Source organism: Paenibacillus psychroresistens (genome assembly GCF_009728935.1).
Lineage (GTDB): Bacteria > Bacillota > Bacilli > Paenibacillales > NBRC-103111 > Paenibacillus_AC > Paenibacillus_AC psychroresistens.
Genome location: NZ_CP034235.1, coordinates 515,515 through 573,185, shown reverse-complemented (window position 1 = coordinate 573,185; position 57,671 = coordinate 515,515). Strand labels below are relative to the sequence as shown.

Sequence of the window (57,671 nt, the reverse complement as noted above, 5' to 3'; positions counted from 1 at the left end):
TGAATTCTTAGCAATAAAGAAAGTAGAAGTTTGAATCTCGCCGCCGCCTGCTAATTCTGGCTTGCCATCTGGTCCTGGAAGTGGAGCAATTCCATAATCCAAGCCTTCAATTTTCAAACCATTCTTAACGGTATTACCAAACCAAGGACCATCGAAACGGATGGCTTGTTTTCCTGAGATAAACGGATCTGTTGCATCCAAATATTTAGCAGAAGAATTGAATTTAATAATGTTATCTAGGCCGAATTTCTCTCTATAAGATTTGATCAGATTAATAGCTGCAATAGAGCCTGGATTGTTAGGTGTTAATGTTCCATCTGCTGCAGCCAGCTCTCCACCCATTGCGAATGTCATTGGATTAACATAGTACACAAAAGGGAAGTCGGGGAATCCGAGTACTTTGATCGTTTTATCATCGTTTACTTGCGTTAATTTAATAGCTGCGTCCAATAATTCCTTATCGGTTGTTGGTGGAGCTGTTATGCCTGCATCAGCAAAAAGCTTTTTGTTATAAAACATCATGTTGAAGTTGATATTAATCGGAAGCGCATAGGTTACATCTTTGTATTGACCGCTCTTTAAGGCTGCTGGAACAAAATCCGAAACGTCATAATTATCACGTTTTATGTATTCGTCCAAAGGCTCAAGAATTCCTTTTTCTGCGTAGGATGCTGTATTAGAGCTGAAGTTATCGGTTATATCCGGGCCATTGCCTGTTGAAAGGGCAACAACGATCTTCTGAACGTCAGGTACGGACAAGCCTTTCACCGTGTATAGATCCTGAGAAGCATTAAATTCAGTAATCAAGGTTTCTAAGCTCTCTGCTTCTTTCCCATTCCAAAGATACCAGAAATTCACTTCTGTTCTATCCTTCTTAGGCGCTACCGTTGCCGCTCCACCTGTTGAAGCCGCAGGCGATACTGCTTCCTCTGTACTCTTCTTAGAACTGCACCCCACTAACGTAATACAAACGATTGTTGTAACCAGGAGCAATAATGATGTGTTCTTCCATGCCTTCTTCATCATGTTCAACCCTCCATTTGTTTTATTTTACCTGAGATTAGTATAGCACCTAATTATTGCCTTGTAAATATTTTCTCCACTTTTTTATTTAATTTTGGAGGTTTTAACCACCTTGTACTAATAAAAAAATTCCACCGCATTAATTTCGTCTCAAGTTGCTAAGGTTCCAGTGATTAATCGATGGCTTTTTTTCATATTCTTCTATGTTTAAGCTTAATACATTTTGTCGCTTATTGACTTAGCTGTCAGTTCAATAGCTCTTAAGGCTTTGTCTTTGCACTGGATCGCGACTGCCGTAGTAAGTATATCAAGAACATGAATCTGTGTTATTTTCGAGCGAAATGCGCCACCCTGCAGTGGAGTTTCCTTGGAACAAGACAGCAAAACAGAATTGGAATACTGCGTTATTGGGGATTTGGCATGACTGGTTAAACAGATAAAGAAAACACCATTTTGTTTCGCAATCCGCACTGCATCTACAATATCCTTCGTGCTCCCTGAAGTGGAAACGGCAAAAATCACATCATCTCGAGTCATAAGTGTTGCACTCATCGCCATAACATGTGAATCAATAACTAGCTCTGTATTGAATCCAAGCCGCATGAAGCGATACTTGGCATCCGCTGCTGTATTAGCTGAGGAGCCGACTCCGATAAAATAAATCTTATTCGCATTGGCTAGTGCGTCTATCGCTTTTTGCAATTCCTTCATGTTAAGCAAAGCTAATGTATTTTCGAGGAATATCTTATTCTCTGCTGTAATTTTATTCGCAATGGTCGATAGATTATCGCCCTCTTCAATCTCACTGTGCACGCTTTTCACTGGGTTTACCAAGTCCTGAGCCAATGAGAGCTTAAATTCCTGATAGCCATGAAAACCAAGCTTGCGGCAGAGACGCAATACCGAGGTATCTCCCACGCCTGCCTTTTCCGCCAAATCCGTCAGCGTTGCATAAACCACCATTTCCGGATCTTGCGTAATAATATCGGCAATTTTCTGTTCTGTCTTCGTTAATGATTTATAGATACTTGCAATAACAAGCAGCGTATTCGATCCATCCTGAGATTTACTAAATTTAGACAAAAGCTGCAGCCTCCTTGAAAGAATTCTTCTTTTTTTAACCAAGTATAGTTGGAAGTCTCCTTCTTGACAAGCAGGTTTTGCGATTCCATGCCTTACTTTGCTAATTCATTTTCTAGACGTTTGATTTCGGCTTTCATTTGGTCCATTTTATCGACAAATCTTTTGGTAATCACATGAGGACGGGTGATCGTACTGCCAATGACAACACTGAATGCACCATTTTCAAGCAATCGCTCCACCTGCTCTAACGTCTGGATTCGGCCTTCAGCAAACACCGGAATTGGAATTCGTTTGGTTAATTCCCCTACTAGCGCAATGTCAGGATCTTCGGATTGCACGCTATAAGGTGTATAGCCTGATAATGTAGTCGAAACGATATCAAAACCGAGCTTGTAAGCATGAATCCCTTCTTCTAGGGTAGATACATCCGCCATAAGCAAACAAGAATAATTCTGCCTTATCTTCTTTACAATCTCCTCTAAGGTTTCACCGTTAGGCCGCGGCCTTAAAGTTGCGTCTAGTGCGACGATCTGTGCACCCGCTTGAGCCATACTCTCAACATCTGCATAAGTCGGTGTAATATAGACCTCCGAATCTGGGTAATGACGTTTCCATAGTCCGATTACAGGTAAATCGACCTTGCTGCAGATCAAGGCTACATCCTCAGGGGAGTTAGCACGAATCCCTGAAGCACCACCATCTCTTGCAGCTATAGCCATTTTGCACATTGTCTCACTTCCATATAGGGCATCGCCTACCGAAGCCTGGCACGATACGATTAGCTTGCCTTTTAAATCTTCTAAATGAACCTTCTTGCTCATTTGTCAACACTTCCTAGCCTGTGAGTTTGAAAAAACGCCAGCTTCTATGTCTGGCTCATGGACTATAACCACTCCCAATTGCCTCATCTGGTTTTATACTCCAATTTTAAATTAATTGGCGGTTATATCCTCCAATTATAGTACGATGATGATTTTCTGTAAAGCACGACTTTTAGTACGAAGAATCTTTGATTACTCCATTGAAATCGCTGGAGATATTTATAGTAAATATGGCAGCAACGCTTCCTTCAAAGGTTGGTATTTAAGCTTTGAAGTGGATAACTGGAACTTCCTTACCTCCACTCAGTGGGATAGAATGAATGTATTTTATCAAAACGTCAGTAATTATCTCAAAAGCCTAAATTCCTCAAAAACCGTGATGATTTCTCCTTTTTACAATACATTTGGAGGTCAAACGAGTGCTGCTTGGCAGACAATGTGGCAGTACATTCTTGCAGCAAATCCCAATATAGATATCTTAGCCTTGCAGGATGGGGTTGGAGCGTAGCATGCTCAGACTAGTCAATTAAATGAATGGTTCTCAGCTACAAAAGCAGCGATTACAGTTGCACGTCCAACAACACAATTGTGGTCTGATGCCGAGACTTTTAATGGGGACTTCAAACCTATGGACTTAAACGTTCTACTTGCTGATATGAATGCCGCGAAACCTTATGTCACTAAGTTTTTAAGCTTCAGCTTCAACCATTACATCAGTCCGCAGCAGGTCAATCCATTCTATTATACGACGTATAAAAATTATGTTAATTCGGGTGTCATGGATTCAACTATTCCTACCACACCAACCAGTTTGACAGCAGTCACACAGAATGTCATGACCATCAATCTGAATTGGTCTGCAGCGACAGATAATACAGGTGTAGTGGGTTACAAAATCTATCGCAACAGCGAATTGGTCTGGACCGCTTATACAAACGGAACCAGTTTTGTTGACACCCAATTGAACGCAGGTACATTATACAGCTACACTATTCAAGCGTTCGACGCTGCAGGCAACAATTCGGGACAGTCGTCATCTGCATCTGCAACTACATCCGCCGCAACTAGCTATCCAACCAACTTAGCTTTAAGCAAAACATATACGACAACTATCCCAGCTGATACTGCGTATCCGGACAGCGGAGGTGAATTGACCAACGGTGTCTATGATGGAACGATTGTCTATCAGAATGCTGCATTTCAGGGGCGTAACACTGGATCGCTGACTTCATTTACAATCGATTTAGGGACTTCTCAATCCATTAAGGAATTGACTGCGAACTTCCTGCAAATTAAGACAGGGTTCATTTTCTTGCCAAATACAGTGACTTTCTCTGTTTCACCTAATAATACAACATTCACTCAGGTCGGAAGTGTAATAACCAAACCAGCCGTGAGTGCAGCTGACCAGAATAAAATATATAGGCTGACTAATCTCACAGGCATTACAGGACGTTATGTAAAAATTGATCTCTTACCAGGCAGCAGCGCATGGACCTTTATGGATGAAATACAAGTAAGGCAATAACGATTATAGCAAGATCAATAGACCGTCCTACACGTTTAGGTGTTGGACGGTTTTTTCTGATTTTACAGACCTCATACTACTAAATTCTATTAATTCCAGTCAAACTAACACGAATGCAGTTTGTCTGGCTATTAGGTTATAACGAGGAACGCTAAACTTGCCCCCTCATTCTTCTGTTCCAAAATATACCCAATCTAGAATAACCATGCCTTTACTAGTTGCCCCTATGCAATTTGTGTGATGATAAGGTGTGCAGAAACAGCGGCTGCACCGCCAGCGAGAGGAGTAATCGTAAGTGCGGTGGGATTACTAGCTGGATTTCGTACTGTAATTATCGAATTGATGACAGTTGTTTGTACAAGAGCCATTCCTATAATCTGAGAAGTACCAGTTGCTCGACCAAATACCGTATGGGCTAATTCAACTGCTCCTGCTCCTGAATTTAGAGTTAAAACCAACTGACCTGCTTCGGTAATACTCACCTGAAACAAGACCTCATAAATGCCTATTGTGGACAAGTTAAAAGTATCAACTCCAGTGCGGAAAATCCCTGTCGCACTTGTTGGCCCATTTTGCGGGAAATCTACATCTCCACCGACAGCAACTGTTGCTGCATTATTTGGAGGCATCACTGCATAAAAATCTGCAAAACTTAATACTGCTGATGCTCCAGTTGCACCCGTAGATCCGGTTGTTCCTGTTACACCTGTCGATCCTGTCACACCCGTAGCTCCAGTTTCTCCTGTTGCACCGGTCGATCCTGTAACTCCCGTAGCTCCAATTTCTCCAGTTACACCTGTGGCTCCTGTCATACCCGTAACCCCAGATTCTCCTGTTGCACCAGTCAATCCTGTCACTCCCGTAGCTCCAGTTTCTCCTGTTGGACCCGTCGAACCAGTCTCACCCTTAACCCCAGTTTCTCCTGTTGCACCTGTCGATCCTGTCACTCCCGTAGCTCCAGTTTCTCCTGTTTCACCTGTGGCTCCTGTCATACCCGTAACCCCAGTTTCTCCTGTTTCACCCGTGGTTCCTGTCACACCTGTAACCCCAAGTTCTCCAGTTGCACCTGTGATTCCAGTCGCACCCGTAAACCCAGTTTCTCCTGTTGCACCCGTCGAGCCTGTCACTCCCATAGCTCCAGTTTCTCCTGTTACACCTGTGGCTCCTGTTACACCTGTGGCTCCTGTCATACCCGTAACCCCAGATTCTCCTGTCATACCCGTAACCCCAGATTCTCCTGTTGTACCAGTCGATCCAGTCGCGCCTGTAACTCCAGTTGTTCCTGTTACACCTGTAGCTCCAGTTTCTCCCGTTTCACCCGTGGTTCCTGTCGCACCCGTAGTTCCAGTTTCTCCTGTTTCACCTGTGGCTCCTGTCACACCCGTAGCTCCAGTTTCTCCTGTTTCACCCGTGGCTCCTGTCACACCCGTAGCTCCAGTTTCTCCTGTTGCACCGATCGATCCTGTCACGCCCGTAGCTCCAGTTTCTCCTGTTGCACCGATCGATCCTGTCACGCCCGTAGCTCCAGTTTCTCCTGTTGCACCGATCGTTCCTGTCACACCCGTAGCTCCAGTTTCTCCTGTTGCACCTGTCGTTCCTGTCACACCCGCAGCTCCAGTTTCTCCTGTTGCACCGATCGATCCTGTCACACCCGTAGTTCCAGTTTCGCCTGTTTCACCTGTGGCTCCTGTCACACCCGTAGCTCCAGTTTCTCCTGTTTCACCTGTGGCTCCTGTCACACCCGTAGCTCCAGTTTCTCCTGTTTCACCTGTGGTTCCTGTCACACCCGCAGCTCCAGTTTCTCCTGTTTCACCTGTGGTTCCTGTCACACCCGCAGCTCCAGTTTCTCCTGTTGCACCTGTGGCTCCTGTCACACCCGCAGCTCCAGTTTCTCCTGTTGCACCGATCGATCCCGTCACACCCGTAGTTCCAGTTTCGCCTGTTTTACCTGTGGTTCCTGTCACACCCGTAACTCCAGTTCCTCCTGTTGCACCTGTGGCTCCTGTCACACCCGCAGCTCCAGTTTCTCCTGTTTCACCGATCGATCCTGTCACACCCGTAGTTCCAGTTTCGCCTGTTTCACCTGTGGCTCCTGTCACACCCGCAGCTCCAGTTTCTCCTGTTTCACCTGTGGCTCCTGTCACACCCGTAGCTCCAGTTTCTCCTGTTTCACCTGTGGTTCCTGTCACACCCGCAGCTCCAGTTTCTCCTGTTTCACCTGTGGTTCCTGTCACACCCGCAGCTCCAGTTTCTCCTGTTGCACCTGTGGCTCCTGTCACACCCGCAGCTCCAGTTTCTCCTGTTGCACCGATCGATCCTGTCACACCCGTAGTTCCAGTTTCGCCTGTTTCACCTGTGGCTCCTGTCACACCCGTAGCTCCAGTTTCTCCTGTTTCACCTGTGGCTCCTGTCACACCCGTAGCTCCAGTTTCTCCTGTTGCACCTGTCGTTCCTGTCACACCCGCAGCTCCAGTTTCTCCTGTTGCACCGATCGATCCTGTCACACCCGTAGTTCCAGTTTCGCCTGTTTCACCTGTGGCTCCTGTCACACCCGTAGCTCCAGTTTCGCCTGTTTCACCTGTGGCTCCTGTCACACCCGTAACTCCAGTTTCTCCTATTGCACCTGTCGTTCCTGTCGCACCCGTAACTCCAGTTCCTCCTGTTGCACCAGTCAATCCTGTCGCACCCGTAACTCCAGTTCCTCCTGTTGCACCAGTTGATCCAGTCGCACCCGTAACTCCGGTTCCTCCTGTTGCACCAGTTGATCCAGTCGCACCCGTAACTCCGGTTCCTCCTGTTGCACCCATCGTTCCTGTCACACCCGTAACTCCGGTTCCTCCTGTTGCACCCACCGTTCCTGTCGCACCCGTAACTCCAGTTCTACCTGTTACACCCATCGTTCCTGTCGCACCCGTAATTCCGGTTCCTCCGGTAGCACCTGTTGTTCCTGCAGTTCCCGTCGATCCTGTTGAACCTGTCGAACCTGTAGATCCAGTCCTACCCGTTGCACCTGTTGCACCGGTTGCACCAGTTGCACCAGTTCCCCCAACTGATAATAAAGCTACATCGTCAACTAAAATGTCTGCTGTTCCCGCTTGCGGGAGTGTATTGATCAATATATAGGTTTGTGTAGTATTTTGCGGGGCTGGCGTCGTGGTTTGATAGATTTCTAGCCATGTACGATTATCCGCAGTAGGAATTCGATCAACTGGTACATTTATAAACAGTCCATTTCCAAGTGAATTAAACAAATTATCTAAATAAACGACTTGTATTTGAACAGGAGCAGCCGGTGAAATTCCTACTTTAGCTAACGAAACAAGAACCTCAAAACTATCTCCTTGATTCACATGAATATATTGCCCAATATAAGAGATTGTTGAACCGCCTTGCAGCCTTGCTGAAAACGAACCAGAATGTGAAAATAGGCTAGTAATTGTTGTATTAGAAGGAACCCAAGGTATTAGTGTCCCTGTTTCAAAACCTCCATTAACGATTATATTTTGAATGGTCATATAAGTTTTCTCTCTCCTTTCTAGTATTTTGACCTTTTAAATTAATAGTCTCTCTCTATTCTATGTATCTATCTATAACCCGTTCTGGACAGTTAAATTTATTTTAAGAATACAGCTAAACTTTGCTTTATCGCCAAAAAAGACATCAATCAATCAGCAAAAGCTATCCATTCAATATTGGTACGTTTGTATAATTCACTACATAAAAAAAGCTGATCCACAGGTCTTTTCAGACTCTGTAAATCAGCTTTTTTTATTATTACGGTTGAACCCGGCTTTTTAGAGTATTCTAAGCCTAATAATTGTGCTTAGGATAGAGCTCAAGCCGCAAAAATGCTTGTTAGCACAATTTTTATGCTTATCCTTAAAAATCTCTTGATAAATCAGGATATTTCTTCAATATTAGCATGATTATTGTGCTTAGGACTCAAAATGCCAGTTGAGTTGACTCTATTAGCATAATGTTTATGCTAAAAGATAAATTTGTATGGTTGCAGAAAATGCTAGCATTAAAACACTTGAATAGTTGCTTTCATCCACAGGATGACTTTCTCAACAAACTGAAGAGCACCTCGCAGGGTGCTCTTCTACATTTCTTATAATCTTTACAGCTGATAAAAAAAGGATTATCCCTCAAGGGGTTCGTTAGACCACTTGCAGAATAACCCTAAAATTTACACCTGTATATTAAATCAGTTCAGACTTCTGTAGAAGCCTCTGCATGATGGCTGCGACTTCCGCTCTCGAGATATATGCTTTTGGCGCAAGCTGTGTGCCGTTTCTGCCGGCAACGATTCCTGCCTGCAAGCAGTCGGCAATACTCTTCTTCGCCCACTCCGATGCGTTGCTCGCATCCGTAAATGGACTCAGCAGCTCATCTGCTGCTTTGGCTTGAAGGCTCGCCCCAAGACCGGTTGTTTTCATCGCTTTAGCGATGATCGTCATCGCCTGCTCTCGCGTGATCTTGTCCATCGGGTGGAAGCTGCCGTCTTCAAAACCGCTGATCAGGCTGTACGCATAGGCGGTCTGAACTGCGCTGCTGTACCAATCCGTAGTCTTCACGTCCGCAAATGGACTTGAACCGTTCTCCAGCTTCAGCCCCAATCCCCGCACCATGATCGCTGCAAACTCCGCACGCGTAATATCTTGATCAGGATTGAACATGTCATTGCCAATGCCGCTGATGACCATCCGCGAGCCCATGTCGTTTACTGCATCCTTCGCCCAGTGCTGCGTGACATCTTTAAACTCCAAAGGATGCCATACAATGGAATACAAACTATTCGTCAAGCTGTTCACTTTCGCGTAGTGCTTACCGTCAATAATAACGATCTTAGTTGGCACATGGCGAACACTTCCGTCCGAATCAATAACAACTCCTGTTGTGATTTTATTCGGGTCTACACCGTCTGGAATCGCAATCGTTCTTTCTACGTAAGCGTTAAACTTGGACACTTCAATCGTTGTATCTCCATTAGTAGCCTTTACCGTAAAGTTGAGCGGCGAGACGACAAGGGTGAACTCACCTTTAGCTGCCGAGCTTTCCACGAGCTTCATCGTGTCCGCTGTCGGTTTGGAAATTTCGATCTGTATCTTAATATCCTGAAGCTGTACACTTGTGCCAAACTGCTCCGAAAGCGCACTAATGTTGATCTGCTGAGCTGGAAGCGTATAGGTCGCATTCTCCGTTTTGATTTCAACGACCGCCTGCTTTTGTTCCATGTTTTTGACCATCTGGCCGTCAAGCACTCCGATTACGACATCGGATTTCGTATTCACTGGAATCGTAATTAAGGCATGTTGGCCTTCCGCAGCGAGCTTCTCCTCCAGCTTTTTCGAATCGAGTACAACGGTGGTTACCGTTTGCCCATTCACTTTGGTTGTTGTTGCCTTGCCTGCGTTCTCCACTTTGCCGTTGACCAGCACTTCAACCTCGCTGTTTGATGTGTTCGCTGGATCAGGTGTCGGAGTTGCAGGCTGTGTCGGTGTATTGTCTCCGTTGTTGCCGCCACTTGGTGGCGAATCTGACGTCGTATCACTGACTATAATCGTTAACGTCTGCGTCGAACCTCCGCTAAAAGTGATTGTCAAGGTGATAGTTCCCACCGGTTGCACAGCAAGGTAACCTTTCTTAATCGTTATCACGTTGGCTGATACAGTGTAATCGATGCCTGACACCAGCAGTGTTCCATCGTTGGCGATGCCGCTTAATGTATTTCCGTTCAGCATCATCCTTGTTGTTAGGTCCGCTTGCGTGGAGATTTTCTTGTCAAAGCTTCCCGTCGTCGGGCTGATCGCGCTATTCAGTTGTGTCGTAAAGATCATTGTGACCACATATCCCTGCGTACTGTTGTCCGCCGCTTTCACCGTATAAGTCACAGGGCTTGCAAAATTATGCGCAACTCCGGTGTTAGGCGATAGGCTTGCTCCTGTATGCGTAATCGTCGGCACCAATGCACCGACATTGGTTCCGTAAGGTACGGTAAGAGCTATCGTTTTAGCTCCCTCGTTTACTACACCTGTGACTGCTGGCGTTAATCCGTTGAATTTGAATGCTGTGATCGCCTTTGCAGTATTTGTAGCTACAGTCACTGTGACCACATATCCCTGCGTACTGTTGTCCGTCGCTTTCACCGTATAAGTCACGGGGCTTGTAAAATTATGCGCTACTCCTGTGTTGGGTGATAGGCTTGCTCCTGTATACGTAATCGTCGGCACTAACGCTTTGACGTCGGTTCCGTAAGGTACGGTAAGAGCTATCGTTTTAGCTTCCTCGTTCACTTCACCCGTAACTGCTGATGTTAATCCGTTGATGTTAAATGCTGTGATCGCCTTTCCAGGCGTATATGCCGTTCGGATTGCATATGTCTTCGATTCAACGCCATCCTGCGATTCTACCTTTATCAGCGCTGTATTGTCTCCAGAATATAATTGGATCGATGCACTGCCAGACTCATTGACCTTTACTCCGTTCACACTGACCAACATGGCGGGATCTACAGGGATAGCCTTGATATTCAAAATAGAGCTAGAGGATCTTCCCGATTTTGAGCTGTAGCTGAGCTGCCATGGAGAGAATTCTTTATTCAGTCCATCTCCCTCAATCGACAAGGATTTCAGATTCAACACGGTTGTAACGGCTGTTTGTTTAAATACATCAATCGTGTAAGTCTTTGTTCCCCCGTTTTCCGCGATAACGCTAACCCTAAATGTATTCAGACCTTGGACAAGAACCAATGGAATACCAACTGACGCATTAACATGCGATTCATTGACGTACACGGTCGATGTCACATCAACAACTGCCGCATGAAGTGTCACTGTATTCACATCCGGAGTAACTGTTGTTTGGTAATAATCAACCTCTGGATCAAACACACTTGGCGTTAGCACCTGCTCCGCAATGGATAATTGGCTCAACTCGGCTATAGAATTTGCTGCCCGTGTTACCGTAATGGTGTACGTTCTTGAAAGCGCCGGGTCACGGTCTTCAACCGCTAACTTGGATTCATCCAGAGAAATCACTTGAATGGTGAGGATATTATCACCTACATTCAAAGGAATCTTAGCCGATGCTTGTCCATCTAGCACTGAAACCCCATTTACTTCCAGTAACGAATCCGCTACTTCACTAGTCGGAATGATGCTGATCTGCGTTACGTTATTAGCTGCAATCACACTATATGTTTCTTTTAGGCTGCTGAAGGTTGAGCTAAGCTCTGGCTTTGGAGCAACTTCATTCAATTCGTTATCAAACCCATTTATCGTCATATTGCTTAACGCAGCCAAGCTCGAAGTAGGCTGCAGTGCCAATGTATACGTCTTGCTGTTGCTACCTTTAGATACAACAACTGTAATCAGGGACGATGCGGAAGATAATTCGATCAAAGCTGAATAGTTCTCATCCGTCGGAATGCCATTAATCGTTACTGCAGCATCCGGCTCCACAGGCACTGCCGTAACAAGCACTTCTTTCGTACTTGCATCCATTGCCGCACTATATGTCTGAACATTAGGATCGAAGGAGGGAGACAGCTCTCCCTCGTCCATCGTCAGTGCTGCAAGATCGGCTGGATCTCCCGGTTCACCTATTTCGCCTTGGTAAATTCTCATTGGCAGCTTCGTCTTAAATCCAAGCTCATTCTCAGCAACAAGCAATAAGTTCAGCTCACCATCTTCCGGAAAAAGGGTAACATAAGCGAATCTTCCGTACTGGTCAACCGGAACTAACCTATCATTGATGGTCAAGCGAACGCCTAGCTCCGATGTACCCGTCAGCTTAACGCTGCTGCCATCCATGACTTGGCCATAAACAGCATTGTTCACTGACAAGTAAGGCGCTGTTCGATTGATATATAGCAACTGTTCATTGCTGCTCTTATCACCGCGCGCATTCACAGATTTCACCTCAAGGGTATAATCGCGTTCGGTCAGATTCGCAAGTAAAAACGATGCTGGTGTCGTTGTGGTCGCATGTGCGACGTCAACAGATTTTCCATTAACGAACAGCTCTATATCAGCATCCTGATCACTTGTGATGTTTACAGCCACTTGACTAGCTGAGCTTAAAGTAATCTTCTCTTCCAGCGCCTCCTGCTCCTCGGCTGTCAGACCTTCAAGATCTTCAGGCGTGTATAGATAATCCACTCTAGGAGCACCGTATACATTCAGTCCAACAGTCATCTTCGCTGGAACAGGTACTGGCAAATCGACTTTAATGTCTGCAGTGGGATCGCTCACTAGTAGAGCTGTTTCTGTCTTACTGATCGCCTTCTCACTGAACGCCATCACACTTAAATAATACGAAACTCCCGGTATCAGATCAGCAATAATCGCCTGCTGCTGCTCTTGCGCGGCAGGAACGAGTTCCACTGAACTGCCGCCGTTATCCATGCCCTCACGTGAATCAGTTGCAAAAACACGGTAGGAAGTCACGTCCTGCCAATTCGTATCCTTAAAGGCAAGCTCTATGACACCATTCCCTGTAGATACAACCGTTACATCTTGAGGCTGGGCCAACTTACGCATGGCTGTAACTTCGATGGGCTGATCCAGCACTTTGAATATCGGTCCGAAGCTTTCACTGTCAGCAACCAAGACGATATAGTATTGCTTAGCTAGAAGTCCTTCAGGAAGCGTAATCGTCCTTACACCGGATGCAGGCAAGTCAATCGCTAGCTCTTCACCTAATCTTTTATCGGGACTATCCGTCAATATAACACGAACCTTGGTATCTTCCTTCGCGTTTGCCACATTCCAGCTAAGCTCAAATCGGTTAAGCCCAGGCACCTTGCTCGCTTGGAATAGATCCACTTCAGGCATTGGAGCAAGCTTGTACAGGTTCACACTAACGGACCCAATAGAAACAATTTGCCATTCACCCGTTTGATCAGCAGCTATATTTACAGTTACCTTTATTGAGTTATCCTCCAAATTGAGGATCGCATTGCATTCAGGATTGCTCTCATCGGTAATGATAGATACTGTTGTACCATCCGGAGCTATAAGTTGAGTGGTCTCATTGCCTCCCGCAATATCAAACAAGAATGTTCCTTTCTCGTTCATATCCAGAAATGAGGTATACTCAGCCTGATTATCATTTAATTCCGCCATGGTGATCGCTGAATCATAAACTAGCATCGATATAGATGTATAATCCTCTGATCTCACAATCCATGTGCCTTCAACATCTACATTTATCAACACAGACAGGATCTCTGTTACTTCATCATACTTGGCATTCCAGCTGGGATCGTTTGAATCCAGCACAAGCTCGTATTCTGTACCATCTGATCGGAACAGCTTCGTGGCTGGCGTTGCATAACTAATCTCCGTCCACACTTGCTCTCCCATGGATTTGCTGAAATTAATAGGTGTACTCATTTCAGACGCTTTCTTCCACGCCTCCAGCTTAGACATCGAAGCCTTCGCATTTACAGTGTACAAGCTCACTTGCGCATCCTCGCCTGCATCCACCAACCAAGTGCCGGTCTGGGCAACATCCGCCACAATATTTAACGTATCGGAATCTTCCTCTACGAACGTATTCCAGGCTGGACTAGCTGCATCTGTTTCCGAAGCATAGACATGTCCATCCGGTTTGATCAGCACACTACCTACCTTGCCATTCTCAATCTCGATCAGCTTCATGCCAGCTTTATTGAAATCAAGCGGAACGAATAAAGTGTAGTCAGCAGAAGCCAGCTTTTTTGTTAGTTCAACTATGCTGATATTCGGATTGCGGAACATCGATTTATGAATCTCCATGCCCATCGTATCGTTTGAGATAAATTTCCAAGTGCCAATTTGATCAAAGTCAACCTCCACAGTAAGCGTGTGACTAGTCACATTGTAATCAGCATTTGCAGCTTTAGATGCTGAAGCCTCATAACGAAGCTCATATTCGACTCCATCCGGCTGGATGATTCGTGTATCTGCCGATGCATGATTCAATATCACCAAGCCTGAATATGCAGCGCTGATCTCGATCGAATGTGTAACTTGGCTTGCTTTATTCTGAGCATAAGCAGTCACATCTTGAAGCTTGGTAGCTGTCGGAACATCATAAAGCTCCGCATGCAAATCAAAGGTAGAAACTACTTTCCAATCTCCCGTACTTCCAGCTGGAAGCTGAACAAAGATTCTTCCGTTTGCTTCATCATAATAGCTCGCTTGCCAATTCCATACGTCTCCATTAGGATCATACAGCTTAATTCCATCCAGATTCTGCTGAGCCTCCGTTGATTTGGCATGATCCACGATTAGTAGCTTGGCTGATGCACTTTTCACGTGCAATGTCGTTTCTCCTTTAACCGCATCCACCGTGTCGTTGTTTGCAGTTGGCTGCAAGCCTAATTTCTCCACCGTTACAACGGGATTGGTTTCCGTTACAAGCGTCGTCGCATAACCAGGAATGAGCTTGCCTCTTGCGGTCGGCTGCATATTAATTTGGTTAAATAGCTTTCCGCCAATGATTTCATTCTGATTGATTCCCTGGTTTACGGAGAGCATCATCACCCGCCCTTTGCTATTCACAGAGGCAAGATCACTGAAAAAATCATCAATATCTCCACCAAGCTTTTCAAAACCTTTTTTTATTTTGCCTGTTGCTTTTACAATACCTTTTTTTACTAACTTTTCAATAGCCTTCAAGTCAAAATTAAATTTCACTTTTTTATCTTTAAACTTATACAACAGCGTAAACGGGACCATAGCCAATGAGAGGCCCGCTTTAAATCTCTCTTTGTTAAAGTCTATCTCAGCAGTGCCCAATGTTTTGCTACCAATAAATGGCACTTCATTCGGAACTTTTACTTTGGCATCGACATGTCCGGCAATACCGTCTTCAGTGCCCTTCATACTCAAATCCCCGACTATTATGTCTTTATCTGCTACATCCACAATACCTTCCAGTTCAATACCGGGCTTGTGTGTAACTGTTTCCTTACCTTTTTTCTTCTCCGTAATTTTTTTGGTATATAGCCCGAGAATAAGATCCGCTATCTTGATATTATAGAATTTCGCTTCCCCTGTACCTTCGATGTGGTCATTGTATAGCGTTAAGTCTATATCCTCTATGTTGATCATGTTTTTACCATTAATTACTGGCGACGTAAAATCGGAAAGACTCGTAAGCGCATGGTACACAATCGGTGGATTCGTTAAATGTTCTGCTTGACCTCCAAACGATGTGAATTGCATATTCGTCTCAGGAATTTTGACCTCCGCATATATCACAAATTTCATCATGTCCAGCTTTTTATTCTTAATCGTGAAATCCGTGTCAAAGCCAAGCTGAGTCTTTCTGAGCAGAACTTCTGCACCAAATCTGTATTCTTTAATTTTGGTGTCCAAGCCAAATCTTACCTCTGCGTTCTCAAAGGGACCGTTCTTGAAATCCCCTGTTAGTGCAAAGTTTCCGGCTATATCCACTTTCTTTCCTTTAAAATCAAGAGCAGGGACATCCCCTGTCCCTTTAATTGTTGTGGCACCTGCACCAAACACAATATCCATGGTGCCAGACACACGGATCCCACCTGGTATAAAGGTAAAAGATCTGATTTCAATCGGTAAATTTGGCACATCGATCCCTAGAAAGTTAGCCTTATCTGCCACACCATGAACCAGATCCGTCATGGCAAACTTGAAGTTGCTCGCACTGAATTCAAACTCGCCTTCACGAATCGTTATATTGGCATATATCTTTTTCTTTTTCTTGGTTATTTTATCTGTTTCTGTTCCTTTTTCCATCTTTACATATAATCTGCCATTACCTGAAATCGTTTCTTTGTTAGGGTTTGATTTATCTACTGTAAGGAAAGGCCCCTTGAAATACAGATTGTCATTGATATTCACAACTTGGTCTGTATATTCTAAGGTATATATAGATTCATCAGGGTCCTCCTTAACAAAATGTCCTTCAAGGAAAATTTTCTCAACTTGGCCTTTTTTACTTTTATTAGGATTATTAATATTAACCTTGTAATAAATGTTGGTTATCGTCACAGCTCCATAGAATATTTGGGTAGCGTCAAAAGACGCATGTTTAATATATAAATTATAGCTGCCGAAAGGCAGATTAGACGGTAATACAAGCGTAAGCTGATTAGGTTTATCCGACTTATATTTAATGCCATTAGCCAAGAATGGATATTGGACGCTATCTTCGTCCTCCAGATACATGGTAAACTCCTCAGGCGAATCTGCATTGAAGCCTTTGCCTGTTAATTGAAGCTCATGTGAATCTTGCGCATTAATAATGGAAGGACCCACCTTCCCATATACCACATCCGTTGTAAAATGGCTTTCGTCCCCATAGTGGGTTCCGTACAAGTTCTTAGCATACGCCCGATAATAGTAGCGCGTATTCGGCTTTAAACCACTTAAATTCACGCTAAACGATCCCATAGTTCCTGCAGCAGCCTTCAAAGTCGTCGGGTGGGGACTCGTGGAGTAGGCAATGCCGCTTTCTGTGATCACAGCTCCGCCATCGTCCGTCACTTCCCCGCTCACAGTCGCTCCGCTGCTTGTGATGCTTGTTGCTGTATCTGTCGTCAGCGTTGGCATACTAATGTTAGGCGTAGCGCTTGCTTCATTAGAACTGACAATGTCGCCATCATCGTTGCTCGCTACCACGACGAAGTAATACGTCGTTTCGTTCGTCAAGCCCAACACTGTATAAGTTGCGGTGCTCACCGTCGTTGTTGCATCATAAAGGCCGGGCTCGGTTCCTTGTGATATCTTGTAATTCGTCGCACCCGTTACGCTGTTCCAGCTTAACTCTACCTTGCCGTCTCCCGCCAATGCCGTTAGTGCTGGCTCAGCCGAGGTTGTAAAATTCACTTCATCTCCGTAGCTGGTTCCGACAATATTCGTTGCATACGCACGAACATAATATATCTGACTTATTGCTAGACCTGTTATTATCGATGAATACGATCCTGTTGTTCCAGCAGTAGTGACAATGGTATCATTTATCGTCGGGTTGGGACTCGTAGAATATACAACGCCGCGTACCGTAATGGCAGTATTTCCATCTGACGTTACATTTCCACCAACTGTAGCCCCACTGGCTGTGATTTCTTGGATATCCGTATCCGTTGTCACTGTTGGTGCAACCGGCTCATTTCCAGTAGATAAATTCAACAGATTCGCCGCGGACACTATCACGCCATCCACACTCAAACGGATGGTTTGCATCGCCGCTTTGTTCAGCTTCAAGTTCGCCGTGGCTGCACCATTCACAAACTCAACGTTAATCGCATTCGGCGATTCGCTCAGGTTAATTCCATTAAAGCTGCCGTAAGAGCCATCACCTGCTAGCTCATACCCTGATATCGTTACGAGATGCCCTCCCGTAAACGACGTATCTATATTCCGCTGCGAATCCTTCACGGTCAGCGTGATCGCATTGTCCCCCCCGACCGTCGGGGTCAGCGAAGCCGCAGATGCGGTAACGGTATAGGCAAGCTCTAGTACTGCAGTCGGCGTCGCGCTGTTTGACTCGACGGAAGCTGCTGAATTACCTGCGCTGTTCGTTGCCGTTACCGTGAATGTATAAGGCACGTCGAATTCCAATCCTGTCACTGCAAGCGGACTGCTTGTACCGGTTGCTGTAAAGCCACCAGGGCTCGATGTAACCGTATAACCTGTGATGGGACTTCCACCGTTATTCGCTGAAGCTGTGAAGCTGACTATCGCTTGTCGGTCCCCCGCTGCTGCCGTTACTCCCGTTGGCGCATCAGGTACTTTTGCTGGCATAGCGCTTGCTTCAAGAGAATTCGTACTGTCGCCTGCCGTGTTGCTGGCTTTCACGACGAAGTAGTACCTCGTGCCGTTAGTCAGGATTGTTGCCGTGTGCGTTGTTCCGCTGCTCACCGTCGCTAGCGGCGTTGCGTTATACGAACCGGTCGCGGTTCCCATGTAAACCTTATAGCTAGTCGCACCTGGTACACTGCTCCAGCTTAATGTCACCTGCCTGTCTTCCGCCGTTGCCGTTACTCCCGATGGCGCCTCTAGGTTTGTTTGTAATATGGTTCCACCTACCCCAACCGCCACATACTTGCCGTTGCCGTAGGCGATTCCATTAAGATCATTCCCAGTGTCGCTCGTTCGCTTAGCCCAACTCGTTCCATTACTGGAAGTCAACATCCTTCCAGCTTGCCCAACCGCCACATATATACCGTTGTTGTAGGTGATTCCTTTAAGATTATTCGTAATGCCGCTAGTTACGCTCGTCCAAGTCGTTCCGTCTAGGGAGGTCCTAATCGTTCCGGCATCTCCCACCGCCACATACTTGCCGATGCCGTTGACGTCGCCGTAGGCTACGCCATTAAGAGCACTCGTAGTACCGCTCGCTTTGCTCGTCCAGGTATTTCCGTTAGTTGAGGCCACTATTGTTCCACCAGCCCCTACCGCCACATACGTGCCGGTGGTGTTGACAATTCCGTAGGTGATTCCATTAAGAGCGCTCGTAGTGCTGCTCGTTTTGCTCGCCCAGGTTGTTCCGTCATTGGAGATCAATAATTTCCCAGCATCTCCTACCGCTATAAACGTATCAGTGTGGGTAAAGGTAACTGTGCCGTAGGCGACTCCATTAAGAGCAGTCGTAATGTTGCTCGTTTTGTTCGCCCAGGTCGTTCCGTTAGATGAGGATTTAATCGTTCCTCCAACCCCCACGGCCACATACGTGCCGGTGCCGTTGATGGCACCATAAGAAACTCCCTTAAACTCATTAGATCCACTCGTTTGGCTTGTCCAGGTCCCTCCGTCAGATGAGCTTGCAAGTGTTCCATTCAACCCCACCGCCATATACTTGCCGTTGACATAAATGACGCTATTAAGCGTATTTATATTGCCTTTAGTTCGAAGCGTCCAACTCGATCCGTTGCTTGAGCTCAATATCGTTCCAGCATCCCCAACCGCCACATACGTGCTATTGCCTTTGGTCACGGCATTAAGAGAATACACAGTGCCGCTCGTTCGGTTCGTCGGAGTCCACGCCCGTTTCGTTCCAACGAACTCCCAGGTCGCGGTCGATATTGTTCCACCTGCGCCCACCGCCACACGTATTTCAGATCCATACGGGTCCCCATAGATGCTATTAAGGTGCTTCGTAGTGCCGCTGTTTACGCTATACCATTTAGAACCTGTGTAATTCTCATTGATCAATACCGTTCCATCATTCCCTACTACTACCAAACCATCGTCGCCGACGGTAATGATGTCATTAAGAGATTTCGTAGTGCCGCTCGTTTGGCTCGTCCAGGTCACTCCTTCATCACTGGAGAAAACAATCTTTCCACCTGACCCCACTGCGTAAAACCCGTAGCTGGAGGCGATATCATTAAGATCATTCGTAGTTTTGCTGTCTCGGCTCGTCCAAATAACTCCGTTTGGGGAAGTTAATATCTTCCCACCTGCCCCCACTACTGCAATGTTGCTGCCGCTGTTGACTACACCATTAAGAGAATTTGTAGTTTTGCTATCTCGGCTCGTCCAAGTAACTCCGTTTGGGGAAGTTAATATTGTTCCACTTTGCCCAACCACCACAAACTGTTGGTGGGAGTTATCGAAGAAGATGCCATTAAGAGAATTCGTAGTGCCGCTCGTTTGGCTCGTCCAGGTCGATCCGTCAGGGGAGGTAGCAATAAAACCATTGTACCCCACTGTCACAAACTTGCTGACGCCGAAGGCGACACCATTCAACTTATTAGCTGTAGGCAACGGATTCCGCATATTCCATTTGTCTAAAGCATGGGCTGCAGCATAAGATGGAATGCTCCCTGCCAAAAGCACAAATACCATTAATAAAGCTATTAATTTTCTAATTCTCATCGTTCACAACACCTTTTCTGCTATTTTTACTAATCCATTATCTATTTCTTTTTTAACAAAATATCCTATATTCCGATATTATTCATCCTAACTTATCGCTCTGATCAATTTCTAACCCCTTTTTATTCCAAAATTGTAATTTTTATGAGCATCGCTCTTCTTGATTCCTTAATCTGCGTTTCAACAACAAGCGTTCGATTGTCTTATTCAGCCTATGTAACGTTGGGGGCTTCAACAAATAATCGCTGACTTTCAGTTCGAAAGCTTCGATTGCATATTGATTATGAGCCGTAAGAAACACGATTTCTGTTTCTGGATTAACCATTCGTAAGTATGCTGCGGCTGCAATACCATTCATCCCAGGCATCTTAATATCGAGAAATATGACATCAACCATTTCCACTTGAATCCTATCTATCGCTTCTTCGGGGCGAGTAAACTTCCCAGCTATCTCTATATTCCCATTAACCATAAGCAGTCTTTCCAACAGATCCAATACCGGTACTTCGTCATCCACTAGAAACACACGCAACATATTTACATCACCTCACAGAAATTTGCCTGGTTACTTTTATATAAAAAAAAATGGAATGATGGGACTACGTCCTGTCATTCCACTCTTAACTAGCTGTGTTTTCAGGAAACGCCTATCACGATAAAATATTCCAAACTGCGTCATAATTCAGCCTAACATACCGTTCTGATCAAATTCTAACCCGGTTTTTTATCCAAAAAAACAGCTTACGCCATAGATATATCCTAGGTGTAAGCTGCCAAACCTTTTACTGCTTGTTATTTCGTAAAACTTATAGGATCACCGAAGGCGATTGCAGCTGCAACCGAAACGCCTGTGCGAAGGGTGAAAGTTACGCCGTCACCTGTATCGACAATTGTCGGCATTGTTATTGTAAAGGTCGTCACTCCATTCGCATCGGTCAGCCCCCCTGCCTTAGTACCTCTCACAGTTGCTCCGTAGGGAATGATGCCTATCATATATTTCTCTGCTTTGGTTCTCGTCAAATTAGTGACGTTTATATCCGCATAAACCTGTTTGCCTGCTACCAGGTTTCTGTATTTATCCTTCACGATGACCGTCGCTGTAGCTGGTTGTCCCTCTGTCAGCGTTCCACTCAATGTATAGGTTGATTCTGCCGCAGCTGCCGCACCTGCATTAATCACCTGGGTAACCTGCGCATCATTATAAGCGCTGGATTTCACCACGATGGTATGTGAACCTGCCGCTTGAATCACTCCCGCCTTAATCGTCAGCCGACCAACTGTGATTTTATAATCAGTCTCTTTAATTAATGCGGTTCCATTATAGGTTATTGAAGTCACACTGTTCACTAAAAACCCGGCCTTGTCATTAAACGTGATGATGGTATCGTGATCAACGTCAGCTTTCGTAGCGGCTATCAGCGTCACAGCTGCAATTAGTGGTACCTGAAGATCGACTGATTTCTCGTTTTCTTCCAGATCTACCGCTGTAACGCTAATTGTTTTGCTCGGCTGTGGGGTCCTCAGTATGATCGTGAACTTACCCGACTTATCCGTTATCGCCGTGCCGATCGTCGTTGTCCCGACACGTGCTGTGACCGTCGAACCAGCTGGCGCTGCACCTGTTATTTTCTTATCCCCACCGCTCATCGCATTGAGAGTAAGCGAAACTGAACCCACAACTAACTGCTGCTGCACAAGCGGTTCGCTAAGCTGACCCGCGAACGCATTTAAGTTCTTAAATGCAAAATTTTTCGTCGTTGTCCCGTTCGTTGTGTATACGAGAACGTTATATTTCCCAGTCGGAACATAAGCCTTTATCTTCCCATCACTGCCCGTTTTCACAAGCGGCCACACTCTGGTGCCTTGCGAAATTTTTACCACTGCATCCTGTGCAGGATGGCCGTCCGAATCAACAACAGTTAGGTGCACAGCCCCTGCTTTTGAGTCGTTAGCTTCCAAGAAGGCTGCTGGCTTCAAATCTACGGTAACCGTTGCGTATCGTGTGTAAACGGAATTACCAGTATTATAATAGGTGCTGATTGTCACCGTTCCTCTGGATGCGCCGGTTACGACGCCATTAGCATCAACAGAAGCAATCGTTGAGTTTGAGGAAGCAAAGGTTACACCGTTCGCCGAAATGATGCTGGAACTGTTGTCGTTGTAATTAGATCTAACAATGGTCGTATGTGTACCACCTATACCGAGTGAATACTTTGTCGCATCGAGCGAGATTGGGCTGGATATTGTTGGCGCTGTGGTTGGCGCTGTGGTTGGCGCTGTAGTTGGTGCTGTTGTTGCCGTTGGTGACGTTGGTGTTGGCGTTGGTGACGATGAAGTTGTTGGTATCGGCGTTGGGGTCGATGTGATTATTTCTCCAGCAAAACTCGCAATTACAAACGCATGATTTCCGAAACCGACCTTCATCAAGCTACTCGTAGTTTTGCTGGTCGGACTGCTCCAAGTCACCCCGTCGCTAGAAGTCAGAATTGTTCCTGCTTCTCCCACAGCCACAAAGGTATTATCTCCGAAGCTAATACCTGAGAGATTTTTAGTGGTTCCTACCTCGGATTGAATAACCCAGTTCGAACCATTGCTCGAGGTCAATATGGTACCACTAGCTCCTACCGCCATATAAATTCCGTTGCCATAGCTAACATCCTGTAGATGTTGAGTCGTGCTGCTGCTTTTAATGCTCCAGCTCGTACCATTGTTCGAGGTCAATAGGGTACCGCTATTTCCCACTGCTACAAATATCCCATTTAAGAAAACAACATTATTGAGAATTAGCTCGATACCACTGGATTGAAGGATCCAGTCAGTACCATTAACCGAAGTCATTATTTTGCCAGAGCCACCCACTGCTACAAAGGTTCCGTTACCATAAGCAATACCGTAAAGAAGGTCCGGTGTACCGGTATGAATGCTCCAGCTTGTACCATTGCTCGAGGTCAATAGTGTATTGCTACCTCCTAGCACCACATAGGTTCCATTGCCATAAGCAACACTACTAAGCAGATTTGAAGTACCGCTGTTTTGACTGCTCCAATTCGTACCATCGCTCGAGGTCGTTATTAATCCTTTAAATCCCACTGCTACAAAAGTTCCGTTATCGTAGGTTACATCTATAAAAAGATTCGAGGTTCCGATGGTTTGACCACTCCAGGACGAACCAATTGAATTAGCAAAACTATTAGCTGGGCCTATGACTACCAATATGAATACCATCCAAAAAGCAATTAAACGTTTAATCATTATATTCATTCTCCTTTAAAGCTAATTTTCGCTAAAATAACCTATGTTCCTACATAATTCATCCTAACAGACCATTCTGATCAATTTCTAACCCGATTATTTCCCATAAAAAAAAGCAGCCAAACCTAGGAAATATCCTTGGCGTTGCTGCTGTACAATCGGTCGTATAAGTGAATCGTTGTTTCCATCGGTTCAATACCCAATTCTTCTTTCATCAACCTCGTAAATCGTTCATAATGAAGGATCATTGATTGTCGATCACCCATCCTAGCATATCCCAACAGGATGGAATCGTTGATTTGGTCGTGAAAGGGATGCCTCTTATGGGCATTAAGCAAACAATTCATCGCTGAATCATAATTAGGTATGGAACTATAGTAATCTGCCATTCGTGTTAATAAAGTGATGTAGGTATCCTTCAACGCTTTCTCAGTCTCGTAAGCCCAGATATATCCTTCTTTTTCCAAGTAATTATCTTTATATAAGCTAGCAGCGGTTTCACATGCGCCGATGCTGCCTGCATCGACTTCCATGCCGCCAGCGACTCGTTCAAATTCTTCTGCATCGCACCACAGCTCCAGTAATTCAAGCCGATAACCATTATCCTTGTACGCCAGCTTTTCCTTGCAGCCCAGGCTGTTCATCTTTTTTCTGATGTTATATACACAGGTATGCAGAAAAGCAGTGGCTTGTTCCGGGTTTGCACCTGGCCATAGGTCTTCAAGTATCGTTGCTTTCGACACAAACCGGTTCCGTCTATGCACCAAGTACGCCATCAGCTCACGATCTTTTAGCCGCCTCCAATTCACAGTCTCGCCCGTCTGTGCATCCACGATCCACTCAAAGTGACCGAAGCAATAGAAGCCCTGACCCAGAATCGAATTCTTTTTATTGCTCTCAAGAACGTCAGCCTCGGCTAGCTCCGCCTCCATTTTCTGCTCTCCCTGATTTCTTCCTTCCCAGTTCCTTATTAAACGGTCAACTGTTTTTTTCAACCTGCCTGCCGTTGGTGGCTTCAATAAATAATCGACTGCATTCAATTCAAAAGCATTAATCGCATATTGGTTGTACGCAGTTACGAAAACAATCTCTATTGCCGGAGCAACCTCCATTAAGAATTCCGCAGCTTCGATACCATTCATCCCAGGCATCTGGATATCAAGAAACACAACGTCAACCTTTTCCGTCTGAATTCTACTGATCGCCTCTTCCGGCCGAGTAAACTTCCCCACAATCTCAATATTGACATTGGTCGCAAGCAATCTTTCCATAAGAGCCAATACAGGCTCTTCGTCATCAACCAGAAACACACGCAGCATTTTCACTTCACCTCGTTGGGATTCGTATTGTTATTTTTGTACCGTGTCCCTGAACGCTTTCAATTTCCATTCCTTTACCATACGAGTTTCGCAAGCGACGTTCTATATTTATAAGACCAATACCTCGGAGACCGTGCTTCTTTTCTTTCAACATAACCAGCACTGCATCTGGGATCCCTGGACCATTATCCGTTACACTAATTACAACAGCATCTTCACTCGCATGAATGGAAATATGGATGGTTCCCCCCTCAGGTTGATGCATAACTCCATGCTTAACTGCATTCTCGACAATCGGTTGAACGATCAACGGCGGAATCTCTTGCAGGATATGTTCTTCAATATCGAATGTAATTTGCAGCCGCTCTCCAAACCGCGCTTTCTCGATTTTTAAGTACGAATCTACTAGATCCATCTCTTTACTAACCGATACAAGTCGCTCGCGATTCTGAAAATCAAAGCTTCCCCGCAAATATTCGCTCAAATCTCCTAGTAAATCCTGTGCTTTAGCAACATCTGTATAGCTTACTGATATAATCGTTGTGAATGCATTAAACAGAAAATGTGGCTTGATCTGCGCTTGGAGGAAAGCCATCTCGGAGCTGATCAACTCACTAACAGAAGTTTTCATGTTCAAAAGAGATCGAATTCGTGCTCTTAGCTCCCCAGACTCGACGGGTTTACTAATGAAATCGTTAACCCCAGCTTCAAAAGCTGCCAGCATGTCCTCCGATCGATTTCTTGCAGTCAACAGCAATACAGGAAGCTCGGATAACGAATACTGCTCACGAATTCCGCGACATACTTCGTAACCGGACATGCCAGGCATCATTAAATCGATTATCGCCAAATCAATATGTGGATTACGCTGCACCTCTGCCAATGCCTTAGTACCATTCGAAACCGCTATAACCGTGCAATTTTCGGAAGATAAGAGAGTCGTCAGCACTTGTCGATTAACCGGATCATCATCTGCGACAAGAATTGTAAATTCTCTTCCTCCGTCTGATACCGAAGTTTCCTCTGATGAAGCTTCCACTCCTGCTGCGAGCTCCACCAATCCACGTGACCATTCAACGAACGCATCGTGTTCCACCGAATGGGTAATTAATTCACTTGCCGTCGGGAGGGTGAAGGTAAATGTCGATCCTTTACCAAATTCAGACGTCACTCGGATGGTACCGCCATGAAGCTCAACCAATCGCCTCGTAACGCTAAGACCCAGTCCCGTTCCACCGTATTCCATGGCAATTGTTCTACCTGCCTGATCAAAAGACTCAAAAATCTTTTCTTGATTGCCCGGAGCAATTCCGATCCCCGTATCGTGAACCGATATTTCCAACCATCCATCTGTCTCTCTGGCTGTGACGCGAATCTCACCGTACTCTGTAAATTTAAGTGCATTTCCTATCAAGTTATACATGATTTGCACAAGCCTGTCTTCATCTGCATTCACAGTTAGAAGATTGCTAGGCAGCTCGTCCACAAACCGGACCTGCTTATCTCCTGCCAAATGCCGGAACATCTCCAGCACTACACTCACCAAAGGCTGCACTCCGACTGTACTTCGTCTAAGAATAAGCTCACCGTTCTTCAATTTAGAGAAATCGAGAATATCATTAATTAAATTAGCTAATCTGCGTGAAATAGAGACAATTGTACTCAAATTCCCCTTTTCAGCTGCATTCAATCTAATTGCGGCACCCTCAAGCACCGACTGGGAGAGGTTAATAATTCCGTGTATGGGAGTCTTCAGTTCATGCGAGGTATGAGCTAGAAATTCATCCTTCAACCGATCGAGAGACAATAGCTTCTCCGTCATCAGCTCAATCGTGTGGAACGCGTTCGAGAACCGCCGTGCCATTACGGTCGACTCAATGAAAATAAGGGCGAACATACCTAGTGGAAAAAGCTGTTTGCCAATTAAAAAATAAGGATACGGATTCTGTAAAAATAGAATGTCATGAACCATCGTCCCAAATAGAATAAGTGCGCCAGTCATTTGCAGCCCGGAACCATTTCGTTTTCGTTTTATAGCTACAATAAGGCCATATATAAAATATAGACAGCTTAATAGAACAAACAAATGAAAACCGTTAGTCAAGCGAGTATAGATACTCGTCGGTAAAACAAGGATGGTCATAATAAAACTGCAGTTGATCCACATCATGGGTCTAACGATTTTTTTGGAGAATTCATCTGGGTAAAGCTCACGAATGAATAGCGTTGTTAATGCAATACCTCCGTAATAGGTGAAATATTCAAAGAAAATAAGCAGTCGTATATTGGCATTCGGAAAAATATCCAACAGGAGGATTTCTTTTAAAGACAGGATCCTTATGACAACGATTAAACAAATCAGTCCGAAATATAGCGGGGACTTATCCTTCCTACGCAATATAAAAATCACGATATGATACAAGCCCATCATCAACGTGCTGCCCATAATAATCATATCGATCGCAAGCTCTGTTTTATTGATTTCAGCAATTCGTTCCACAGTACCTAACTGAAACACATTCCACATGCCACCACGGGCATAAAGATAGTTGGATATTTGTACAGCAATATCAAATTCCTTGGCAGCTGGCTGAAAAATAATCGTTTGCGGCAAATAAGCAGCAACAGCTTGCTCCTTGGTTTTCGCGACTTTCCCGCTTACCGCTATCGTCTTGCCGTCCACTATCACTTTATAGGATGTTGCCGTTGTCGGGATTCTCAAAGCAAGAGAAGTAAGCTTGCCGTCTGTCTTAACCTTCACATGATACGTCGCATATCCTTGTCCAGGTAAGCTCTTTCCACCTTCTTGATACTTATTCCAAACACTTGGCGCTTCAACGTACATAGCCGTTTGTTGAATATCCAGCTGGTTGAAGTCCACCGTTGAAAGCAGCCGCTCCCAATAAAAGCCCCATTCTCCAGCGAGCTTAATCTTGCCTTTCTTTTCGAGGTCCCATTGAGACAAATCCAATACGCCTTGTACGATCTCGGGGTCCTTCTCAGGCCGCTGCTTCTCAGCCGGTCCCTGCATTAGAAAATAACTAGATACCACTATGGCAATGAATACTATAATTGCTGTTACTCTTATGTATCGTTTTTTATATAGGGGCATAGTTCACTTCCTTCTGAAAGCTACAAAATCAGAACATTTGTCTATCAATCGGCTCATTATATCATTATTTCTGTATCATAGTATTTAACATTTGATTAACGTTTCATTAATAACCGCAATCATAGAAAATCCAGTGTAAAACCGTTTATTACGGTTTCACACTGGATGATATTCGCAAACTATTTTTACAACGGAACTTGTATCGTTGCTCCTGGGTCAAGCTCAATCCGCTGCCAGCCGATAGAAGCACATTGCCCAAGCGGCTTTTCTGCTTGCTCCTTATTCTCAATCAACAATTTAATCTTTGCTGGAAATGTTGTTCGATTACACACCGATAGTACATAGCTGCCGTTTTCTGTTACCTCAAGCCCGCATATTACCTGATCGATGGCTGTAACCTGCTTGTTAGCCAGATTTACATATATTCCAGGCAGCTCTGCATAAGTAAGCATCAGTGAGACCTCGCACCAGCATGAAAGGGGAATGACCTCACCAACATACGCTTTCCCCTCCCAATCACTCATATTAACCCGCTCACTCATATAGCCTGCAGGCATATCATTGCCATCCCAGCCTCTGACTGGGCGATCCTCTCGCGATAAATATTGGGGCAGATTGCCAGCAATCTCTCTTAAAAGCTCTATATACTGCTCATTACCAGTTGCCCGGTAAAGCTTGAATAAAGAATCGCCGGATAGAGTGCAAATTCCAGGTGCACTATGTTTGTTCTGAACATTGGCGATCACCGAGCCAGTCGTGCGAATAGCCAATTGCTCGAAGGTCGAGCCCTCTGGAAACTTGAAGTCATAGGAGACACACCATGTCATACATTGCAAAGCTGCTTCTTCTGCTCGCTTGATCCATATCTTGTCGTCACTAGTCTCATATAGCACAATGTACGACTCAAGCAGAGCAAATGCAGATTCACTGTCCGGACACTGCAGAATCTCTCCAGGTCCACCTGTCGTTACCCCTAGTACGGTGTATTGCTTATAGTAATAATCTGCTGATTGCTGAGCCACTTCATTGTAAGCCGCATTATCGAAATATTGGCCACAAAGCGCCAGCCCCGCTGGTGTAATCCCTGCAGCTGCAGAGCCGCCAATTAGAATATCTCCCGTTTCAGTAGAAACCCATTGGCCGAATTGGCCATACTTGTGCCACAAGCTAACGAAAGCATCGGCAAGCCGCCTAGTTCCATTAAGCCATATTTCTGGAATAATGAAGGTCGGCCGTACCCGCTCCAACGCAATCAGATGCTTCATTATAAAATATAACGCATCCGCACTCTTGCGCAGGATATGCCATTGCTCAGGATGCAGCCTGTCTGGATCGTCATTAAATTCGTCCCCATACCATTGCCCTCTATAACAAACTCCATGAAAAAAACCAGACTCAGTCTGACTGCTGAATAGGAAGTTTAGCGTGCTAATCGCTCGATCTGCTGATAATTCACTGCCTTCGAGCAGCAGCGCCAAGCTCGACATGCCGCCGCCAACCCAGCCAACCTGCCAATCCTGATGCCGCATATCGACAGTACCTACTGCATAATAACCTTGCTGTTCGTTCCAGTTCATTGCATTGTATTTCTGCTCCTGAATTTGCCATGCAGCAGAAAAGGGCAAGCTTGATGCCAGATTAGCTGGTGGCTCGTTTTGCCGGCGTACCTCAGCATATTTATCGAACAGCTCCTGTACACTTGTGCAAGGGAATCGGTAAACTCGGCATCTCAGCTGTACCGTTTCTCCTGGCTCGAAGTCATGTCCTCTATCGGTACTAGGTATTTTAGTTGTAGCCATCTCGTATTTTAATTGCGGTCTAACCCCCGGTGCTTGGAATGATATTTGTGCTGAGCTTCTATCTGCATTCTCCTCCATATGTATCGAGGTATCTCCGAGTGTTGTCGCTTGCTCTGTTACGAAGAGCCAGCCGTGAGCCGACTTGCCGTCTATAAAGCCAATCACAGGCGAAGCTGCATCACCGGTTAATAGATGAAAAGCAGAAGGTATCCCCGATTCAATGGACAGGCGAGGCACATCTGTAATCAAGGTTGGCACATCTGGTCCGTGGTCATCGAGCTTGCTCCAGCATGGGGCATAAGGTAAATCACGCACACCAAATCGATTTCCAGCATATATCGCGCCAGGCACGAGCACATAATTTTGTTCCGACCAATCCTTCCATATAAAAGATAAAGCCACCGCGGATTGATTCGAATTATTACATGAATGAAATTTGGCTATTAACTCCAATCCGTCCTTACTGTCAACAAGTCCTTCATAGTCAACATCCACTGTCCACTCCGCTCCAAAAGCCATTTCTGCTTTACCCGTTGTACCTTCCCAGAATACTTTACAGCTCTCGATCGGCTCAGCCTCTACATATCTAGTAATACGGCCTTCGAGCTGCACACCTGCTGCTTCTAGTAATAAATGCAAATCAGACATATCTCATCTCCTTTTCCGGACAAACCTGAATTAATAGCGCATCTGACAGCAAGCCTGGGCTGCTAGCCTTTAGTTTTAGGCTGCCCGCTGTTTTCCCTGCTTGCAGCAAAGCCAATGCATGACCATTAAACGCTCTTCGGCTGTTTGCCTGATCCGATTCGTGGCTGCTGGGATTGCCATTGCCTACTCCGAGCGACGAGCCTGCGCCATCGACGGCGAAATTTATTTCAGAATCTGCATAAGGAACGACATGCCCCAACTCATCAACTATACTTACTCGCACAGCAGTTACATCTGTACCGTCCGATTTAATTACTGTCCTGTCAGACTCTAAGCGGATAGCATGCGGCTTGCCTGCCGTTATGCGCTTGCCCTCTGCTGCAATGGCTCCGTTAATCCTGCCGATTGCCTTAAGCTCGCCCGCTCATAAGCAACGCTCCATTCCATGCTGCTTAATGGTTCAACCAACCGTTCTCCAAGGGACTGACCATTTAAGACCAGCTCAATTGTCTCACAATTGGTGTAGGCCATAACACGAATAAGCTCCCCTTCTCGCTCTGGCCAGTTCCAATGTGGGAGCAGGTGAACCAGCGGTTCCTCGGTCCATAATGCTTTTATAAAATAATAGATATCCTTAGGAAACCCACACGTATCCATCATCCCGAAGTGTGAGCTAATACATGGCCATTCGTAAGGTGTTGGTTCTCCTCTATAATCAAAACCTGTCCAGAGGAATACGCCAGTGAGGAAGCGATTATGAATCACATCCGCCCATGACTTTTCGGGACTGCAGCCCCAAGACGGAATGTTCGTTCCATAGGATGAGCAGTACCCTTTAATCGGATCATCCTCATAGATACCTCTAGTCGTTGTAAAGCTAGCGGACTCGCTGCCTAGAATAAGCCGATTCGGATATTGGCGTCGTCCATCCACATCTGCCCCTCTGTGCCCATAGTTATAACCGACGATATCAACAGCATCCGCATAACCCCCACTGCTCCAGCCGTGATTCATCGACGCCAGCGTTGGCCTTGTTGAATCGAGCTTATGTGCTGCATCTGACATCGTTCTTAGAATACGCGCTCCCATGACTGTACCTTCCAGTACCTCCTCATTCTCCATGCTCCAAATTATGACCGAAGGATGATTACGATCCCGCAATATCATACTCTTCAGCTCTTGAATTCCTCTTAGGCTGCTGTCCAGCTTCCGATTCTCATCCATAACGAGCAAACCCAATTGGTCACACAGATCCAATAGCTCCGGAGTTGGAGGATGATGAGCACTGCGGTAAGCATTGCAGCCCATCTCTTTCAGCAGCTTGAGCTTATAGGCAATTAACGCGTCAGGCATCGCCACCCCAACCCCAGCAAAGTCCTGATGATTACAGGTTCCTTTTATAAGATACGGACTCCCATTTAAAATAAACCCGCGTTCGGCATCAAATTCAGCACTTCGAATACCAAAGGTCGTCACATATTGATCGATCAAACTTTCATTCTCGTAAAGCTCGGAGATTGCTGTATATAAGTAAGGATCCTCTGGCGACCAAAGCCTGGGAGCCTCTATCTTCAAAATCATCTCGATGCTGATTTCCTCATGGCCATTAACGCTTGATTGACTTACTTGCTCGGCAACCTTCCTGCCGCTATCGCGCTCCAATATATTCGTACGAAGCTCGAATGATCGCCTATTCATACTTTCATTGCTCATTTTCGAATCGACTCGCACTTCTGCTTGCTTCTCCGCTATGAGCGGTGTTGTTATAAAAGTACCCCATTGTGCGATGTGCAGAGAATCGGTCGATTGCAGCCACACATGGCGGTAAATACCACTGCCCTCATACCACCAGCCCTCGTGATCGCTGGAATCCACCTTAACAAGGATGATATTCTCTCCTTCCACAGCACCATAGCGAAGCACATCGGTAATATCGTAAGCGAAGCTCGTATAACCTCCGAAGCGTTCTCCGATGAGATGACCGTTAACCCATACCGTGCTTTTGCCAGACACACCGTCGAAATGCAGGGTCATTCTTCGACCTAGCTGCTCGGCTGGAATAGTAAACCGCTTGCGATAGAAGCCAATGCCTGCAGACAAATATCCGTGGCTGCCTGCTCTCGAGCCCATTAACGGATCGTTGACGAACTGTCCTTCGGGACACCAATCATGCGGTAATCGCACAGACGTCCAGCCCTCTTGAACCTGCTGAGCTTCCTTATCCACGTAAGCAATGTCCAGCCATTCACCTTGTTCGCGCTCACCGCAATCGGTCATTCCTCCGGTCATTCCACCTTTAACTGCGTATGGAATTGCAATATCCCCCTTGTGAAATACCCAGCCCTCATCAAAATTTTCTCTGCTTCTTACAGTATGCGTCATTCCATTCATCCTCCATTTACGGACTTAATCACGGTCGTGATGATGCCCATTTCTATTGCTAGAAGGTTACATTAGCACGGGAATAATCCGCAGTCTACTGTACTAAAAACGATTACATGTACTTTATTTGAAGGCTCTTGCATCCTATCGACATTGGTTTTATAACTAAAAGGTACGGTTAATAATGGGAGGTCTTCAGCATGGATTATTATATTGCGGCAAACGGTAGCGACAATCAGAATGGCAGCATCGATGCCCCGTTTCAATCGATTACTAAAGCACAACAAGCAGTGCGCGAATATATCAAGCTTGGCATGAAACAGGATGTAACCGTTTATTTGCGTGGCGGTCTATACGAACTTGAGTCCCCTCTTCGTTTTGAAGAAAAAGATTCTGGAAGAGACGGGTTCCAAGTCCGCTATTGCAGCTTTCCTGGAGAAGAAGCTACCCTATTTGGAGGTAAACGAATTACTGAGTGGGTTCCGTTTGACGAGAACATCTGGCAGGCTAAGCTGGAGAGCGGCATAAAATTCAATACACTTTATGCAGATGACGCACGCGTTAAACAGGCACGTTTGCCAGCCGTAGGTTACTTCGAGACGGATGAGCATCCTGTTAGTGATGTAGTTAACTCCAAGCAGCTAGGCATACACTACCATGCGGAAGATTTTGCAGCTGATTGCAATCTCGCAGGGGCACAGGCTTTCGTTTGGCCAGGTGAAGGCGAGTGGAACTGGTTCTCGGAGCTGAAGCCAATTGCCTCAGTCGATGCTGACAAGTGTTACTTACAATTTGAGAGCCCCTCAACTTGGCCTATCGGAGCGGGTTCACGTTATTATGTTCAAGGGGCACTAGGCTTGCTCCGCGCGCCAGGGCAATTCCACTTGGATTCGAGTGCAGGCGTCGTCTATTATTGGCCAGCTAACGAAGCCGCTAATCCGAATGAACAAACCATCATCGCGCCAATGGTACAAAGACTGCTCGATATTAGCGGAGCGGGTCCGCAGCAGCTCGTTAGCAGCTTAATCTTCTCGGAGCTGACACTCGCTTGTACGGATTTTTTCCGCGAATATCGGATGATGGATGATAATGTCGAGCAGGATGAGCATCGTGAAGGATTAGTTTATATCAACCATGCTGAGGATGTTCGAATTGAAGCCTGCAAGCTGCTTAATTCAGGGAGCTGCGGGGTTTTCCTTGACCATTATTCGAGGCATATTGTTATTGACGGCAACGATATTCAGCATCTTGGTTATATAGGCATCAGTCTGAACGGGTTTGCGCCAGGAGCGGGTCCTTTCGTTAGTGCAGCTGCGTCGTATACAAACTGCCATAACCGCATAACGAATAACCGGATTGAGCATGGCGGAGAGTTGGTTGGTCATGGCTGCGGAATCTTGCTATATCAGAGCGGGGATAATGAGATAGCGCATAATCTTATTGCTGATATGCCGCGCTATGGCGTATCCATGAAAGGACTTAGGCATAAGGCAATGCCGAATGAGCTCTACGATATCCCTGTTACTTGGGATAATCATTGGGAATTCCTCCACAGCCGAAATAATTACATCGCTTTCAACGACATCTCCGGAGTTATGACAGATAGCCAAGACGGTGGGTTGATTGAAGCATGGGGAGTTGGAAGAGGCAATATCATTCATAGCAATTTCCTGCATGATAGTGGAATTCACTTTTCCTTTGGCTTTGGGATTTATTTGGACGATGCTGCAGATGATTTTACCGTGACGAATAATGTAATTACACGTTTGTATAGCACCGGGGAAGGCAAGCTCTGGATGCTGATTTTCTCTAAAGGCATTGGCAATCGCATCAAAAATAACCTTCTAGTCTCGAATCCACAAGCAATCTCAGCGATCGGCTCTCAGGAAATGGCGGATGAGGAGAACAAACATATTCAAATTGATTGCAATATTATTTATAATTCGGGTTATTTGTATTATTTTGTGAACTACAGTGATGAGCGCTTCACAGCAGCAGATCGCAACATGTATTGGAGAGATGGCGAGCCTTGCTTAGTAGCGGGATGTTTGCCTTTACCTTCAAGTGTTGAGGATGTGTTGGAGAGAAACGAATACGATTTGGCACAGTGGCGTACCCTTTCGAATGGCAAATACGATGGTGAGACACTTCTCGTTGAACCGTTGTTTGTGCAGACCGAAGCAGCGAATTACCGTTTGCTGCCCCACTCACCCGCTTATGGTTTAGGCTGGACTGACATCGAGTTCGCTAAGATCGGACCGAAGTAAATTCATACCTGCTTTAGCATCGATTTTTGATGCTAAAGCAGGTTTTGAGTTTGATATTAGAGGACATAAATCTTATCCTCTAATTCTCAACTTTCTGGACCCTTATACAACTGGGAACCATCCAGGTACATTAATAAGCATGTTCCACAAGGCGTCTGGTATGACCAGATCTTTTTGATCCGTTCTTGGCAGGGTCGTTCTGATCTCGTTTTCTTGATTGTTTATGACCTTTTCAACCCATTTCGGTTCCATAATGATAGCATGCCCTAATGCCAATAATGGAACTCCCGTTTCTAATGCCTTATTAACATCCTCCGGTGAAGAAAGTCCTCCAACCCCGATTACAGGTACACGATTGCCTACCCGTTCTTGAATAAGCAAAACACGTGATTTCGAATCCGTCTCATCTCGCATTGATCCATCCCAAAAACCTCTTACGGAGATATGAATATAGTCTAGCTTCTGTTCAGCCAGAACATCTACCAAATGAAGAGTATCTTCCATGGTTATTCCGGGATTTTCTCTTTCTTCAGGCGACAGTCTATATCCAACAATGAACGGGACTTTCGCATGTTTAGCGATTGTTTTTTTTACGATTTCGATTATTGCAAGTGGAAATGCCATTCTTTTATCAATAGTGCCACCCCACTGATCCGATCGCAGATTGGAATGTGCGGAAAAAAATTGCTGAATTAAGTACGTATTTGCGCCTTGTATCTCAACGCCGTCAAAACCAGCTTCGATCGCTCTGCGAGTTGCTTCACCAAAAGCTTTAATCGTATCTTGGATTGTTTCTTCCGTCATTTCTCTTGGAACAACTGAACCCGGACGTTCTGAAGCTACAGCACTAGCACCTATCGGCTGCTTGCCATTAATCAGATCAGGCGAAGCCATTCTACCAGCATGATAAATTTGTAAGATCGCTTTTGCCCCTTGAGCTTGAATGGTACCAGATAGAATTTTCAAACTAGGAATTAATGCGTCATCATCCACACCAATTTCGTTAATAAAAGCTATTCCTTCTAGCGAAACATGGCTCGACGCTGTAATAACGGCACCGACTCCACCTGAGCGCTCACGATAATAAGCAAGTTCTTGCTCTGACACGCCTCCATCCACAAGGGAGGAAGAGTTTGTCATCGGTGCCATTAACACTCGATTCTTAAGTTGTATTCCTGAAGGGAAAGTAAATGGTTCAACAATTGTTTTATAGTTTGGATTCATTTTTTTGTTGCCTCCTTATAGTAAAACAAATTAAATCTTGCAAACTCCATCCGCACAGAGACCACCCTCGGAATCGCCATTTGAAACATCGTCGATCATCTGTAGAGGATGTTCTTCTCTCCATACTTGTTCAAGTAGGTCCAAGAACGCGTTGCTTGTCCGTACTCCGGATACAGCATACTTATCATTGAAGATATAGAACGGTACGCCTGTAATTCCTAACTGGGAACCATGCTGCCGCTCGTTTTTTACCGTATCTTTGTATTGATCACTGGAAAGAATATCAAGAGCTTCATTTGTATTAAGACCAATCTCGCCTGCAAGCTTAACAAGTGTTTCATGATCGCCAATATCCAATAAATCGGTAAAATAAGCTTTATGAGCTCGTGCCATCCACTCTCTTGCTTTGCCTTGTTCTTGTGCATAAACAGCCAAGCGAAGAGCGTCTAGCGTATTTGATGGAATCATTGTATCGAGATTATAAATGAGCCCAATTTCTTTGGCCATCTGGATCACCGATTTATTACCTTCTCTCACATAATCAGTGGACATTCCCCCACCATGAATTTCGGCTGTCCAAGTATAATAATCTTTGCCGGTATTGCTCGGAGCGTTTGGGAATAGTTGGAACGGTCTAAAGACTATTTTCACTTCTGCTTTATGCTCAAATTGTTCAAGTGCTGTTTCCAAATTTGTTTTGCCAATATAGCACAACGGGCACATGACATCGGACCAGACCTCTATTTTCATAATTCCTTCGCCTCTTTCCCATGATTTGTAAAACTAAGCTTCTCCCACATGTGTGAATATTGCCGATTATTCAATCAACAACAGTTGATTAGTTAACATGTATTGATTTATATTATAAAGAGTCTCTGCAAAATCTCAATCGCTAAAAGATTGCCTTTTGTTTACTAATCAACACATGATTTAATTCTGTTCATAATCATTAAAGGACGGTGAACATATAGCATGCCAAAAATAGATAGAAGAATAAATAAGACTAGGGAAGCAATCAGCAAAGCTCTAATTGAGTTGATGTCTGTGAAAAAATTTGAGAATATTACGATCAACGAAATTTCGGAAAAAGCCAATCTTAACAGAGGGACACTTTACCTTCACTATACGGACAAATATGATTTACTCGACAAATGTATAAAGGATCATTTAAGTAAAATGGTACAGTTTTGCACTTTATCAAAGCCTGGCGAGGAAAGAATAGATGTATTTAATTCCTTACTGCCGATGTTTCAACATTTTGAAGAGCATTTTTTATTTTATTCCTCCATGCTGAGCGATCAAGGTATAACTTGTTTTCAGGAACAGCTGAGCCGATTGGTCAAGAATGGAATTACCGAACGCTTGAAGACCGGGGAAATTAACCAAGAGGATAAGAAAGAGATCGTCGTTCAATTTATGGCTTCTGCTTTCGTCGGAGTTGTGGAATGGTGGATTAAAAATAATATGTCTCTTTCTCCGCAAATTATGGCGCAAGAAGTATGGGACATCTTTGAAAGAAATTATTCACCATTTGGTGAATATCCACCCCGCCTGTCTGCAGATACTAGAATATAGGCAATGCAAATAATCCCGCCTATGGACGGGATTATTCTTGTTTTTTGCCGAATAACTCGTATTTCAACTATTCAATCAATGCAATAGCATCAATTTGAACTAATATATGACCAACAACACATGTAATCGTTCTTGCAGGATAAGGGGCAGAGAAATACTCCTTATAATAGTCATTAAATTCGTCGAAGTTAGCGCCTTCTCCAAGAAAGACAGTCACCTTTACAACATCGCTTAATTGGGCTCCGGCTTCAGTTAGAATGGCTTTCAAATTTTCTAAGGATCTTCTTGCTTGATATTTCATTGTGCTATCCTCACACATACCGCTTAGAGGCTCAAAAGGACCTTGGCCTGCTACATAAACGGTATTGCCAACCTTGATTGCTTGGGAATAAGGCATATTACCTGGTTGCTGTGCTTGATCCGTAAGAATAACTTTTTTCATAGTTCCTCCTAATTTTTAGTTGAATATTTAAATATTCTATTCGCTTTCGTACGCCTTATTCCTCCCCGTTAACAAGGAAAAGGGCTATCCTAAGGTAGCCCTAAATGTTGGTCTATCGTTTTCCGTTAGATTGTTTTAATCTTCTTTAAATTTTTCTTTAACAACCCCGGAACCAATCCCTGCACCGATCATTAAAATTAATGCTCCAAAATTCCAAAGAAACGATCCACCAAACAAAGTAAAATCTAAATCAGTAAATTTTTTCAGAATAATAACTCCTATTTTTATCACCAAAAGAGCAATTCCTATTAAAAATAAAACATCAAATATAAATTTTAATTTCGGATGCGCCAATTGCTTACTATCTTTTATAACTTTCTTTGTCAATTCCTCATCACTCCTTAATAATTCATCAATGGTTACACCAAAAAGATCACTTACTTTAATAATGATTTCAATGCTTGGATAATTCTGATCATTCTCCCATTTAGAAACGGACTGTCGACTTACAAAAAGTTTTTCTGCTAGTTCTTCTTGGGACCAGCCTTTATTCTTTCGCTCATTTTTTAACTTTTCTCCAAAAATCATTTCAACAACTACCTTTCTTCAATCTATACTCTATTGTTGTCAAACCTGATGCTAAAAGTAAAGATAACTTTAGTTGCATTCCCCTGCAACCTCAGGTTGCCTTCAGTAAGATCCTTATGTAATAACGCTTATTCTCTAGTAGTGGAAGATTCAGTAATACGGAATAAGAAAAGGCTAACTAATATCAATATTATTGAGACAATTATGATCACTGTATTTGAGAGTTCAAATTCTGTAAAATTGTATCCTTGCCCCCGAAGTCCTGACACCACTCCTCTTATAAGCTTTTGTGCTGCTACGACAAAAAGTACCATTGCCAAAATTCTTAAAAATACTTTCATTTTCATTCCTCCAATTTATTCGATATTGTAGCGGATTCGAAAATCATTATTACCTCTCTAACCGCATTGTCTACATCCTCAATTTCATCTTTTGCAATTGCTAAACTTATCGAATCTATGACACTTCTAACGCTTCTTGCCATAATTTCCGGTGAAAAATCTCTAAAAGTTTTTTCAACCTGTTGACCATATTGGAAAATTTCAATTAACGGTTGATATAAACTATCGTCACCTCCTTTAAACAATACTTCTCCTTCCGAAGTACGGCTGTTTAGGATGATGTCCACTATTGCAATGGTCATCTTTTTTCTCCCTTTTACAAAATTCAGGTTTGACTCCATATAGCTATTTAAAGTATCCTTAGCGCTTTTATCAACTCTAATATGCTCCTCCATATATTGCGCAGCTTCTTCGTAATACTTCATTACCGCAGACTGCAACAATAATTCTTTTGTTGGAAAATGATAAGTAATTACACCTTTACTTACGTTAAGCAAGCTTGCCACCTTACCTACCGAAAAATTTGAAAACCCCAATTTCATAATAATATCTATTGCTGCATCGATAATTTGTGCTTTCTTTCCCATTTTTCACCTCTAGAAATAGTACGATCGTACTAAAAATAGCACGGCCGTACTAATATATCAATATCTTATACAAAACTGTTATTCATTGAGTAAAATCGATCAGTTGAAAAATTTATTTTTTCTGATATAGTTAACCATATGGTTAAACAATATGAAGACAACCTCGACGCTATTTTCCATGCGCTCTCCGATCCGACTCGAAGAGAGATGGTCAGACTACTGTCCCTGCAAGAGCGAACAGTGTCGGAGCTGGCTGCGCCCTTTAACATGTCGCTTGTCGCTGCCTCCAAGCACATTAAAGTGCTTGAGCATACCGGCCTGCTGCACCGTACGATTGTCGGGAGAACGCATATCTGCTCCCTCGAAAGGCAAGTACTCACCGCAGCAAGCAAATGGCTGTATTTTTACGAACAATTTTGGAATAATCAATTTGACGGGCTTGAACGCGAGCTGAAAAAGGACGAAAAGGACGAAAAGGAGAAGCATTAGAGGTTTCGTAGGAACCTATGAGATGAGAAACCAGTTAATTATTTTGCCAAATTTCTGATAGAAAAGGATGTTTACTAATGGCTAATGTATCGCAAACCACCCTAATAATGGTACGTCAATTTGATGTTCCGACTGAAAGAGTATTTGATGCGTGGATAAACCCCGTTATGATGAGAAGATGGCTAATGACCAATGAAGGCACCAATAAGATAGCAGTCAACGAGCCTTATGTAGGCGGTAGATGGACCATTGTTGATCAACGCGATGGTATCGAATATACGGCTACAGGGGAATACTTGAAAATCGAGCGTCCGAACCTCTTGATCTTTACCTTCCAGATGCCTCAATTCAGTGAATTGATCGACCGCCTTACGGTAGAGCTCAGAGAGTTAGAGAAAGGCTGCGAAATGACATTCACGCAGGTCATCAACGTGGCTCACGAGGAAGACTGGACCGAAGCCGATATCGAGAAAGCCCATGGCGAAAACTATAGCGGCTCGGAGCATGGCTGGAATTTAATGTTCGGCGGTTTGAAAGACATTCTGTCTTTATATGCGCTTATTCAACAAATCGGGCCAGAGCGATTGGCAGAATTGAGCGATCAAGCGCTTAAGAATGCAGGTGAAGATTATTTCAAAAATGAGAATGCACAAGCTATATATAGCCTTCGCTATTTAGGCTACGTTGAGCATGAATCCGCCCTCTTCACGGATGTAGGCGTGCAATTGCTGAAGCAGCTAGCGGTTGATGCTAATTAAGTAAATGCGGAGAAGGTTGCAGTCAGCAGCCTTCTTTACATTCTCATATTCTTGCACTAGAGGTGAATCTAACCTCATTAATTTGTTCTTTTGCTTTTATCGCTGCTTCCGATATGTATCTGAACATGTCAGTTTTAGTTATTTTTTTCCAAGCTTCATCTTGGTTAAGATAAGAATAAATAATGCCCCTTGAGGACGATATGACTGCACCGATACCATTCTCATCAAAAAACACACCTAAATCCTCCGCTTTCCCTCCCTGCATCCCAAACCCAGGAACCAGAAAAATCGAATGGGGTAACGTTTTTCGTATCCTTTTTGCCTCTTCTGGATAAGTAGCCCCAACAACTGCGCCTATAAATGAATAATTATTGATACCTACTGTCTTACTCGCCAATTCTTCAATTTGCTCCGCCAAATTTGACCATATCACCTGAAACGTTCCATTTCCTAAAAAAGCTCGAGCATAGGCAGTTGAAGTTGAACCAATATCCCCTCTTTTGACATCGTTAATGACTATTAAATCTTTTGAACGTGCATAGCTAATTGTTTTTTCCAATGCTCTAATGCCATAACTACCGTATACTTCGTAATAAGCGAGTTGGGGCTTTACAGCTATTACATGATCAGCAACAGCATCAATTATGATTTTATTAAAATAATATATGGCATCTGCTATACTTTCGTTGGACGAATACATCTGCAAAATTCTCCATAATGTATACCCCCTCAAGTTCTTTATCCATCATTATGATACCTGTAAACCGCCCATTTGAGCAACTACCACCCTTTCCTGAATGGGCAGCATAATTGAACACATATAGGTAATTTATGGTAAAATAATGATGCTGAGAATGTATATAATTCTGGGGAGGAAATAAAATGCAAAGATTTGAATACAAAACGGTTATTTTTAGTCATAAAGGGTTAATTAAAACAAAATTTGATATGGATGATGAATTGAACAAACTCGGCAACGAAGGTTGGGAACTTGTAGCTATGGTTACTCCTGTATCTGGCATGGGGAGTTCGCTTGAGCTATTTGCGACATTTAAACGAATACTATTGTGAAATACACGATTGCTTTGGGAATAGCTTCATGAGTAGAGTCGTAAGGCAAAATAAAAAGCACCACTTGGGTGCTTGCTTTAAGCTGAGCTGATATATCGGTACTTGGGGCAGCACCAGGATTTTATTTGATACAGAAAACTGATCATTTATTCACACCCGTTTTTTATACACCCGCATCGCAAAGAAATAAGCCACGAGCATAATTCCGACGCACCACGCAAGAGCGACCCATATATCATTGCCTACCGGCAGACCTGACAGTAGCGCACGTATGGCATCCACGATCGAGGTCACTGGCTGGTTTTCGGCAAAGGCTCGAACGACCGACGGCATCGTCTCGGTCGGCACAAACGCCGAGCTGATAAATGGCAGGAAGATAATCGGGTAGGCAAAGGCGCTTGCACCATCCACCGATTTTGCAGACAGTCCGGCAATTACTGCGACCCAGGTTAATGCCAGTGTAAACAGAGCGAGTATGCCAGCTACTGCAAGCCAAGCAAGTATCCCCGCGGATGAATGAAAGCCCATAATCAACGCTACGATAATGATGACGACAACCGATATAGCATTGGATACCAGCGAGGTCAGCACATGCCCCCACAGTAAAGCTGAACGTGAAATCGGCATGGAGTTAAACCGCTCGACTATACCCCGTTGCACATCGTTAAACAGGCGGAAAGACGTGTAGGATGTTCCACTAGCAATAGAAATTAGTAATATACCAGGCAACAAGTAGTTCACATAGCTATCTGTTCCGGTCTGAATGGCACCGCCGAATACATAGACGAACAGCAACATCATTGCGATCGGCATGATGGTAACCGTGATAATAGTGTCCATGCTGCGGGAAATATGGCGCATGGAACGTCCAAGCATAACGCCTAAATCGATGAAAAAGTGTTTTTTTGCAGTTTCCATTTAATTCCCCTCCTTTTTGCCGACGATTGCGAGAAAAATCTGCTCCAATGTCGGCTGTTTTTCCACATACTCCACCTCTGCGGATGGGAACAGCTTTTTTAGCTCCGAGAGCGTGCCGTTGGCGATAATCCTACCCTCATGCAGAATGGCAATTCGGTCGGCAAGCTGCTCGGCCTCCTCCAGATACTGCGTGGTTAGTAGTACCGTCGTGCCGCCGTTAGCAAGCTCCTTAACAATCTTCCAAACCTCGATGCGTGCCTCGGGGTCAAGCCCGGTGGTCGGCTCGTCGAGGAAAATGATCTGCGGTTTTCCCACAAGGCTCAAGGCGATGTCGAGCCTGCGGCGCATACCACCCGAATAAGTAGACACCCTGCGGTCGGCGGCGTCTGTCAAGCCGAAGCTTTTAAGCAAGTCGTCCGCAACCTGACGCGGATTTTTGAGGTATCGTAGCTTGGCAATCAAGATTAGATTTTCCCGTCCGGTCAATATTTCGTCTACGGCGGCAAATTGCCCGGTCAAACTGATCGACTGCCGCACATTCTCGGGTTTTGACGCAACATCGAATCCGTTTACGGTGGCGGTTCCGCTGTCTTGTTTGAGCAGCGTGGTGAGGATTTTTACAACCGTTGTCTTACCCGCCCCGTTGGAGCCGAGCAGTGCAAAAATACTGCCCTTTTCCACCTCGAAATCAACACCCTTTAGGACTTGAAGCTGCTTGTAGGATTTTTGTAGTCCAATGACTTGAATCGAATTATTTTTCATATTTTTCCCCTCCTTATATAACTGTAACTTTTGACAAATCGGCGCCCATGCCTTTAAGCGAAGCATAGGTCAGTTTATCCATGAATGCGCCGTCAAAGCAGATGGTCTTGATGGAACGGTAATACTTATTGGTCAATGAAAAATACGCCTGAAAAGACACATTCTTGAGTGTAGCACCTCTAAACGAAGCATCGTTTAATGCTGACTTGTCAAACTTAACGCCGATAAAGGTTTGCCCGTCTAGACGCAGCCCGCTCAGATCACAATATTTGAAGTCCACACCGTCAAAGATACATCCATCAAAGATTGTTTTTCTGAGTTCGATCATGTTAAATATGACGTCAGTCAGTTTTACACCTGTGAATTTAGCTCCGTCCATCCCCGACGTGCTGAAGTTGGTGCGTACAAGGATCGATTTATTGAAGCTTGCATTCACAAGGTCAAGTGTGGATAGGATGCAGTCAGTCAGATTCGCACCGTCAAAATTGGCTTCACGTACGTCGCTGGCCTTAAACGAACTGCCGGTCAAGTCAGCACCTGAAAAGTCGGAGCCGCGTAACGCGCTAGCATTAAATTGACCTTTACGCGCAATTACACCGGCAAAGTCGCTCTTTGGCAGGTTGCTTGCGTTAAAGTTTGTCACCACCTGCCGCTCCAGTGAGCGGGAGAGGTTGGCGACCTCCAGTATCGTTTGCTCAATGTCGCCGATGCTTTCAATAGTCATTTCAAAAGCTGTTTCATCATCCTTGCCCTCAGCTTTGAGTTCACGGTACCGCTCCTGCAAATCGGTGAGCAGGTCGGCCTTTAATTCGGTGGCGCTTTTTACCCCATCGTATGGCGTGAAAACACCGTTCAAATAATTTGTTAATTTTGGATTCATCATATCAAATCTCTCCTTTATAATAGGTTTTCTAGTACGCGTTTTGAATACTCCCAGTTGCTTTTGTTGCGGGTGTAAGCACCCTTGCCCTTATCAGTAATCCTAAAATACTTGCGCCGTCCTCCCTGAGTTTCATCGCCCCAATACCACTCGATATCGCCGTCTACCTCAAGTCGCCGGACGCTGGAGTACATCGTGGCTTCCTTCAACTCATACTCGCCGCCTGAGCGCTCGGCAATCAGCTTGACAATCTCATATCCATAGCGGTCAGCTTCAGATAAAAGCCGTAAAATCATCGTATCAGTATGTCCGCGCAGCAGGTCGGATGTAATTTTGTTCTCGCTCATATCATCACCTCCATATTTGTATAATACGACATACTACTATGTCTGTCAAGGTAATATTTTAAATTAGGTACCTTGATTGAAAAGTGAAATAGAAAACATAAATATACCGATGCCCACTCCGACTTATACATCGGTGTAGGCATCGGTATGAATGTTCGCCGTTAAGTTCTAGTTTGGATCAACCCATTATCTCTTTGCGATTATCATGAATCGTTTCGAATTAGTCTGTATTCCTTGCTCAGTTTGATTTTCCTCAATAAATTTTTGAAGTATTCTAAAATCATTATCAAATTCTCCGAAGTTAGGAACTATCGGGGTGTATTTTAAAAGAAATACCAGATCTTCATACGTTTTATAATATTCCGTCGCATCATATTCAAAGGACTGAATATCGGTAAATCCTGCTTCCGCTAACTCGGATAGGTATTTCTCTTTCAATGTTCCTTGCTCAGGTCTGAATTGCTGACCTCTTCCGAAAGCTTGTTTAATGTTAAATTTATCGTTATCGCTTACTTGCTGTGTTAGGAACACACCGTCTTTCTTCAAGACTTTTGCTACCTCTTTTGCATAAAAACTTGAGTGCCGGCAAGATACCACATTAAAAAAGCTCGAAGGAAATTCAATTTTTTCAGCATCCATTAGTAAGAACCGTACATTTTGTTTCATTGCCTTTTGCAAATTAGCATTAGCGGTTTGTATCATGCCATTCGTATGATCAATTCCCACTAGCAATATAGCAGAATCAGTGAAAGCTAACAATTTTTCTCCGCCACCCGTACCAATGTCAAGCAGTAAATCAGACTTCTTACATCTTTGAGTTACTTCACTGTAAAAATCCCACTGCTCACCTTCAGACACAACTTGTAATTTACTAAAGTCCCAACCGTTTAATTTTCCAACCTTGTCGTAAAAGTTCTTATACTCTACTTTGTCCATATTCTTTTTTCCACCTTTAAAATGAGATGAATTATGATAACTGATCCCTGAAGAACACACAATTTCCTTTTGCTTCACTTGAAAGGCTTGAGTAATTGTATTTTTTCAAATAATCACTAATTATATTCTGGTCCCGATGCCACCATAACATGGGAAGATCATAATTTTTTACAAACCCTAACTTTGTTGCTAACTTTATCGATCGTAGATTACCAGCATCACAATTATAATTGGGTGTTAGATTATTGTTCAAACAATGTTCGATAAAAGCTGTGCCAGCAAGTGTAGCTAGCCCTTGATTCTGGTACTCCTCCACCGTCACAATATCAATATCCGCGGACCCTCCACCTACAAACCAAGCATTGCAAACACTAGCAAAATGATCATCCATCATAATGCAGTAACCAAAACCTCGATCCATAAAGTGCTGTGCAGAACTCCATAGCGAGTCATAAGAAGAGTCCATTTCTTTGCGATATTTGTCAAACAAGATGCCGTCCATTCGTTTCAATACAAATTGATCGGGAATGTGTTAATAGTTTTTAGATCATGGAATTTGGATAGATCGAATGTAAAAAAAGATCGGTTTAATAATACAGACCTTCCAGCCAACCTTCCACTAATTTGAAATAGCAGTTCTGTTGTTGTTGCAAATAGATCATAGTAATTTGAATGATTCTGATCATTCATCAAAAATTCAACTACATCGTCCATGAAGCGTTTATTCTCACCATTTCCAGCCAAAAGATACTGTCCATATGAATGGATGATAAGGATGCTAGCAGGATTAACACTATGATCAACAAACACTTTTCCCGCTTGATTATTATCAATTACGGAATAGGCAAACACAGGCTCAAACGCTAGATTTTTTAGAAGTGGCAGCACACGATTGTACTCGTCTTTGGATAATTCAATCATATTGAACACTCGATTACTTGAAAAAAGGTACCTTCTCCATACCCATCCTTCACTCCTTGAACTACAATATTTCGAAACCCATTTGACTTGAGAGTACTCTTAAATTCTTCTATCTCGTAAAGACGAAGAGGGAAATCCATAATTTCCGTTTTTTCTATTTGCCCATTTTTAACAGATTGATACTTCAACTTGCTATAAAGCATACTCTCTTCATCGTTATAATGAGTTTTTTTGTATGCAATAATTAATTCATCATCAAACTGTTCTCTTCCCGACTCTACCCATTCAGGAATTGCTTCGACTTCGATCCCATTGTGTTTAAACATAATCGTTAATAGTAGCTTGCCTTCACTTTTGAGGGCTGATTTCAAATTGTAGAGACTTTTGTTAAGTAAGCGTAAAATACTCCCCACCTAAAAATATGAATTTTTCTATGAGATAATCTTCCTCAGATTTAATGAAGGAGGTTCTCTTATGGATAGCAATCAACGAACTCAGGATTGGATAACAAGAATAGCAGACTTTAAATCCAGTGGACTTACAATGTCAGCATGGTGCAAAACGCATACGCAAAGTATGCATCAATTGAAGTACTGGCTCAAGAAAATGAATATTTCCGTACGTCCAAGCTCCTCATCTTCTTCCACGCAATGGCTGCCGGTTACTCTCGCTAGCAACAAACAAAAAGTAGATATAACGGGCAACCTCGTTGTTCGAGTTGGCTCTGCAAGTATTGAGGTTCCAGCAGACTTTAACGCCAATCTACTTCGTGACCTTGTACGCACATTAACTTCATGCTAAATGCTTCGAGCATCGAACGTGTTTACCTCGCTTGCGGCAATACAGATCTGCGCAAATCGATTGATGGACTCACCGTGCTGGTTAAAGAAGGCTTTGAGTTGGATCCCTTCTCATCCAGCCTCTTCGTATTCTGTAATCGCAATCGAGACAAACTCAAAATTTTGCATTGGGATCACAATGGCTTTTGGCTCTATTACCGTCGGCTGGAACGCGGTACATTTCGTTGGCCTTCTTCGAATACAACTCCTTTAGTCGTCGGTTACCGTGAATTGCGCTGGCTTTTGGATGGACTTTCACTTGAGCAACAGCAAGCGCATCCTTCCGTTACCGAACGCACCGTGATCTAACTTCAAGGAACAGGAAGTTCGAGATTTTGACAAAATTGTTGAAAGGAAAACGGTGAGCTAGGTCGAAAAAGTTAGATATGGAAACCACAACGGATACGTCCCACCCTACAATAGAAGAGTTACAACAACAAAATATAAAACTGGCCAAACAAAACGCCGAACTGTCTGCGAAGCTGGCTTGGTTCGAGGAGCAATTCCGTCTCAGCCAGAAGAAACAATTCGGTGCATCAAGTGAACGAACGCATCCGGATCAATTGGATCTCTTTAACGAAGCCGAGTCGGATGCCAATCCCGCTGCAGAAGAACCAACGTTGGAATCCGTTACCTACAGCCGCAAGAAACAAAGCGGACAACGAGAGGCCATGGTTGAGAATTTACCTGTAGAGACGATCGAGTACCGCTTGTCCGAAGAAGAACAAACTTGTTCATGCTGCGGTGGAAACTTGCATGAAATGAGCACTGAAACGCGCCAAGAACTGAAGCTTATTCCTGCTGAAATTAAGCTCGTGAAGCATGTGCGTTTCGTTTATGCTTGCCGTCGCTGTGAGGTCGAGGCGACCACGACACCTGTGGTTACAGCACCGATGCCACGTCCGGTTTATCCGGGAAGCCTAGTCTCTTCCTCGATGATGGCTTACATCATGAGCCAAAAATATGTAGAAAGCATGCCCCTTTACCGTCAGGAGCAGCAGTTTGCACGACTTGGCGTAGCCTTGTCCCGTCAGACGTTAGCCAATTGGATGATCCATGGTGCAGATACTTGGTTGCGATTGCTGGTTGAACGCATGCACGAGCATCTGCTTCAAAAGGACATTCTACATGCAGATGAGACGACCTTGCAGGTGCTGCGAGAACCAGGTCGATCTGCAGAGAGCCAGTCTTATCTTTGGCTTTATCGTACCGGGCGCGAAGGTCCGCCTATCATTATCTATGAGTACCAGCCAACACGAGCAGGGGAACACCCGCGCAAGTTTTTAACGGGTTTCAAAGGTTACCTGCATGTTGACGGTTACTCGGGATACCACAAGATAATGAATGTGACCTTAGTCGGTTGCTGGGCTCACGCCCGTCGCAAATTTGATGAGGCCCTGCAGGCATTACCGGATCCTAAACGATCCACTCCTGTAACTGCCAGTGAAGGTTTAGATTTCTGCAACCGTCTCTTCGCTATTGAGCGAGAGATTAAGGATTCTACACCTGAAGAGCGTACAACCATTCGAATGGCGCGTAGTCGCCCGATTCTGGATGCTTTTTCAGCATGGCTTCGTACACAGCGATCTCGCGTTTTACCCAAGAGTAAACTCGGGGAGGCAATTATTTATTGCCAAAACCAATGGGAGAAGCTCGAGGCTTTCATGAAAGACGGTCGCTTAGAGATCGATAACAACCGAAGCGAACGCTCGATTAAGCCCTTTGTCATCGGTCGAAAAAACTGGATGTTCAGCAATACGCCTCGCGGTGCAAAGGCAAGTGCCATGATCTATAGTATGATCGAAACGGCTAAAGAGAATGGATTAAATCCAATGATCTACCTGACTTATCTATTTGAGAAACTCCCCAATTTAGAAGACCCAAAAGACACGAAAGCTTTAGATATGCTATTGCCCTGGTCACAGACTTTGCCTCTGACCTGTCGTGTATTCAATAAGAAAACCACTTAGTCCCCGTCCTTTGTACTTGTGCAAGGTGGGGGCTGTTTTACGCTTACTTTGTTAACCAACGTATCTGTCAAAAGTGAAAACGAACCAAATGGGATAATAATTAAGTCAAATTTATTAATTCCGTTGTACTCTTCTATTTTTTCATAGTATATATTTGGTTTTAGATTGAGTCTCGCCCCTTTTTCCATACATACCTTAAGCATCTCCTCTGAGATATCAAACCCTTCAATACTAATGCCTTTTTCCATAAAAGGGATAAGCATTCTACCGTTTCCACACATCGGTTCCAACACTTTCATTTGATCATTCTTAACAAAGGTAAGATAAAAATCAAGCTCTATTCCTTCTGCATAAGATTTACTGCTTTCATACATTTTCGTACATAGTTGCCCATAGTAATCATTCATTTATTTTCTCCCTACATCAACTTGTTAAACCTTATTCTCAAATCGTTTTATACTATTTATTGTACTTCAACCGTCTTTTCATTAATTGGTACTAAATAATTACAACTGAAGTATCCTGCCCATTAATTTCCGAACAAATTTTTTGAGTTATGTAAGCGTAAAATACTCCCCACCTAAAAATATGAATTTTTCTATGAGATAATCTTCCTCAGATTTAATGAAGGAGGTTCTCTTATGGATAGCAATCAACGAACTCAGGATTGGATAACAAGAATAGCAGACTTTAAATCCAGTGGACTTACAATGTCAGCATGGTGCAAAACGCATACGCAAAGTATGCATCAATTGAAGTACTGGCTCAAGAAAATGAATATTTCCGTACGTCCAAGCTCCTCATCTTCTTCCACGCAATGGCTGCCGGTTACTCTCGCTAGCAACAAACAAAAAGTAGATATAACGGGCAACCTCGTTGTTCGAGTTGGCTCTGCAAGTATTGAGGTTCCAGCAGACTTTAACGCCAATCTACTTCGTGACCTTGTACGCACATTAACTTCATGCTAAATGCTTCGAGCATCGAACGTGTTTACCTCGCTTGCGGCAATACAGATCTGCGCAAATCGATTGATGGACTCACCGTGCTGGTTAAAGAAGGCTTTGAGTTGGATCCCTTCTCATCCAGCCTCTTCGTATTCTGTAATCGCAATCGAGACAAACTCAAAATTTTGCATTGGGATCACAATGGCTTTTGGCTCTATTATCGTCGGCTGGAACGCGGTACATTTCGTTGGCCTTCTTCGAATACAACTCCTTTAGTCGTCGGTTACCGTGAATTGCGCTGGCTTTTGGATGGACTTTCACTTGAGCAACAGCAAGCGCATCCTTCCGTTACCGAACGCACCGTGATCTAACTTCAAGGAACAGGAAGTTCGAGATTTTGACAAAATTGTTGAAAGGAAAACGGTGAGCTAGGTCGAAAAAGTTAGATATGGAAACCACAACGGATACGTCCCACCCTACAATAGAAGAGTTACAACAACAAAATATAAAACTGGCCAAACAAAACGCCGAACTGTCTGCGAAGCTGGCTTGGTTCGAGGAGCAATTCCGTCTCAGCCAGAAGAAACAATTCGGTGCATCAAGTGAACGAACGCATCCGGATCAATTGGATCTCTTTAACGAAGCCGAGTCGGATGCCAATCCCGCTGCAGAAGAACCAACGTTGGAATCCGTTACCTACAGCCGCAAGAAACAAAGCGGACAACGAGAGGCCATGGTTGAGAATTTACCTGTAGAGACGATCGAGTACCGCTTGTCCGAAGAAGAACAAACTTGTTCATACTGCGGTGGAAACTTGCATGAAATGAGCACTGAAACGCGCCAAGAACTGAAGCTTATTCCTGCTGAAATTAAGCTCGTGAAGCATGTGCGTTTCGTTTATGCTTGCCGTCGCTGTGAGGTCGAGGCGACCACGACACCTGTGGTTACAGCACCGATGCCACGTCCGGTTTATCCGGGAAGCCTAGTCTCTTCCTCGATGATGGCTTACATCATGAGCCAAAAATATGTAGAAAGCATGCCCCTTTACCGTCAGGAGCAGCAGTTTGCACGACTTGGCGTAGCCTTGTCCCGTCAGACGTTAGCCAATTGGATGATCCATGGTGCAGATACTTGGTTGCGATTGCTGGTTGAACGCATGCACGAGCATCTGCTTCAAAAGGACATTCTACATGCAGATGAGACGACCTTGCAGGTGCTGCGAGAACCAGGTCGATCTGCAGAGAGCCAGTCTTATCTTTGGCTTTATCGTACCGGGCGCGAAGGTCCGCCTATCATTATCTATGAGTACCAGCCAACACGAGCAGGGGAACACCCGCGCAAGTTTTTAACGGGTTTCAAAGGTTACCTGCATGTTGACGGTTACTCGGGATACCACAAGATAATGAATGTGACCTTAGTCGGTTGCTGGGCTCACGCCCGTCGCAAATTTGATGAGGCCCTGCAGGCATTACCGGATCCTAAACGATCCACTCCTGTAACTGCCAGTGAAGGTTTAGATTTCTGCAACCGTCTCTTCGCTATTGAGCGAGAGATTAAGGATTCTACACCTGAAGAGCGTACAACCATTCGAATGGCGCGTAGTCGCCCGATTCTGGATGCTTTTTCAGCATGGCTTCGTACACAGCGATCTCGCGTTTTACCCAAGAGTAAACTCGGGGAGGCAATTATTTATTGCCAAAACCAATGGGAGAAGCTCGAGACTTTCATGAATGACGGTCGCTTAGAGATCGATAACAACCGAAGCGAACGCTCGATTAAGCCCTTTGTCATCGGTCGAAAAAACTGGATGTTCAGCAATACGCCTCGCGGTGCAAAGGCAAGTGCCATGATCTATAGTATGATCGAAACGGCTAAAGAGAATGGATTAAATCCAATGATCTACCTGACTTATCTATTTGAGAAACTCCCCAATTTAGAAGACCCAAAAGACACGAAAGCTTTAGATATGCTATTGCCCTGGTCACAGACTTTGCCTCTGACCTGTCGTGTATTCAATAAGAAAACCACTTAGTCCCCGTCCTTTGTACTTGTGCAAGGTGGGGGCTGTTTTACGCTTACTTACAACTGAAGTATCCTGCCCATTAATTTCCGAACAAATTTTTTGAGTTATCCTGTCCGTTCATATAGTTGAGAAAACAAAAACGACTGCCGAAGCAACCGTTATTTCACTATCGTATCCAATCATAATGACTTGTAATATGGTTAAGTACTACATCTCTCTGGTGTCCGTAGATGAGTAGTTCTTCGAGGTGATGAGTGGAGTCATGACAGACTGGAGAAGCTTGATCGTTTCATGCTATAGTGCATAAGAGTATAAATTTTGAGGAAAGTGGGGGATCTTTACATGATCGATCGCATAATTCTCGTGAAATTCGGCGAGCAAACGACCAACACACAGTTGCAGGAAATCGTGGAGCGTTTTAAGGCGCTGAAGCAACACTTGTCTGGTGTCGTTGAAGTGAATGCAGGAATTAATTTCTCGGATAACAACAAAGGCTACCAGCTACTGCTTCGTGTCCGATTCGAAGACAAGGCAGCTCTCGAGGCATACGGCCCAAACCCGCATCACCAAGCTGTCGCTGCGCTCATCCGCGAGTATGGCCGGGAAGACAGCATCGCGGCCAATATCGAAGTGTAACAAAAAACAGCGATGCGCTTTTGCAAGGCGATCGCTGTTTTTTTGATTTCAAGTTAGGTGTTATCCATCGCACAAGCTCCGTCGGCGCTGGCTGCGACCAAATCGTCCCGTGAGAGCAACGTGAGTGAACATCTTTTTCAACTAATGTTTCCGTTAACGTAACGATAATCTTGTTGTGGATAAATCATCATGCATGATATAATTATAAAAAATGGAAAGAAGGGATAAACAATGAACGCAAAAACAAACCTTCGCCACCAACGTTTCAACACATTTCATAATAAACATAATCAACGAGTAGCAGATTTTCATAAACGTCACGCTACTCAAATCGCGAACGGGGATAATGGAAATAGTTTATTAGCGAGATGGGAAAGATTTGTTTATAACAAAGCTCTGGATATTTTGAAGATATTTAAAAAATAATTTATTTGAGGCTGTTCCTAAGCGGAACAGCCTCTTTCATTTTCTTTTCAAGTTAACTTCCCGTTACTTCAATAGTTAAAGGAGTCCATCGAAACAGGATCCTACTCTCTCGTATCCGATAGTTTAATGTCTAAAATTCTTGAATAGCTCCAGCAATTATGTACTGATTTACAGTTAAATAATCTTTAAGCATAATTTAACTTTGTGAGGGTTGAATCGATTTTGCAATCCATCTTCAAAAATGTTCCTAAATGAACGAAGTTACTCAGGGTCTAAAACTACAGTCCCGTAAATAATATGCGAGCTTGTATCGTATGGATTTCCATCAACATAGACTATATCGCAGTTCGTAGTGTACTTAGTTATTTTCCCATAAGCTATGCAATCTCCCATGATGTCGTACACCATCACATCGTAGTCAAGTTCGTAGTACTTTATAAACTCTTCTCTTGTAGTTAATGTAGCCATTAGAATTAAACGCCCCTTAACTTTATTGTTAATGCCGTTTAAATTTAACACAAAGCCACGTTATCCTGCCCGATCTTTTAACAAAAGAAAAAAGGAGCCACGGCAAAGTAAGCTCCTCAACTATCGTACCCGGTATTTCAATGGATTAAATGTGTCGGCAGCCTGTTGTCGTTTTGCAATCGTACTCGATAGCGTAATCTACTTTAGGAGACAAGGTCATCTAACCGTCTGGTAAACGAGGCCTAAGGCTCCAGAATCAAATGTCTTGTTTTCGATAAGTTTAAGATTGATCTTATCCTTGAGACCTTGAAATAATGGCAACCCGCTGCCGATCAGGACGGGAGAAACCGTAATTTTATACTCATCTATTAAATCAAGCTGCATAAGGTAGTGTGCGAGCCTAGGACTGCCGAGGATGACCATATCATTGCCTGGCTGCTGTTTGAGGTTCTTAATCTCTTCCTCGATATCTTCGTTCACTAGTCTGGAATTGTTCCATTCGACTTTCTCCAGCGTCGTGGAAAAAACGATTTTTGCTGTCTTTTCGATCCACTCGGCATGATTCCGTTCATACTGCGAAGCTGATGGGTCCGAAGTCACAGATGGCCAGTAACTGTGCATCATCTGATATGTCCCACGTCCCCAAATGACAGTGTCGGCAGTACTCAGAATTTCTTTCGCGTGTTTCTCCAAATCAGCATCGTAGGAAACCCAGCCAATGTCCATATTACCGTTCGGCCCCTCTACAAAACCGTCAAGCGATGCATGCAAAAATAGAACGAGTTTTCTCATTTTCAGTTCTCCTTTGTTCATGAGGGATATTTATATTAACTATTTTAGCACATTAAGTTTGCTAAAATAAACTGCTTAACGAGCGTAGCTTTTGCTCATCCGTATTGCGGAGACCAAGTATAATATAAGGACTAAACTGAACAGGTTCCAAATACTTGGTATTGACGCAACAGATAAATAAAAACCGTATGGCAACGACCAGATAAGTACAATAAACATTAAGATTCGATTTCTCAAAAACGATGTTATAGTACCTAAACATGCAGGAAGAATCAACATTGTAAAAATGATGATACACGTATCTCTACTCACTGGTGTGTTTGAATACGGATTCCATAACAAAAAAATGGCACACAGAATTATACATCCCACAGAAGTAACTACACCGAAGAGGGAATATTTCGATTTCAATGAAAGACCTCCTATCGTTCACCATTAATAGTGGTAATTAATTGATACTGTGAAGAGCGTGAAGTGCATCCTGATTATCTTTTAAAAAGAATACCTGCTTGCCGTTGTTACACTCATAAATAAAATCCTTCAAACTCTTGCTGTTATACCGGGCGAAGTCTCCAACAATAGCGAGCTTAACCTTGTAGTTCGCATATTTCTGCAGTATATCACCTGCAAGTCTGGTTTTTAGCTCGAAGAAATCCTTAGTTATGTTCGATTTGTTAATTATTATTTTATAACATCCATCGTTGTTGTAACTAATAGAAGCCATTAAATCCAATGCATCTTGAACATTGTGTATTATGATGTCAGAGTTATCTACAATTGCGACCTTAGAATCACCATTTTGGTCGATAAATATATTCATTTTTATTCCACCTTTCGTTGATAAGATGCTTTAATCTAACAATTCTACCACACTATTCATATTTTCGGTTCAGCGTATTGCTATTAAACTAACCAACAATAGGAGGAAGTTCCCTTATGATTCCTGAACCGCTGCATGCTGCAATTGTTCATTTTCCCGTTGCTCTTTTGACGATGGGGGTAATTGCCCAGTTCCTCTCCCTTTGGAAGAATATTTTTAATACAATTGCGATCTTTATGCTTTCCATTGGTTTTATCACAGGTATTGCTGCTTATCTTACTGGAGACGGGGCAGAAGATTTTGCTGAACATGTGCAAGGGAAAGATATCAATATGTTGCTGGAGCGTCATGAATTTTTTGCGGTAGCTACTTTGATTATTTTTGCAGCTGTTTTGGCTTTGCATTTGATATTTTTACGAAGAAGGCCGGCTATTGTGACTCTGCTGCTCCTATTGCTTTGTGCAGGTGGTGGATTTACGATTACAATGACGGGCCATTATGGCGGTGAAATGGTTTATCATTCAGATTCCCAAGATAATACCGGAAATAATGAGGATTCGAACGAATCAGAAGAGGATCATGATAAGGGTCACAATTAATAATGATTGGAAAAACGTCAGCTTCGGAAAATAAGTTTTACCTTTATTCTAAGCTTATAAAGGAACCACGAAATAAAAATCGATTCATTAGCCTTATGACATGAAACCTTATCTACAAAATAAAAATCTTGTGGCTCCACAGTGATATTTGTAATTGGTGTAACGGGTGTTCTGCTTATCCATTCATCAAACGAAACAATTGAACTATTTGTACTTTCAAAAGTTTCTTGGGGTAGAAAATATACAGTACCCTTGGTCCAAGGGTTTTTATTCATAGTTTGCCGAGTCAGAGAGAAGAAATAATAGTTTTTTTTGTATTTACGTACTTTTAAACAAGCGTTTCTATAATTATTAACTAATTTTTGCCGATCGAATACAGCATAAAATAAAGACCATATTCCATTTTTTGTTCCAAATACCGCCTCAACGTATTGTCCATTATAAAAAGTCTGTCTTCTAGTTTCGAATTCCAGAATTTCCTTGTTATTTGATCCGTGCAATATTACAGACTTGGTAGAGGAAATGTATTGAATAAACCGATATTTGGGATAACTACTTGAATATATAATTTCAGTATTTTTACTAATGGCATCGGAGTAGATTTTGTCGTATTCCACTACCTCATCAGGCGAAAAGTTTAATAAAGGAGCCTGAAAGAATAAAAGTCCCATAAACATTGAAACGAACTTACCTATCATTTTTTCACCCCTCATGATTAAAAAATAAGTTTTTTAACGTAACGCAAGAAATTTATTAATAATCGGAATATCCGGGGGACTCGAATAATTGAAGTTCATGTGCTTTCAAACCAGTTTCTTCGTACAACTCTCTTGTAGCTACTTGTTCCATCTCTTCTCCTGGTTCCATTGAGCCACCTGGTAATCCCCATGCATCTCTATCTCGTCTTCGTTGTAATAGAATATTGTGTTAGTTCAGACTTTTCTTCTCCAAAGTCCACCTGAACAAGGTACGAATCCACTCTCTGAATAAAACGCTGTATGCTTTGAATCATAGGTTAATGTTACAATCTCTAATCTAATACGATCTGCTTCCTCCAGTAATTTCTTTACTAAGGCTTGACCGATTCCTTTTTTCTGAAATTGCGGATGTACAATTATATCTTCCATGTAGCCATGCTCTAATCCCATTCCAGCAATGTAGCCAAATGCAATCAACTCATTTGTTTCATATCTAAGACCCGCCCAAAAGTTACAACGTTCAAATAGTGAA

General features: G+C 43.8%; 47 protein-coding genes and 2 pseudogenes (2 of these 49 only partly in view). 15 read left to right on the top strand and 34 right to left on the bottom strand.

Going from position 1 to position 57,671, the window contains the following annotated elements:
- The 3 genes from EHS13_RS02845 to EHS13_RS02835 all read right to left on the bottom strand — a co-directional run.
- On the bottom strand, positions 1-1,026 hold the 5' portion of the coding sequence (locus EHS13_RS02845) for an ABC transporter substrate-binding protein (RefSeq protein WP_155698910.1). It extends 315 nt beyond the left edge of the window; the window shows 1,026 of its 1,341 coding nt (coding positions 1-1,026); its start codon is at positions 1,024-1,026; its stop codon lies off the left edge, out of view.
- A 210-nt stretch (positions 1,027-1,236) separates the two neighbouring features.
- A complete protein-coding gene (locus tag EHS13_RS02840) occupies positions 1,237-2,106 on the bottom strand; it encodes a MurR/RpiR family transcriptional regulator (RefSeq protein ID WP_155698909.1) in 870 nt (289 codons plus the stop codon).
- 92 nt (positions 2,107-2,198) lie between these two features.
- A complete protein-coding gene (locus tag EHS13_RS02835; protein ID WP_155698908.1) occupies positions 2,199-2,927 on the bottom strand; it encodes an N-acetylmannosamine-6-phosphate 2-epimerase in 729 nt (242 codons plus the stop codon).
- Between the two features lie 145 nt (positions 2,928-3,072).
- Here EHS13_RS02835 and EHS13_RS02825 point away from each other — a divergent pair.
- Positions 3,073-4,455, top strand: a pseudogene (locus EHS13_RS02825) (DUF4434 domain-containing protein).
- Positions 4,456-4,679: 224 nt separating this feature from the next.
- On the opposite strand, the gene EHS13_RS02820 reads toward EHS13_RS02825, so the two are convergent.
- From EHS13_RS02820 to EHS13_RS02760, 9 genes are all read right to left on the bottom strand, one after another.
- Positions 4,680-7,970 (bottom strand): NTTRR-F1 domain, encoded by a 3,291-nt coding sequence (locus EHS13_RS02820; protein WP_155698905.1) that lies wholly within the window; start codon positions 7,968-7,970, stop codon positions 4,680-4,682.
- Between the two features lie 687 nt (positions 7,971-8,657).
- A complete protein-coding gene (locus tag EHS13_RS36345; protein ID WP_193571473.1) occupies positions 8,658-20,306 on the bottom strand; it encodes an SGBP N-terminal domain-containing protein in 11,649 nt (3,882 codons plus the stop codon).
- A gap of 142 nt (positions 20,307-20,448) precedes the next feature.
- Complete coding sequence (locus tag EHS13_RS02790) at positions 20,449-20,841, bottom strand: LytR/AlgR family response regulator transcription factor (protein WP_155698904.1); 393 nt, start codon at positions 20,839-20,841, stop codon at positions 20,449-20,451.
- Between the two features lie 257 nt (positions 20,842-21,098).
- The gene (locus EHS13_RS02785) at positions 21,099-23,558 is read right to left on the bottom strand and encodes a DUF1533 domain-containing protein (protein WP_155698903.1); all 2,460 of its coding nucleotides are present in this window, start codon (positions 23,556-23,558) and stop codon (positions 21,099-21,101) included.
- A 125-nt stretch (positions 23,559-23,683) separates the two neighbouring features.
- Complete coding sequence (locus tag EHS13_RS02780; RefSeq protein ID WP_155698902.1) at positions 23,684-24,877, bottom strand: response regulator; 1,194 nt, start codon at positions 24,875-24,877, stop codon at positions 23,684-23,686.
- A 7-nt stretch (positions 24,878-24,884) separates the two neighbouring features.
- Positions 24,885-27,989: a hybrid sensor histidine kinase/response regulator gene (locus EHS13_RS02775; protein WP_155698901.1), complete on the bottom strand. Its 3,105-nt coding sequence runs from the start codon at positions 27,987-27,989 to the stop codon at positions 24,885-24,887.
- Between the two features lie 185 nt (positions 27,990-28,174).
- A complete protein-coding gene (locus EHS13_RS02770; RefSeq protein ID WP_155698900.1) occupies positions 28,175-30,436 on the bottom strand; it encodes a hypothetical protein in 2,262 nt (753 codons plus the stop codon).
- The gene (locus tag EHS13_RS02765) at positions 30,429-30,719 is read right to left on the bottom strand and encodes a hypothetical protein (RefSeq protein ID WP_155698899.1); all 291 of its coding nucleotides are present in this window, start codon (positions 30,717-30,719) and stop codon (positions 30,429-30,431) included. The genes EHS13_RS02770 and EHS13_RS02765 overlap by 8 nt, the downstream gene beginning before the upstream one ends.
- Positions 30,720-30,796: 77 nt before the next feature.
- Entirely contained in the window at positions 30,797-32,818 is a 2,022-nt protein-coding gene (locus EHS13_RS02760) for a glycoside hydrolase family 2 TIM barrel-domain containing protein (RefSeq protein WP_162462929.1), read from the bottom strand.
- A 200-nt stretch (positions 32,819-33,018) separates the two neighbouring features.
- Between EHS13_RS02760 and EHS13_RS02755 the strand changes: the two genes are divergently transcribed.
- A complete protein-coding gene (locus EHS13_RS02755; protein WP_155698897.1) occupies positions 33,019-35,085 on the top strand; it encodes a right-handed parallel beta-helix repeat-containing protein in 2,067 nt (688 codons plus the stop codon).
- A 102-nt stretch (positions 35,086-35,187) separates the two neighbouring features.
- Here EHS13_RS02755 and EHS13_RS02750 read toward each other — a convergent pair whose 3' ends face one another.
- Together EHS13_RS02750 and EHS13_RS02745 are read right to left on the bottom strand one after the other, a co-directional pair.
- Positions 35,188-36,309 carry an NADH-dependent flavin oxidoreductase gene (locus EHS13_RS02750; protein ID WP_155698896.1) on the bottom strand — a complete coding sequence of 374 codons (1,122 nt, stop codon included), beginning with the start codon at positions 36,307-36,309 and terminating at the stop codon, positions 35,188-35,190.
- Between the two features lie 30 nt (positions 36,310-36,339).
- Positions 36,340-37,059, bottom strand: coding sequence for a DsbA family oxidoreductase (locus tag EHS13_RS02745; RefSeq protein WP_155698895.1), 720 nt, complete (start codon positions 37,057-37,059; stop codon positions 36,340-36,342).
- 222 nt (positions 37,060-37,281) lie between these two features.
- Between EHS13_RS02745 and EHS13_RS02740 the strand changes: the two genes are divergently transcribed.
- Complete coding sequence (locus EHS13_RS02740) at positions 37,282-37,884, top strand: TetR/AcrR family transcriptional regulator (RefSeq protein ID WP_155698894.1); 603 nt, start codon at positions 37,282-37,284, stop codon at positions 37,882-37,884.
- A 67-nt stretch (positions 37,885-37,951) separates the two neighbouring features.
- Here the strand turns inward: EHS13_RS02740 and EHS13_RS02735 are convergent, their stop codons facing one another.
- The 4 genes from EHS13_RS02735 to EHS13_RS02720 form a co-directional block, all read right to left on the bottom strand.
- Positions 37,952-38,326, bottom strand: coding sequence for a RidA family protein (locus EHS13_RS02735; RefSeq protein ID WP_155698893.1), 375 nt, complete (start codon positions 38,324-38,326; stop codon positions 37,952-37,954).
- Between the two features lie 135 nt (positions 38,327-38,461).
- Positions 38,462-38,914 carry a helix-turn-helix domain-containing protein gene (locus tag EHS13_RS02730; RefSeq protein WP_155698892.1) on the bottom strand — a complete coding sequence of 151 codons (453 nt, stop codon included), beginning with the start codon at positions 38,912-38,914 and terminating at the stop codon, positions 38,462-38,464.
- 128 nt (positions 38,915-39,042) lie between these two features.
- Positions 39,043-39,255 carry a hypothetical protein gene (locus tag EHS13_RS02725; RefSeq protein ID WP_155698891.1) on the bottom strand — a complete coding sequence of 71 codons (213 nt, stop codon included), beginning with the start codon at positions 39,253-39,255 and terminating at the stop codon, positions 39,043-39,045.
- A gap of 2 nt (positions 39,256-39,257) precedes the next feature.
- The gene (locus EHS13_RS02720) at positions 39,258-39,842 is read right to left on the bottom strand and encodes a TetR/AcrR family transcriptional regulator (RefSeq protein ID WP_155698890.1); all 585 of its coding nucleotides are present in this window, start codon (positions 39,840-39,842) and stop codon (positions 39,258-39,260) included.
- Between the two features lie 138 nt (positions 39,843-39,980).
- Between EHS13_RS02720 and EHS13_RS02715 the strand changes: the two genes are divergently transcribed.
- Both EHS13_RS02715 and EHS13_RS02710 read left to right on the top strand, forming a co-directional pair.
- A complete protein-coding gene (locus EHS13_RS02715) occupies positions 39,981-40,331 on the top strand; it encodes an ArsR/SmtB family transcription factor (protein ID WP_155698889.1) in 351 nt (116 codons plus the stop codon).
- Between the two features lie 77 nt (positions 40,332-40,408).
- The gene (locus EHS13_RS02710) at positions 40,409-41,089 is read left to right on the top strand and encodes an SRPBCC family protein (protein WP_155698888.1); all 681 of its coding nucleotides are present in this window, start codon (positions 40,409-40,411) and stop codon (positions 41,087-41,089) included.
- A 43-nt stretch (positions 41,090-41,132) separates the two neighbouring features.
- Here the strand turns inward: EHS13_RS02710 and EHS13_RS02705 are convergent, their stop codons facing one another.
- Entirely contained in the window at positions 41,133-41,789 is a 657-nt protein-coding gene (locus EHS13_RS02705) for an orotidine 5'-phosphate decarboxylase / HUMPS family protein (RefSeq protein WP_155698887.1), read from the bottom strand.
- A gap of 182 nt (positions 41,790-41,971) precedes the next feature.
- Between EHS13_RS02705 and EHS13_RS02700 the strand changes: the two genes are divergently transcribed.
- Positions 41,972-42,160 (top strand): DUF4177 domain-containing protein, encoded by a 189-nt coding sequence (locus EHS13_RS02700; RefSeq protein ID WP_155698886.1) that lies wholly within the window; start codon positions 41,972-41,974, stop codon positions 42,158-42,160.
- 150 nt (positions 42,161-42,310) lie between these two features.
- Here EHS13_RS02700 and EHS13_RS02695 read toward each other — a convergent pair whose 3' ends face one another.
- The 8 genes from EHS13_RS02695 to EHS13_RS02660 all read right to left on the bottom strand — a co-directional run bounded on the left by EHS13_RS02695 (position 42,311) and on the right by EHS13_RS02660 (position 47,295).
- The gene (locus EHS13_RS02695) at positions 42,311-43,078 is read right to left on the bottom strand and encodes an ABC transporter permease (RefSeq protein ID WP_155698885.1); all 768 of its coding nucleotides are present in this window, start codon (positions 43,076-43,078) and stop codon (positions 42,311-42,313) included.
- On the bottom strand, positions 43,079-43,840 hold the full coding sequence (locus EHS13_RS02690) for an ABC transporter ATP-binding protein (protein ID WP_155698884.1): 762 nt from the start codon (positions 43,838-43,840) through the stop codon (positions 43,079-43,081).
- Positions 43,841-43,853: 13 nt separating this feature from the next.
- Positions 43,854-44,720: a pentapeptide repeat-containing protein gene (locus EHS13_RS02685; protein WP_155705198.1), complete on the bottom strand. Its 867-nt coding sequence runs from the start codon at positions 44,718-44,720 to the stop codon at positions 43,854-43,856.
- Positions 44,721-44,737: 17 nt separating this feature from the next.
- Positions 44,738-45,067 carry a PadR family transcriptional regulator gene (locus tag EHS13_RS02680; protein ID WP_155698883.1) on the bottom strand — a complete coding sequence of 110 codons (330 nt, stop codon included), beginning with the start codon at positions 45,065-45,067 and terminating at the stop codon, positions 44,738-44,740.
- 186 nt (positions 45,068-45,253) lie between these two features.
- Positions 45,254-46,003 carry a class I SAM-dependent methyltransferase gene (locus tag EHS13_RS02675; RefSeq protein ID WP_155698882.1) on the bottom strand — a complete coding sequence of 250 codons (750 nt, stop codon included), beginning with the start codon at positions 46,001-46,003 and terminating at the stop codon, positions 45,254-45,256.
- A gap of 31 nt (positions 46,004-46,034) precedes the next feature.
- The gene (locus EHS13_RS02670; protein ID WP_155698881.1) at positions 46,035-46,505 is read right to left on the bottom strand and encodes a GNAT family N-acetyltransferase; all 471 of its coding nucleotides are present in this window, start codon (positions 46,503-46,505) and stop codon (positions 46,035-46,037) included.
- A 5-nt stretch (positions 46,506-46,510) separates the two neighbouring features.
- Positions 46,511-46,924, bottom strand: a complete 414-nt coding sequence (locus EHS13_RS02665; protein WP_155698880.1) for a hypothetical protein — start codon at positions 46,922-46,924, stop codon at positions 46,511-46,513.
- Complete coding sequence (locus EHS13_RS02660) at positions 46,921-47,295, bottom strand: hypothetical protein (protein ID WP_162462927.1); 375 nt, start codon at positions 47,293-47,295, stop codon at positions 46,921-46,923. The genes EHS13_RS02665 and EHS13_RS02660 overlap by 4 nt, the downstream gene beginning before the upstream one ends.
- A 103-nt stretch (positions 47,296-47,398) precedes the next feature.
- On the opposite strand from EHS13_RS02660, the gene tnpA (EHS13_RS02655) reads away from it, so the two are divergent.
- The 3 genes from tnpA (EHS13_RS02655) to tnpC (EHS13_RS02645) all read left to right on the top strand — a co-directional run bounded on the left by tnpA (EHS13_RS02655) (position 47,399) and on the right by tnpC (EHS13_RS02645) (position 49,733).
- The gene (gene tnpA, locus EHS13_RS02655) at positions 47,399-47,725 is read left to right on the top strand and encodes an IS66 family insertion sequence element accessory protein TnpA (RefSeq protein ID WP_155698876.1); all 327 of its coding nucleotides are present in this window, start codon (positions 47,399-47,401) and stop codon (positions 47,723-47,725) included.
- Complete coding sequence (tnpB, locus tag EHS13_RS02650) at positions 47,719-48,072, top strand: IS66 family insertion sequence element accessory protein TnpB (protein WP_155698875.1); 354 nt, start codon at positions 47,719-47,721, stop codon at positions 48,070-48,072. Before tnpA (EHS13_RS02655) ends, tnpB (EHS13_RS02650) begins: the two co-directional genes overlap by 7 nt.
- Before the next feature lie 77 nt (positions 48,073-48,149).
- A complete protein-coding gene (tnpC, locus tag EHS13_RS02645; RefSeq protein WP_155698878.1) occupies positions 48,150-49,733 on the top strand; it encodes an IS66 family transposase in 1,584 nt (527 codons plus the stop codon).
- Between the two features lie 47 nt (positions 49,734-49,780).
- Here tnpC (EHS13_RS02645) and EHS13_RS02640 read toward each other — a convergent pair.
- Positions 49,781-50,140: pseudogene (locus tag EHS13_RS02640) on the bottom strand (class I SAM-dependent methyltransferase); the annotation flags it as partial.
- Between the two features lie 234 nt (positions 50,141-50,374).
- Here EHS13_RS02640 and tnpA (EHS13_RS02635) point away from each other — a divergent pair.
- The 5 genes from tnpA (EHS13_RS02635) to EHS13_RS02615 all read left to right on the top strand — a co-directional run bounded on the left by tnpA (EHS13_RS02635) (position 50,375) and on the right by EHS13_RS02615 (position 53,762).
- Positions 50,375-50,701, top strand: coding sequence for an IS66 family insertion sequence element accessory protein TnpA (gene tnpA, locus EHS13_RS02635; protein ID WP_155698876.1), 327 nt, complete (start codon positions 50,375-50,377; stop codon positions 50,699-50,701).
- The gene (gene tnpB / locus EHS13_RS02630; protein ID WP_155698875.1) at positions 50,695-51,048 is read left to right on the top strand and encodes an IS66 family insertion sequence element accessory protein TnpB; all 354 of its coding nucleotides are present in this window, start codon (positions 50,695-50,697) and stop codon (positions 51,046-51,048) included. Before tnpA (EHS13_RS02635) ends, tnpB (EHS13_RS02630) begins: the two co-directional genes overlap by 7 nt.
- A 77-nt stretch (positions 51,049-51,125) precedes the next feature.
- Positions 51,126-52,709: an IS66 family transposase gene (gene tnpC, locus EHS13_RS02625; protein WP_155698874.1), complete on the top strand. Its 1,584-nt coding sequence runs from the start codon at positions 51,126-51,128 to the stop codon at positions 52,707-52,709.
- Positions 52,710-53,042: 333 nt separating this feature from the next.
- Entirely contained in the window at positions 53,043-53,336 is a 294-nt protein-coding gene (locus EHS13_RS02620) for a Dabb family protein (RefSeq protein ID WP_155698873.1), read from the top strand.
- A 231-nt stretch (positions 53,337-53,567) separates the two neighbouring features.
- Positions 53,568-53,762, top strand: a complete 195-nt coding sequence (locus tag EHS13_RS02615; protein WP_155698872.1) for a hypothetical protein — start codon at positions 53,568-53,570, stop codon at positions 53,760-53,762.
- Between the two features lie 261 nt (positions 53,763-54,023).
- On the opposite strand, the gene EHS13_RS02610 is transcribed toward EHS13_RS02615, so the two are convergent.
- The 3 genes from EHS13_RS02610 to EHS13_RS02600 form a co-directional block, all read right to left on the bottom strand.
- On the bottom strand, positions 54,024-54,230 hold the full coding sequence (locus tag EHS13_RS02610) for a hypothetical protein (protein WP_155698871.1): 207 nt from the start codon (positions 54,228-54,230) through the stop codon (positions 54,024-54,026).
- A gap of 216 nt (positions 54,231-54,446) precedes the next feature.
- The gene (locus tag EHS13_RS02605) at positions 54,447-55,022 is read right to left on the bottom strand and encodes a dihydrofolate reductase family protein (protein WP_155698870.1); all 576 of its coding nucleotides are present in this window, start codon (positions 55,020-55,022) and stop codon (positions 54,447-54,449) included.
- A gap of 448 nt (positions 55,023-55,470) precedes the next feature.
- The gene (locus tag EHS13_RS02600) at positions 55,471-55,842 is read right to left on the bottom strand and encodes a DUF4180 domain-containing protein (protein ID WP_155698869.1); all 372 of its coding nucleotides are present in this window, start codon (positions 55,840-55,842) and stop codon (positions 55,471-55,473) included.
- 116 nt (positions 55,843-55,958) lie between these two features.
- Here EHS13_RS02600 and EHS13_RS02595 point away from each other — a divergent pair, with 116 nt between their 5' ends.
- Entirely contained in the window at positions 55,959-56,441 is a 483-nt protein-coding gene (locus EHS13_RS02595) for a DUF2231 domain-containing protein (protein ID WP_155698868.1), read from the top strand.
- A 17-nt stretch (positions 56,442-56,458) separates the two neighbouring features.
- On the opposite strand, the gene EHS13_RS02590 is transcribed toward EHS13_RS02595, so the two are convergent.
- The 3 genes in view from EHS13_RS02590 to EHS13_RS02580 are tightly spaced (at most 55 nt apart) and all read right to left on the bottom strand, a layout consistent with a single transcriptional unit that may run on beyond the window.
- Positions 56,459-57,139, bottom strand: coding sequence for a hypothetical protein (locus tag EHS13_RS02590; protein ID WP_155698867.1), 681 nt, complete (start codon positions 57,137-57,139; stop codon positions 56,459-56,461).
- A 55-nt stretch (positions 57,140-57,194) separates the two neighbouring features.
- A complete protein-coding gene (locus EHS13_RS02585; protein ID WP_155698866.1) occupies positions 57,195-57,362 on the bottom strand; it encodes an NUDIX domain-containing protein in 168 nt (55 codons plus the stop codon).
- An 11-nt stretch (positions 57,363-57,373) separates the two neighbouring features.
- Positions 57,374-57,671 carry the 3' portion of a GNAT family N-acetyltransferase gene (locus EHS13_RS02580; protein WP_155698865.1) on the bottom strand. The gene runs 98 nt beyond the window's last position, so 298 of the gene's 396 nt are visible here — the last part of the coding sequence; the start codon falls outside the window, past its right edge; it ends in the stop codon at positions 57,374-57,376.

Coding starts and splice junctions, on each gene's coding strand:
- EHS13_RS02835 (WP_155698908.1), bottom strand. CDS start 2,927: ATGAGCAAGAAGGTTCATTTAGAAGATTTAAAAGGCAAGCTAATCGTA.
- EHS13_RS02820 (WP_155698905.1), bottom strand. CDS start 7,970: ATGACCATTCAAAATATAATCGTTAATGGAGGTTTTGAAACAGGGACA.
- EHS13_RS36345 (WP_193571473.1), bottom strand. CDS start 20,306: ATGAGAATTAGAAAATTAATAGCTTTATTAATGGTATTTGTGCTTTTG.
- EHS13_RS02790 (WP_155698904.1), bottom strand. CDS start 20,841: ATGTTGCGTGTGTTTCTAGTGGATGACGAAGTACCGGTATTGGATCTG.
- EHS13_RS02785 (WP_155698903.1), bottom strand. CDS start 23,558: ATGATTAAACGTTTAATTGCTTTTTGGATGGTATTCATATTGGTAGTC.
- EHS13_RS02780 (WP_155698902.1), bottom strand. CDS start 24,877: ATGCTGCGTGTGTTTCTGGTTGATGACGAAGAGCCTGTATTGGCTCTT.
- EHS13_RS02775 (WP_155698901.1), bottom strand. CDS start 27,989: ATGCCCCTATATAAAAAACGATACATAAGAGTAACAGCAATTATAGTA.
- EHS13_RS02770 (WP_155698900.1), bottom strand. CDS start 30,436: ATGTCTGATTTGCATTTATTACTAGAAGCAGCAGGTGTGCAGCTCGAA.
- EHS13_RS02760 (WP_162462929.1), bottom strand. CDS start 32,818: ATGACGCATACTGTAAGAAGCAGAGAAAATTTTGATGAGGGCTGGGTA.
- EHS13_RS02755 (WP_155698897.1), top strand. CDS start 33,019: ATGGATTATTATATTGCGGCAAACGGTAGCGACAATCAGAATGGCAGC.
- EHS13_RS02750 (WP_155698896.1), bottom strand. CDS start 36,309: ATGAATCCAAACTATAAAACAATTGTTGAACCATTTACTTTCCCTTCA.
- EHS13_RS02745 (WP_155698895.1), bottom strand. CDS start 37,059: ATGAAAATAGAGGTCTGGTCCGATGTCATGTGCCCGTTGTGCTATATT.
- EHS13_RS02740 (WP_155698894.1), top strand. CDS start 37,282: ATGCCAAAAATAGATAGAAGAATAAATAAGACTAGGGAAGCAATCAGC.
- EHS13_RS02735 (WP_155698893.1), bottom strand. CDS start 38,326: ATGAAAAAAGTTATTCTTACGGATCAAGCACAGCAACCAGGTAATATG.
- EHS13_RS02730 (WP_155698892.1), bottom strand. CDS start 38,914: ATGATTTTTGGAGAAAAGTTAAAAAATGAGCGAAAGAATAAAGGCTGG.
- EHS13_RS02725 (WP_155698891.1), bottom strand. CDS start 39,255: ATGAAAGTATTTTTAAGAATTTTGGCAATGGTACTTTTTGTCGTAGCA.
- EHS13_RS02720 (WP_155698890.1), bottom strand. CDS start 39,842: ATGGGAAAGAAAGCACAAATTATCGATGCAGCAATAGATATTATTATG.
- EHS13_RS02715 (WP_155698889.1), top strand. CDS start 39,981: ATGGTTAAACAATATGAAGACAACCTCGACGCTATTTTCCATGCGCTC.
- EHS13_RS02710 (WP_155698888.1), top strand. CDS start 40,409: ATGGCTAATGTATCGCAAACCACCCTAATAATGGTACGTCAATTTGAT.
- EHS13_RS02705 (WP_155698887.1), bottom strand. CDS start 41,789: ATGTATTCGTCCAACGAAAGTATAGCAGATGCCATATATTATTTTAAT.
- EHS13_RS02700 (WP_155698886.1), top strand. CDS start 41,972: ATGCAAAGATTTGAATACAAAACGGTTATTTTTAGTCATAAAGGGTTA.
- EHS13_RS02695 (WP_155698885.1), bottom strand. CDS start 43,078: ATGGAAACTGCAAAAAAACACTTTTTCATCGATTTAGGCGTTATGCTT.
- EHS13_RS02690 (WP_155698884.1), bottom strand. CDS start 43,840: ATGAAAAATAATTCGATTCAAGTCATTGGACTACAAAAATCCTACAAG.
- EHS13_RS02685 (WP_155705198.1), bottom strand. CDS start 44,720: ATGAATCCAAAATTAACAAATTATTTGAACGGTGTTTTCACGCCATAC.
- EHS13_RS02680 (WP_155698883.1), bottom strand. CDS start 45,067: ATGAGCGAGAACAAAATTACATCCGACCTGCTGCGCGGACATACTGAT.
- EHS13_RS02675 (WP_155698882.1), bottom strand. CDS start 46,003: ATGGACAAAGTAGAGTATAAGAACTTTTACGACAAGGTTGGAAAATTA.
- EHS13_RS02670 (WP_155698881.1), bottom strand. CDS start 46,505: ATGGACGGCATCTTGTTTGACAAATATCGCAAAGAAATGGACTCTTCT.
- EHS13_RS02665 (WP_155698880.1), bottom strand. CDS start 46,924: ATGATTGAATTATCCAAAGACGAGTACAATCGTGTGCTGCCACTTCTA.
- tnpA (WP_155698876.1), top strand. CDS start 47,399: ATGGATAGCAATCAACGAACTCAGGATTGGATAACAAGAATAGCAGAC.
- tnpB (WP_155698875.1), top strand. CDS start 47,719: ATGCTAAATGCTTCGAGCATCGAACGTGTTTACCTCGCTTGCGGCAAT.
- tnpC (WP_155698878.1), top strand. CDS start 48,150: ATGGAAACCACAACGGATACGTCCCACCCTACAATAGAAGAGTTACAA.
- tnpA (WP_155698876.1), top strand. CDS start 50,375: ATGGATAGCAATCAACGAACTCAGGATTGGATAACAAGAATAGCAGAC.
- tnpB (WP_155698875.1), top strand. CDS start 50,695: ATGCTAAATGCTTCGAGCATCGAACGTGTTTACCTCGCTTGCGGCAAT.
- tnpC (WP_155698874.1), top strand. CDS start 51,126: ATGGAAACCACAACGGATACGTCCCACCCTACAATAGAAGAGTTACAA.
- EHS13_RS02620 (WP_155698873.1), top strand. CDS start 53,043: ATGATCGATCGCATAATTCTCGTGAAATTCGGCGAGCAAACGACCAAC.
- EHS13_RS02615 (WP_155698872.1), top strand. CDS start 53,568: ATGAACGCAAAAACAAACCTTCGCCACCAACGTTTCAACACATTTCAT.
- EHS13_RS02610 (WP_155698871.1), bottom strand. CDS start 54,230: ATGGCTACATTAACTACAAGAGAAGAGTTTATAAAGTACTACGAACTT.
- EHS13_RS02605 (WP_155698870.1), bottom strand. CDS start 55,022: ATGAGAAAACTCGTTCTATTTTTGCATGCATCGCTTGACGGTTTTGTA.
- EHS13_RS02600 (WP_155698869.1), bottom strand. CDS start 55,842: ATGAATATATTTATCGACCAAAATGGTGATTCTAAGGTCGCAATTGTA.
- EHS13_RS02595 (WP_155698868.1), top strand. CDS start 55,959: ATGATTCCTGAACCGCTGCATGCTGCAATTGTTCATTTTCCCGTTGCT.
- EHS13_RS02590 (WP_155698867.1), bottom strand. CDS start 57,139: ATGATAGGTAAGTTCGTTTCAATGTTTATGGGACTTTTATTCTTTCAG.